Source organism: Streptomyces sp. NPDC002680 (genome assembly GCF_042889145.1).
GTDB lineage: Bacteria > Actinomycetota > Actinomycetes > Streptomycetales > Streptomycetaceae > Streptomyces > Streptomyces adonidis.
In genome coordinates, this window is record NZ_JBIAQP010000036.1 from 1 (window position 1) to 55,588 (window position 55,588).

Genomic DNA, 55,588 nt, shown 5'->3' on the forward strand with positions numbered 1-55,588 from the left:
TCCGGCGTTTGAGGACGAGCGCGTTCAGCGCGAAAGGGGGGTCTGGGGGCGCAGCCCCCAGAAGGATGGGACGGGTAGGGGCGGCGGGGGCGAAGGAACTGTGACCTCACCCCCGCGTCAACCCCAGCAACTCCCGAGCCGGCCCCGTCGGCCGATGCCCCGTCGGCCACACCGCCCGCAGCTCCCGATCCAGCCTCACCCCCGCCAACGGCACACACACCAACCTCCGCGTCGACAACTCCTCCCCCACCGCCAGCTCACTCAACACCGCCGGCCCCGCCCCACCCACAGCCGAAGCCTTCACCGCGGTAGTCGACGACAGCTCGATCAGCGGACGCGCCAACCCACCCAGCGCCGTATCCAGCACCTGCCGAGTCCCCGACCCCTCCTCCCGCAGGATCAACGGCGTCACCGCCAACTCCTCCGCCCCCACCGGCTTCCGCCGCCGCGCCCACGGATGCCCCGGCGCCGTCACCACGATCAGCCGGTCCTTCGCGACGACCGCCGAGTCCAGCCCGCTCGGCACGCCCGTGCCCTCCACGAAGCCGAGGTCCGCCTCGTCCGCCAGGACCCGCTCGGCCACCGTCGCCGAGTTCCCGGCGAGCAGCGACACCGCCGTCTCGGGACGGAGCGCGCGCAGCGCGAGCAGCCAACCCGGCAGCAGGTACTCGGCGATCGTCATGCTCGCCGCCACCCGCAGCCGGGAGTCGCGTCGCACCCGCAGGGCCTGCGCGCCGGCGTCGAACGCCTCCGCCGCCTCCACGACCCGCCGTGCCCAGTCGGTGACGAGCACACCCGCGTCCGTGAGCCGGGATCCGCGCGGCGACCGGTCCACGAGGGCCAGGCCCAGCTGCCGCTCCATCGACCGGATACGGCTGCTGGCGGCCGGCTGGGTGACGCCCAGCTCCTGCGCCGCCCGCCCGAGACTCCCCAGCCGCGCCACCGCAAGCAGCAGCTCCATCGCGCCGAGATCGGGGACCCGGTGCGCGACCCCCGTCGGCCGGGCGGCCCTGCCTTCCACATCACCCATAGATCCAGCTTATGCCCTCATACACCCAAGGCCCCTGGTGACCGTCCTCACCCCGCGCGACCGTGAGGACATGGCCATCGCAGCCCCCGCTCTCGCCCGCCCACTCCCCCAGCCGCACATCTTCCTCGGCCCCCTCCGCCACCTCGGCCCCAACTGGTACGCCCCCGTCATGGGCACCGCCATCGTGGGCACCGCGGGCGCCGGTCTCCCCGGCGCGGACGGCATCCCGGGACTGCGTACCGTCTGCACGGCCGTCTGGGCCCTCTCCCTCGCCCTCCTGCTCGCGCTGCTCTGCGCCCGCGCCCTGCACTGGACCCACCACCACGACCAGGCCCGCGCCCACCTCCTCGACCCGGCGACCGCGCCCTTCTACGGCTGTCTCGCCATGGCCTTGACCGCTGTCGGCGGTGGCGCCCTCCTCGTCGGGCGGGACTGGATCGGCCTCCCCGCCGCCCTGGCCCTGGACGCGGTCCTGTTCACCGTCGGCACGGTCGTCGGGCTCGTCGCCGCCGTCGCCGTCCCGTACCTGCTGGTCGTACGCGGCGGGGCCCCCAGCCCCGTATGGCTGCTGCCTGTCGTCGCGCCCATGGTGTCCGCGGCGCTCGGGCCGCTGTTCCTCCCCCATCTCCCGCCGGGGCAGGGGCAGCAGGCGCTCCTGTACGCCTGCCTGGCCATGTTCGGGCTGAGTCTGCTCGCGACCCTGGTGATGCTGCCGCTCGTCTTCGCGCGGCTCGTGTCGACGACCGCCCCGCTCCCGCTCGCCCTCACCCCGACCCTGTTCCTGGCCCTGGGTCCGCTCGGCCAGTCCACCACCGCCGCCGGCAACTTCGCCGACCACGCCCCGGGCGTCGTACCCGTGCCGCACGGCATCGCAGCTGCCGCCGCCGTCCTCTACGGCGTCCCCGTCATGGGCTTCGCCCTGTTGTGGCTCGTGTTCGCCGGTGCGCTGGTGCTGCGCGCCCGGCGCCGGGGCATGGGCTTCGCGATGACGTGGTGGGCCTTCACCTTCCCGGTGGGGACCTGTGTCACGGGTGCGGAGAGTCTTGGCAGGCACACCGGGCTTGTCGCCTTCGACGTCCTCGCCGTCGCCCTGTACGGCTTGCTCCTCACCGCCTGGGCCGGCGCCGCCGTCCGTACCGTCCGGGGGCTGGTCAGCGGTGAGCTGCTCGCAGGGCCTCGCCCAGCACCTGTGGCGCCTCGGCCAGGGACGGGCCGTACCAGGTGAGATGGCGCCCGCTGACGAGCGCGCAGGGCACCCCCTCGAACGCCTCGGGCCCGTCCTCGGCCGTGAAGCGGTACGGCTCGTCCGGCAGGACGACCATTCCGGACGCGACCACGGCCGCCAACTCCTCGATCGGTATGCGCGGATAGCGTTCGGCGTGGTCCGCGTACGCGTTGTCGACTCCCAACCGTGCCAGCACGTCACCGGCGAAGGTGTCCCGGCCGAGCACCATCCAGGGCCGCCGCCAGATCGGCACGACAGCGGTCGTACGGCCCTCCCCGGCCGTCGGCCACCAGCGCTCCGGCGCCGACCACGCCGTCTCCGCCTCGTCCAGCCACCGGGGTCGCGCGCTCGCCCCGCACGCGGTCACCACCCGCTCCAGCTCCCGGAAGGCCTGCGGCACGTCCCGTACCTCGGTGAGGAGCACCTCGATGCCCGCCTCGCGCAGGGCGGCGAGGTCCGGCTCGCGGTTCTCCTCCTCGTTGGCGACGACCAGGTCGGGGGCGAGCGCGACGATCCGCTCGACCTTGGGGTTCTTGGTGCCGCCGATACGGACCACGTCGTCGCCGAGGTCGGTCGGATGGCTGCACCAGTCCGTGACCCCGACGAGAACGCCGGGCACCGTGACCGCGACCGCCTCCGTCAGGGACGGCACCAGCGAGATCACCCTCATGGTCGTGTCCCCCAAGTGCTGATCAATGGATACGAGTTGACGGCGAACGCCGGGTCGTCGAGCAGCCGCAGGAATTCGTCGATGTCCGCGTCCGGTACCCCGCACTCCGCCACCAGGCGGTCTCTGACCTGGCGCACGTTGACCGCGTGGAGCCGGACGCCCGCCCCGCCGCCCGGCCACGCCCCGGCCCAGGTGGCCGACGCCACGTCCGTCAGGCCCGCCGCGCGCAGGGCGCCGTACGTCCGAAGGCCCCAGCGGGGGTCGGCGCCGGCGCGGGTCAGGAGGTCGATCAGGGCGTCGTGGACGGTCTCGAAGAGCGTGGCCGCCCCGGGCGAGGGTGCCGACAGGACCGGCACCCAGGCGCAGTCGAACTCGTCGAGAACGAGCCGGCCGCCTGGGCGCAGGGCGCGCACCATCCGATCGAGGGCGGCGAGCCGGCGCACGGCACCGTACGGGTCGTACGCCACGTCGAGGCAGCGCATGCCGGGGGTGACGCCCAGGTCCGCGAGCCGCGCGAACGTCACCGGGTCGTAGCAGGTCTGGAGGGCGTCGAAACGGCCGCCCGCGTGTTCGGAGGCGCTGTCGAAGGCGTACGCAGAGGTGCCGGACATGTCGCCAGTATCGGGGCAGGGTCTGACAACGGGGACGGGAGTGATCCTCAAACCGCCCAAAAGTGCCGCAGGGAAGGGCATTTCAGCACATGTATCTATATCTGTATCTGTATCTGCGCACCGGAGCATCCGGGTGCCTCAGCGGCGGCCGTCCTGGACCGCTTCGATGTGTTCGGCCACCGCCACCACGATCACCCGGGTGTCCGGCACGGTCGCCCGCCAGCGGTGCCGTACCCCGCCCGTCAGATACAGCGTGTCGCCGCGGCCGAGCCGGTGTGCGCGGCCCTCCGCCTCGACCTCGACGGCGCCGTCGGCGACGTACATCAACTCGTCGTTGCGGTGCTGGAATTCGCGGCCCGCGTCGTGGTCGCCGCTGAACTCCATGGCGTGCAGCTGCTGGTGGCCACGGACGAGGGAGCGAACCCGGGGCTCGTCAGGAGCGGGTTCGAGGGCGTCCGCGCGGACGACGTCGACACTGCATGCGGGGTCGGCCGCCGCGAGGAGTTCGACCGCGGTGGTGCGCAGGGCGTCGGCGACCTTCTCCAGGGAGCTGCGGCTCGGCCGGGCCCGCTCGTTCTCGATCTGGCTCAGGAAGGGCACCGACAGGCCGCTGCGTTCGGCCACGACGGCGAGGGTCAGCTCCAGCGCCCGGCGCCGCCGCCGGACGGCCGCGCCCACCCGAAGGGGCTGTTCTTTGTGGTCGCCCATAGCTCCGGCTCCCTCCTCGGCTCGTCGTCGCGTCCCGGTTGTGTACACGTCCCATCACAGCGCATCGCGCCGCGTGTTCGGTGGCTGTTCGCCAGATCGACTCCGAAGCATGCACGACGCGTTCCCTGATGAGTTCCTTGCACCCTACGCATGTTCGTCAAACCGTTTCATGCGCCCGTCACATCGGTGCCGCCCCGCGTCGGGCCCGACCCTCACGGTTCGCGCCAGCGGACGGGCCGCCCGACCCCTCCGCGCGCCGTCCCACGCGCGCGTGCGGCGGAGCTGACCAGCGGAACCGGCCGACTCGGCGGCCGGGCCGGGGGGATGGCATCGCGCTCCGTGGTTGTCCGGATCCTTCTCGTACGCGGAACAAGTCCGTCCGCCCGGAAACGCCGCGAGGGGTGGGCCTCGCCGGAAAGACACCCGCACACGCGCGCGTGCCGTCCGGTTCGACCCACCCCTCTTGAGCGGCTCCCTCAGTTGTTCGATACCCCTTTCGCACCGCTCTTCCCCTCGGAACCGCCCGTCGGTGCCCATTTCTCGGCAAGTCCGGGGTTCGCCTTCAGCCAGGTGCGGACGGCGTCCTGCTCGCCGCCCTTGCCCGCCCGCTGGATTCCCGCCTCCAGGCCGGTGAGCTGTCCCTCCGTCATGGAGAAGTTCTTCAGCCAGCCGCCGACCTCGGGGTTGTCGTCGGCGAAGCCCTTCCGGGCCAGCGTGTGCACACCGTCGCCCTTGCCCCAGGCCCCCTTGGGGTCCTTGAGCTTCCTCAGGTCGTAGTCGTTGTACGCCCAGTGCGGCGACCAGAGGGTCACTGCGATGGGTTCCTTCTTGGCGTACGCGCGCTTGAGTTCGGCGAGCATGGCCGGGGTGGAGCCGTCGACGACCTCGTACTCGCCGTCGAGGCCGTACTCCTTGAGGACCTTGTCCTTGAGGAGGCCCATCATCCCGGCGCTCGGTTCGATGCCGACGATGCGGCCCTTGAACTTCGACGACTGTCCCTTGAGGTCGGCGAGCGAGTCGACGCCCTTCACGTACGAGGGGACGGACAGCTCCAGGGAGGTGGGGCCGTACCACTTGCCCAGGTCGTCGAGCTGATCGCCGTACTTCTTCCAGTACTCGGCGTGGGTGACGGGCAGCCAGGAGTCGGTCTGGAAGTCGATCTGGCCGGTCGCCAGGCCCGTGTACAGCGGGCCGGCCGCGTACTGGGTGGTGGTGACGTCGAAGCCGCGCTCCTCCAGCAGCTCCTTCCACAGGAACGTCGTGGCGATGCCCTCGTCCCAGGGGATGTAACCAATGGTGACCTTCTTGCCCTGGCCCACGTCTGCTGCCCCGGTCGCCCGGGTGTCCTGCGAGGAGGAGCCGAAGATGCCGAGGCCGCCCGCGACGAGCGCCAGGACGAGCACACCGGCCAGCGCGATCGCCGGGCGGGGGCGGTAGTTCCAGGCCTTGGCGGTGCCCGCGGTACGGGCCTTCGCCGCGGCGCGACGGCCCAATGGGGAGATCTGGGCGCCGAGTGCGCCGGTCATCCGGTCGAGGTAGATGGCGAGGACGACGATGCCGAGACCCGCCTCGAAGCCGAGACCGATGTCGAGCTGGCCGATGGCCTCGTTGACGGCGCCGCCGAGGCCGCCGGTGCCGACCATGCCCGCGATGACGACCATGGACAGGCCCAGCATGATGACCTGGTTGACGCCCGCCATGATCGTCGGCAGCGCGAGCGGCAGCTGGACACGCAGCAGTGTGTCGCGGGGCGGGGTGCCGAACGCCTCGGCGGCCTCGACGAGTTCGGCGTCGACCTGCCGGATGCCGAGTTCGGTCATGCGTACGCCGGGGGCGAGGGCGAAGATCAGGGTCGCGACGACACCCGCCGGGACGCCCATCCCGAAGAACAGGATCGCCGGGATCAGCAGCACCATCGACGGCATCGTCTGGAGCAGGTCCAGGACGGGGCGTACGACGGCGCTGACCGTGCGGGAGCGGGCCGCCCAGATGCCCAGCGGGATCGAGATCACCAGGGCGATGAGGGTGGCGACGAGCACCAGGGAGAGCGTCGACATGGCCTTGTCCCACAGGGCCATGGAGTCGACGAGCGCGAATCCGGCGAACGCGAGGACGCCCGCGACGAGGCCGCGCAGCCACCAGGCGGCCACCGCGAGGATGCCTGCCAGGAGGAGCGGCTCGGGGGCGGTCAGCACCGCGTCGATGCCGTCGTACAGGCCCTCCACGACCGTCTTGATCGCGTCGAAGAGCCAGGACATGTGGTCGACGAGCCAGCTGACGCCGTCGTCGACCCAGTTGCCGAGCTGGATCCTAGGCACGGGCGGTCACCTTCCCGTCACGCGAATCGTGCGAGCCGGTACAGGGTTCCGGGTCCCCCTGCCGGTCGCCCAGGAAGCCGACGAGGCGCTGGCGCGGTACGACACCGACGAGTTCGCGGTCCTCGGTGAGCACGGCGACCGGGTGGGGCACGCGCGCGCTGAGCGCGCACAGTTCGTTGAACGGCGTGTCGGGCGTCGCCGTCGCGCAGTCGCAGTCGGCCTCGTCGCCGTGGGTCTCCGGGTCCATGACGGCGCCCGCGGTGAGGACACGGGAGCGGTCGACGTCCTTGGTGAAGGAGGCGACGTACTCGTTGGCGGGGCGGACGAGGATGTCCTCCGCGGTGCCGGTCTGGACGATGCGGCCGTCGCGCATGACGGCGATGCGGTCGCCCAGGCGCATGGCCTCGTTGAGGTCGTGGGTGATGAACACGATGGTCTTCTTGAGGGTCTTCTGGAGTTCCAGGAGCTGGTCCTGCATGTCCCGGCGGATCAGCGGGTCGAGCGCGCTGAACGACTCGTCCATGAGCAGCAGATCGGCGTCGGTGGCGAGCGCCCGGGCCAGACCCACGCGCTGCTGCATACCGCCGGACAGCTCGTCGGGCCACGAGTTCTCCCAGCCGGCCAGACCGCACAGGGCGAGCGCCTCGTCGGCGCGGCGATCGCGCTCGGCGCGGGGCACGCCCTGCACGGACAGGCCGTACGCGGCGTTCTCGCGGACGCTGCGGTGCGGGAAGAGCGCGAAGTGCTGGAAGACCATGCTGATCTTGTTCGCCCGTACCGCGCGCAGTTCACGGTCGCCGAGCGCGGTCAGGTCGTGGCCGTCGAAGCTGACGCGTCCGGCGGTGGGTTCGAGCAGGCCGTTGAGCATGCGCAGCAGGGTCGACTTGCCGGAGCCGGACAGGCCCATGACGACGAAGATCTCGCCCGGTTCCACGGTGAAGGACGCGTCGATGACGGCGGCCGTGATGCCGTCGTCGCGCAGTTCGTCGCGGTCGGCTCCCTGTTCGAGCCGTTTCACCGCGTCTTCGGGTCGTCTGCCGAACACCTTGTACAGATGCTCGGCCTCAAGCCTGGATGACAAGGGTGCTCCTCGGTCGTGCACTTCGGTGGCGCTCTTCGGTCGTGTCTTTCGGTTACGTCGGTTGCGCGAACAACCGGGTTCGTCCGTGACCGCGCCTGCCCCTGTCCGACGTGGGCAAACGGGCGAGTGGGCCAGTTCACAAGGCCTTCGCGGGAGCAACACCGCCCTGGAGAGCGGGCGGCCCGGGGTGACTGTCAGTGGCGTACGGCATGATGCGAGGCGTGACCGGACGACTGATGCTTCTCGACACCGCCTCGCTCTATTTCCGCGCCTATTTCGGCGTCCCGGAGTCCGTGAAGGCTCCGGACGGCACGCCGGTGAACGCCGTGCGCGGGCTGCTCGAATTCATCGACCGGCTGGTCAGGGACCATCGGCCGGACCACCTCGTGGCCTGCATGGACGCGGACTGGCGTCCGCAGTGGCGGGTCGACCTGATCCCGTCGTACAAGGCCCACCGCGTCGCCGAGGAGCGCGAGGTCGGTCCGGACGAGGAGGAGGTGCCGGACACCCTGTCGCCGCAGGTGCCGATCATCGAGGCGGTGCTGGACGCGGTCGGGATCGCGCGCGTGGGCGTCCCGGGGTACGAGGCGGACGACGTGATCGGCACGTTCACCGCCCGCGCCGAGGGCCCCGTGGACATCGTCACCGGCGACCGGGACCTGTATCAGCTGGTCGACGACGCGCGCGGGAGACGTGTCCTGTACCCGCTCAAGGGCGTGGGCACCCTCCAGCTGACCGACGAGGCGTGGCTGCGCGAGAAGTACGGCGTGGACGGGCGGGGGTACGCGGATCTGGCGCTGCTGCGCGGCGACCCGAGCGACGGGCTGCCGGGCGTACCCGGCATCGGCGAGAAGACGGCCGCGAAGCTCCTTGCCGAGTTCGGCGACCTGGCCGGGATCATGGCCGCGGTCGACGACCCGAAGGCGAAGCTGACGCCGTCGCAGCGGAAACGGCTCGACGAGTCACGGCCGTATGTCGAGGTCGCGCCCAAGGTCGTGCTGGTCGCGGGCGATGTTCCGCTGCCGGACGTCAACACGGCGGTGCCGCGTACTCCTCGCGACCCCGAGATGCTCGACGCGCTCGCGGCCCGCTGGGGACTTGGCGGGTCATTGGAGAGATTGCTCACGACACTGGGCAGCTGAGGTACCGCTTCCCCCGGAGCGAGGCACGATGTACTCGTGCCCCACCATCAGGCACGACACCCTCGCCCGGGGAGAACAACATCCTCACCCCAGAGAACACCACTCTCTTTTTGAGGCGTCTTTACGCAACAAAACACCTCGGGTGACAGGGATTTCCAAGGGGGAGATGCTAACTTAGGTAAGCCTAAGCAAAGGGAACAGGGAGGCCGTCATGGCAGAGCGCCCGGAACGCAGGGCTCCGAAGACCCACTCCGCGCAGGTCGTCCGCACCGAGCGACTGACTCCACATATGCAACGCGTGGTCCTGGGCGGCGACGGCCTCGCCGAGTTCACGGCCGGCACCCGCACCGACCACTACGTGAAACTGCTGTTCCCGGCCGAGGGCGTCACCTATCCGGAGCCCTTCGACATGCAGCGCGTCCGCGCGGAGTTCCCGCGCGAGCAGTGGCCGGTGACGCGCACCTACACGGTGCGCGCCTGGGACCCCGAACTGCGCGAGCTGACCCTGGACTTCGTCCTGCACGGCGACGAGGGCCTGGCCGGCCCCTGGGCGATGCGCGTCCAGCCGGGTGAGACGGTCTCCTTCGGCGGCCCCGGCGGCGCGTACGGCCCCGACCCGGACGCCGACTGGCATCTGCTCGTCGGGGACGAGAGCGCGCTGCCCGCGATCGCCTGCGCCCTGGAGGCGCTGCCCGACGGCGCGAAGGCGTACGCCTTCGTGGAGGTCGCAGGCCCCGAGGAGGAGCAGAAGATCGACTCCGACGTGGAGGTCCACTGGCTGCACCGCGGCGAACGCCCCCTGGGCGAGGCCCTCGTGGAGGCCGTACGCACCCTGGAGTTCCCCGCGGGCCGGGTCCACGCGTTCGTACACGGCGAGGCGGCCTTCGTGAAGGAACTGCGCCGGCTGCTGCGGGTGGAGCGCGAGATCCCGCGCGAGGACCTCTCGATCTCCGGCTACTGGCGCCTCGGCCACAACGAGGACGGCTGGCAGGCATCGAAGCGGGAGTGGAACGCACAGGTGGAGGCGGAGCAGGAGGCCGCCGAACCGGCGGCGTCCTGAGCACCGGCGGCTTCCTGCACGCCGGTGAGCCATCGGGGCCCGCAGGAACCCGGGCCCCGTCGGTCCGGGTTGCGTAGAGGCCGGGCCTACGACGCGCCGCTCCGACCGAGCGGGGCTCCCCGGTCGGGGTGGTCGCGCATCTGCGGTCGGGACGGTCGAGCGCCCACGGCCGGAGTGGAGTAGGGCCGGGGCGGGCGGACGCCCCTCGCCGGAGTGGTCGCGCAACCTCGGACTCCCCGCACCCATCGCCCAGTTGACGGTCCGGTCGGCGGCGGGTGGAGATCGGCTGCGCGCCCCAGCGCGATGCCTCCCGCCACGCCCTCACCACGGTCGCGCCGTGTCCTGAAGACACCGGGCGGGAACGACCCCCGAGCCAGTACCATGCCGCCGAGCCTCATCAAGCCGCCCAGCCGCCCCATCGCCCAGTTGCCCGATTGCCCGGTCGCCGTCGGCACGTGAGGACTTGGGCCCCGCCTCGATACGGCCGCGACATCCCTGCGAAACAGCGCCTCCCTAATTTCTGTCACCCGACAGGAATTCCGCGCCGAAGGCAGGTCCCGCCGTGACGACCACCGCTGACCCCGACGTACGCCCCGACCCGCCGGAGCCGTCCGCCGACGGCTCCCTCGCCGAGTTCGGCTACCGCCAGGAACTGCACCGCAGCCTCGGCCGGTACGCCTCGTTCGCGGCCGGGTTCTCCTTCATCTCCGTTCTGACGACCGTCTTCCAGTTCTTCGCCTTCGGGTACGCGTTCGGCGGCCCCGTCTTCTTCTGGGCCTGGCCCGCCGTGCTCATCGGCCAGCTGCTGGTCGCCGCGTGCTTCGCGGAGCTGGCCGCTCAGTATCCGATCTCCGGCGCGATCTACCAGTGGTCGTCCCGGCTCTCCAACCTCACCTTCGGCTGGTTCGCCGGCTGGATCATGGTGATCGGGCAGATCGTGGTGGTCGCGGCGGCGGCGCTCGCGCTCCAGGTCGTCATGCCCGCGATCTGGTCCGGCTTCCAGCTGGTCGGCGACGACCCGGCCCCGACCTCGGCGAGCGGCGCGGCCAACGCGGCGATCCTCGGCGTGCTCCTCCTGGTCCTGACGACGTTCGTGAACGTCATCGACAACCGTGTGATGTCCCTGATCAACCGGGTCGGCGTGACCGCCGAGATCATCGGCGCGGTCCTGATCATCGTGCTGCTGTTCACCCACTCCGAGCGCACTCCGGGCATCACCTTCCACACCGGAACAGCCCTGGAGTCGGGCCTGTTCGGGGCGCTGCTGGTGGGCTCGTTCACGGCGGCGTACGTGATGATCGGGTTCGACAGCGCGGGCGAGATGAGCGAGGAGACGCACAACCCCCGGCGCACAGCGCCCCGCACGATCCTGACCGCGCTCGCCTCGGCGGGCCTGCTGGGCGGCCTGATCATCCTCGCCGGCCTGCTCGCCGCCCCGAGCCTCACCGACGGCCGGCTCGGCGTCGAGGGCCTGAGCTACGTCCTGACGAGCAGCCTCGGCGACGGGGTGGGGCGTGCCCTGCTGGTCGACGTGGTGGTGGCGATCGCGGTGGCGACGCTGGCGATCCAGACGTCGGCGTGCCGGATGCTGTTCTCGATGGCCCGGGACGGCCAGCTCCCCTTCTCGGCCCGCCTCGCCAAGGTCAACCCCCGCACGGGCATGCCGAACGCCCCGGCCCTGGTCGTCGGCGTCCTGGCGGCGGCCCTGCTCCTCCTCAACTTCGCGTCTCCGGAGGCGTTCCTGGCCATCGGCACGACGTGCATCGTGATGCTGTACCTGGCGTACGCGATGGTGACGGGCCCCCTGCTCCTACGACGCGTGAAGGGCACGTTCACCACCGAAGGCACCGACGAGACGGGCAAGCCCCTCTTCTCCCTGGGCCGCTGGGGCATCCCGGTCAACGCCCTCGCCCTGCTCTACGGCCTGTTCATGACCATCAACCTGGCCTGGCCGCGGGCGGCGGTCTATGACCCGGCGGGCGGGCACTGGTACTTCCAGTGGTTCACGGTGTTGTTCTTGGGGGGCACGGTGGGGGGTGGGGTGCTGTACCGACTCGTGCGTGCCCAACGGGTGCGCTCTGCCGGGGAACCCGCTCAGGCACTGCGGGAGCCGGCTTAACAAGCCACCGGTAGCGGCAGCGGAGAGCTGTGAGGTTCCGCGGTGAAGACCACGTTCACTTCGAGCGTCTCCCCCCTCAAACGGTGAACGGAGCTGTACCTCGGAGTGCTGTGCGTCCACACCGCCAGGCCGGCAAGCATGTGATGGAGGGCGTCGAACCACCATCCGATTCCTGTTCGACGGCGGGCGCGCTCCTCAATGTGGAGGAAGCGACCAAGGAGATCCTCGTGGAGTCGTGCTGCCTCTGCGGCACCATCGACCCACGAGAGATCTCGCTCGTGCGCGATCGAGAAGACGGCATTGAGCCAGCTGTCGTCCATGTCCTTGGTGATGCCGTGAAGGTCGTTGTCGAGGATGTGCAGGACGCGGGCCAACTGCCAGATTTCCCGGACGTGGGGATCAGAGAAGAAGTCGACCGGTAATTCACGCCCCTGCGTGTACTCGATAAGATCGATCCAGTTGTCTATCCCCACCGAATAGGAACGGACAGGGAAGTACTCGTGCAGCCGAGGCGGCTGCCCCTTGCGAGCACGTGTGCTGAGATCCGCCTCGTCCTCCACGGAATACATCCATGCCTCGAAGTGGCCGGAGAACCGCTTGCGCCACTGCGGACTCATCGTGTGCTTGAAATCCTGCCCCAATTCCCACCAGGCACTCAGGAAAGGATCACCTTCGAGCGCCCCCCGCTCCAGTTCTCCGACCAGGGCCGGACCGGCCTTGGTCTCACGACCGCCCGTCCCCACACCTTCCGCCGGATCATCGAAGGCGAACCAGAGTCCGAGGAATTTACTGATCGTATTCAGGTGGGGGCCCGTGGCCGAAGGGTAGGAGTTGGCGCAGTTGCGAGCTACCTCAGCCCGTTCGAGCACGCTAGAGTATTGGGATGATATGAGCCCGCGGCCGGTGAGCCACGACATCATGGCGCGCTCCGCCCCCTGATACCGGTCAGGGGAGGAGGACTCCGCGCCGGCACACCACGATCGTGGATACGTTGTCGTAATTGCGCGCTTGTTCACAGTGCTCCTTAACCGATAGAAGGCTCGGGATGGCATGTGGGATGGCGTTCCCTTTATTGCTCGGGAATTGAGGGAGAGCTGTTACCTCCCTCGGCAATCTTCATGATCTCGACGTCGTCGAAGCCTTGCCGGGCAGCCATTGGATGCCCCGCTCGACGAAGACCCTCTCTCAGCGAGGAACGGGCTGCAGTGCTGCGGCTGCGCGAAGGAAGGAATGACGCACCTCCTGCACTCCTCGATCAGGGCGCGGACTGCTCGGCCGACTTCAAAGCGTGCTTCATACCCCTGTCGACGGCCTCGCCTCCCGGACAGTCGCGACAACTTCGCCTTCCTCGAAGACGCAGTCACGTTCTGACCGGCCCGACACCGCGATCACTGCCCCGCCCCGGGCCGACCCGACACCCAAATGTAATCGAACAGGCGACGTAGGCCCAGATAGCTTCCACGGTGACGCAGGCGTACGCCCTCCGGGAAGGGCGCACACCGGGAGCGCTCGAAGCACCATTCGTCTGCTCCCAGGACTGTGAAAGCGCCCTGTGACCAGTGGTATCGGCATACTCTTCGGCCCAGGCGTTCCGTTGCGACCTTTACCACGCCGGCTGCCGTCGGCACACCCGCACCCGGCTTCGTCCGTACGCTTGATCGTGATGAGACGCCGCACTCCGCCCCCGCCCTCTCCCCTGCCGCAGCGCGACGGGGTGGATCCCGTGCGCGTACGGTTGCCGGTCGGGGATGCGTGGGCGACCGTACGGGATCATCTCGTGGCCCGCCTCGCGGCCGACGACGAGATGATCGACGGGATGCTGGACGCGGGAAGGATCGTGGACGCCACCGGGCGTCCGGTGCTACGGGACACGGCATACGTGCCAGGGATGTTCGTCTGGTTCCACCGGGAACTGCCCGACGAGGAGCGGGTGCCGTTCACGGTCGAAGTCGTCTACCGGGATGAGCACATCGTGGTGGCCGACAAGCCGCACTTCCTGGCCACCACCCCGCGCGGCAGCCATGTCGCCGAGACGGCCCTGGCGCGGCTGCGGCGGCAACTGGGCATTCCGGCGCTGAGCCCGGCGCACCGGCTGGACCGGCTCACGGCCGGGCTGGTGCTGTTCACCGTGCGGCCGGAGGAGCGCGGCGCGTATCAGTCGCTGTTCCGCGACAGGCGCGTGGCGAAGGAGTACGAGGCGGTGGCCCCGTACGACCCCTCGTTGGCCCTGCCGCGTACCGTGCGCAGCCGGATCCTCAAGGAGCGCGGGGTCCTGGCGGCCCGTGAGGTCGAGGGCGAGCCCAACGCCGAAAGTCGGGTCGAGCTTCTGGAACACAGGAACGGGCGTGCCCGGTACCGGCTGACACCGCGTACCGGGCAGACACACCAACTACGGGTGCACATGAGCGCGTTGGGGGTGCCGATCCTCGGCGATCCCCTCTACCCCGTGGTGACCTGCCCCGTGACGGCCGGTGACTTCCGGCGTCCGCTCCAACTGCTGGCGCGGGTCCTGGAGTTCACCGATCCGGTCACGGGGCGCGAGCACCGATTCGTCAGCCCTCGCGTGCTGCGGGCGTGGTCGTCGTACGACGAGTGGGCCGGATAGCCCCGGCGCCCGGCCGGTTCAGTCGCCGCGCCACCAGCGCAGGATGCGCCGGAACACCCCCGGTCGAGCAGCCGGTTCGGCCGTCGCCGCCGGGGTCGGAGTGGTGGGCTCCGAAACGGTGGGGTCCGAGACCGTGGGCTGTGGAGCGGCGGGTTGTGGTTCCACCGTGCCGACCTGCCAGTTCTTGGAGCGCTGCGAGGGCACAGGATTGATGGACGGGAGCTGTGTGACGTCCTGCTGGACCTTCGGCACGAACTTCACCGGCAGTTCCACCAGGTGCCGGTTCGAGATGGACTCCTGCCAACGCAGCTCGTGCTCATCGCAGGCGAGCTGGACGTCCGGCAGGCGGGTCAGCAGCGCGTCGACACCGACGTCGGCGACTGCGCGTCCGATGTCCTGGCCCGGGCACTCGTGAGGGCCGCCGCCAAAGGCGAGGTGGGAGCGGTTGCCCTGCATGTTGGCCTTCAGGTCGGGACGGACGCGCGGGTCCACGTTGCCCGGCGCGATGCCGAAGAGGAGGCCGTCACCCTTCTTGATGCGCTGGCCACCGAGCTCGGTCTCCTGCTTGGCGATGTAGGGGATGATCGTGCTGAAGGGCGGCTCGTCCCAAAGGGACTGCTCGACCGCCTGGGGCACCGTCATCTGGCCACCGTTGAGCTGCGCCCGGAAGCCCGGGTTGGTGAGCACCACCCGCAGTACGTTGGCGAGGAGGTTCACCGTGGCCTCGTACGCGGCGATCATGACGACGCGCAGGTGCTGGCCGACCTCCTCATCGGTGAGCTTCGCCGGATGGTTGATGAGATGGCTGGTGAAGTCGTCCTGAGGATCGGCCCGGCGACGACTGGTGAGCCGCATCAGGATGTCCATGAGGTACGCGTTGCTGGCGATGGCGGTCTCAGTGCCCTTGGGCAGGTCGCGGGTGGCCTCCACGATCCGGTCGTTGTACTCGTCCGGCATACCGAAGATCTCGCACAGCACCGCCATCGGCAGGTGCTCGCAGAACTGACTGACCAGGTCGGCCCTGCCCTCCTCGCAGAACTTGTTGACGAGAAGCTGGGTCGCGCGGTTGATGTGGCGGCGCAGGCCCCGGTGGTCGATGGTCGACATGGCGCCGGTGACCGCTCCGCGCAGCCGCAGGTGCTCGTCACCCTCGGCGTAGCAGCAGATGGGCTGCCAGTAGACGTGCGGCATGAGCGGGTGGTCGGGCTTGACCGTGCCGTCATGCAGGGGAGTCCACAACCGGGTGTCCCGGCAGAACTGCGAGGGGCTGCGCACCATGTGCATGTTCTCGCCGTGGCCGAGCACCACCCAGATCGGTACATCGTCGTGGAGCAGCGCAGGCGCCACCGCGCCATGCTCGGCCCGCAGTTTCTCGTACACGGCTCCCAGGTCCGCGGCCTCCGGGCCGTACAGCCGGCGTAGTCCGCCGGGGCCGGTGCCGTGGGCGGGGCAGCCCGGGGGTGGGCTGAGGGCGGTGTCGTCCGTGTCGGTCAGCGAGTGGGGGTCAGGCGTCACGGTGATCGCTCCGAAACTGAAGTGAATCCGAGGTCAGATGGGTTGTTGGGAGGGGGAAACAGACGGGATGCGAGGTGGGATTGCCGGTCGCCGCGCTCAGACCGACGCCTTCGTCATCTCCAAGGAGTGCAGAAACCGCATGAGCGTCATGAGCGTGTCCCGGCTGGAGGCCCGCCGTCGGGCGTCGCACTCCACGATCGGGATCTCCGGGGCCAGGTCGAGAGCCGAGCGGAGGTCCTCGACCGGGTAACGGGGGGCGTCCGGGAAGGAGTTGACGGCGATGACGAAGGGGACGCCTCGTTCTTCAAGGCGCCCTATCACGTCGAAGCTCACTTCCAGGCGTCGCGTGTCGATCAGGACGACCGCGCCCAGGGCGCCTTCGAACAGGCCGTTCCAGAGGAACCAGAAGCGTTCCTGGCCGGGGGTGCCGAAGAGGTACAGCACCAACTGGTCGGTGATGCTGATGCGGCCGAAGTCCATGGCCACGGTGGTGGCGGTCTTGGAGTCGGAGCCGTAGTTGTCGTCGACGCCGATGCCGGCCTGCGTCATGGTCTCTTCGGTGGTCAGCGGCCTGATCTCGCTGACCGAGCCGACCATGGTCGTCTTGCCGACGCCGAATCCGCCCACGATCACGATCTTCACCGCGGCCTGGGTGGAGTGCGGCAGTCGGTCCTCGGTCCGTGGACCCGGGATGGTGTCAGAGCCTTTGAAGTCCATGCATCACCGCTTCGAGGAGGGAACGGTCGGCGAGCGACTGGCGGATCAGCGGGTCGCGCGCCTGGACCAGTTCGGCCGTCAGCAGCTCGGTGAGCAGGACGGTCACCACGCTGAACGGCAGGTTGAGATAGGCCGAGATCTCGGCCACGGACAGAGGGGCCTTGCAGAGGCGGAGCAGCGCCGACTGCTCCGGCGGGGCAGAGGGCGGCGGCTCGGCGCACGCCACGATTAACGTGACGAGGTCGAGCGGGGCGCGCTCGCCGCCCTGGGCCGCGCCGGTGAGCACATAGAGCCGTTCGGGGTTCTTCCCCTCCCCCTCCTTGCCCTCTGTGCCCTCCGCCCCTTCCTTGCCCTCCGGGTCTGCTCCGGCCTCCGTAACGGCCGGACGCAGAAGGAGCGGCTCCGGGGGCGGTTCCTGTTTGATCGGATAGCGCCGTCGGCGCTGCGGAGGAGTCATACGGTCTGCCCGTTCCGCCGGGGCGGACTGGTGAGGTGTTCGCCGATCCGGACCACGAGGTCACGCATGTGGTGGCTCATGCTGCCGGGTTCGGCGACCACGTTGGCGAGGACCGCGAGGTAGGCGTTGGGGCCCGCGGCCATCAGGTAGAAGTAGCCGCCGGTGACCTCGATGATGACCATCTTCATCGTGCCGTCGCTGCCCGGGATCTCGTGCGCGACGGCGCCCGCGAGGCTCTGCAGCCCCGCGCAGGCGGCGGCGACACGGTCGGCGGCGTCGGGGTCGCCGCCGTAGCGGGCGATACGCAGGCCGTCGGCGGAGAGCACCACGATCTGCTGGACACCCGGTACGCCGTCGGCGAGTGCCTTGAGCATCCAGTCGAAGTTGGCTCGCTGCGAGATCACTTGAGGTCCCCCTCGTCGTCGGCCTCAGCGTGGGCCGGCTGCTGGTTGGTCGCACTGGGTGCGGTCGGGTCTTCCCGGTGGCCGCCGAAGGCCGCCAGGTCGTCCGGGTGGCCGCCCGGGGCCGTGGAGTCGCCCGGGAACACGTAGTCGGGCGCGTCGTCCGGGTGGTCGGAGAACGTCGTCGGGTCGTCGGGGTTCCTGGTGAAGGCCGTGGGGTCCGGGTCGCCCTTGAGTCCCTCCATGAACGCCTCGACCCACAGGCCCGGCAGGGGCTCGTCCTCCTTGTCCTTCCTCTTCTGCGACTCGGGCTCCCACAGCTTCCGCAGTTCCGGGTCGGCCTCCATCTCGGCCTCGGCGGCCCTGGACCGGGCGTACCGCTCGCTGAGCGGGGTCTTGACCCGGCTGCGGCGCTGCGGCAGGCCGTTCTCGGTCCACTCGGTGACCTCCGGGATGTCGTCCTCCATGGAGACGGAGGCCGGGATTCGCGGGCCGGTCGTGGGGCGGCGCTTCTTGGGCGGGCGCTTGGGGCCTTCCACCGCGCCGAGTTCGGGCTTGGGCGCGGCGGTGGCGCCGATGCCGTGGGCGAGACCGACACCGGGTTCGGTGGTGAGCATCTCGGACGGCACGACCAGGATGGCGCGGACACCGCCGTACGCGGACTGCCTGAGCGAGATCTGCATGTTGAACGCCTCGCACAGGCGTCCCACGACCGCCAGGCCGAGGCGCGGGGCCTCGCCGAGGTCGTTGAGGTCGAAGCCGACCTGGGCGCGGGCGATCATGTCCTCGGCGCGCTTGCGGGACTCCTCGCTGAGGCTGACGCCGGCGTCCTCGATCTCGATGGCGATGCCTGTCTGCACCTCGGTCGCCGTGACGTGGACCTTGGTGTGGGGCGGCGAGTAGCGCGTGGCGTTGTCGAGGAGTTCGGCCGCCGCGTGGATGACCGGTTCGACGGAGTTGCCGTCGACCTGGACCTTCGCGATGGAGGTCAGGTCGATACGGCGGTACTCCAGGATCCGGGACATCGCCCCGCGCAGCACGCTGTACAGCGCGACGGGCTCGGGCCACTGGCGTCCGGGCCGGCCGCCGCCGAGCACGGAGATGGAGTCGGCGAGGCGGCCGATCAGCGCGGTGCCGTGGTCGATGCGCAGGAGGTCGTCGAAGACCTCGGGGTTGCGGCCGTGGTCCTCCTCCATCTCCCGGAGTTCGTTGGCCTGTTGGTGGACGATCGACTGGACGCGCCGGGCGATGCTGACGAAGGCGCGCTGCGAGCCGTCCCGCATGGCCTCCTCATGGTCGATGATCTCCATGACGAGCAGCAGCAGTTTGCTCTGCGGTACGGGGAGTTCGCGGTACGGGGAGTTCGCCAGACCCATCTGGCGAATCACCTCTGAGGGTGAACCGACACCGCGCATCATGCGGAGCGCGTACGGCAGGATCTCCTTGCCGAGCCGGGCGAAGTCCTCGTCGTGGGCGGCGATGCGCCGCTCCAGATACGCAGTGTGACGGGCGTGCTCGGCCCGCAGGCCACGGACGGTACGGCCGCGGCGGACCACTTCGGCGGCCACCGCGACGACCAGGACCGTGGCGACGGCCCCGCACCAGCCGACGGCGATGCGGGCCGGCCCTGTCACCAGGGCGCCGGCCGCTCCGGTCGCCCCGGCCATCGCTATGGCAGGCAGCAACAGCACGCGCGCGTAGGGAAGTTCACGGCCACCGGGAGGCGATTGAACACTCACCATGTATGCCCTCTGAGACAGGTCGGCTGGGGTTGGGGGAGCTTGCTGTGGGGTACGTCTGGGAACTATCTGGATCTTCGGCATTTTTGGGAACAAGCGCACGAATACATCCCAACTTGGTGCGCTGCGGGCGAGCTTAGTCCGACCGGATCAACGCCGTGTCATATTCGGCAAGCCTCTGAAATGCCCCTTGCGACTGGAGTACCCTCAGCTCCATTTGCACGCTGCGGATGCAATCGCACACACTGCGTCACGACGTCCAGGCGTACGAAAACCACTCACCGTGATGGGTGAACGAGCCCCTCGGAGCCCTCAGGGACGCCTCTGCCTCAGATGCCGGCGATGCGCAGCGCCGCGTCCGCGGTGGCTTCCGCGAAGACCGAGACCGGACGCTCGGGGTCGGAGCGGTGTACGAGGATGACGCCCTCGATGAGCCCGAAGAGCAGATCCGTCCGCAGATCCAGCTCGCTCTTGGCGAGTGCCCCACCGGCGGCCGTAGCGGCGAGCAACTGCCGGTAGGCGTCCTTGAGTTCGGCCCGTACGGCGTGGAAGCCGGCGAAGCGTTCGGCGCGCACCTCGGGGAGGAGATAGAGGCCGCCGAGGTTGTGCGGGCCGCCGCAGAGCAGCTCGACGTCGGTGCGGCACAGCTCCCAGAGCCGGTCCCCGGCCGGGGTCGTGTCGTCGGCGAGCAGTCCGCGGGCGTATGTCAAGGAGGGGGTGACGGTGGACTCCAGCAGCTCGGCGAGCAGCTCCTCCTTGCCGGAGACGTAGTGGTACATGGACGCCTGGCGCATCCCCGCCCGCTCGGCGATGATCCGGGTGGTGGTGGCCGCGTAGCCTCGGGTGGTGAACAACTCGGCGGCGGCGGCGAGCAGTTCGGCTCGTGGAGCGACCCCGCTGTCCGGCCGTTGCGCGGCCCGCGGCCTGCCGACCCGCCGTCCACCCGACCCGCCCGTCGTTCCCATGCGTTCGATCCTCGCATACCGACCGGTCCGGCGATCTTCGTGAGCAATCGGTAACGGGGTGGAAACACACGGGCAATTCCGGTGTCTCGCCGCCCACCTAATTTCTGTCGGGCGACAGAAATTAGATGCCGCGACCAAGTGCCACGACAACCAGCACGTCACGCAGTACGACTTCGGAGCCGGAGGACCCCGATGGGGACATCGACCACGTACGGAGCCCGCGACCACGCCCGTGCCCAGGAGGGCGCCCGGACCGAGGCCATGCCCGTCGTCCCGGCCGCCGACTGGCCGGCGCCGCCCTGCGAGGCCGGCCATCTGGTGTGGGCCGAGACGGTGGCGGGCGGCAACTACACGCACCGGGTGCTGGCCCGCGGCACCGAGCTGCGCCTGACCGACCTGCGCGGCGACGCCTGCGCCCATCTGCTGCTCTTCGTCGCGGACCGGCCCTGGGAGCGGCTGAACGTCGCCGACACGGTCAAGGTCCAGTGGAACGCCTACCTCGGCGAGGGGCAGTTGCTCCTCTCCGACCAGGGCCGCGTCCTCGCCACCCTGATCGCCGACACCTCCGGGCGCCACGACGCGCTGTGCGGCACCTCCACTCTCGTACGCAACACGGACCGGTACGGCGACGGCACCCCGCAGTCGCCCTCCCCCGCCGGCCGTGAGCTGTTCAAGCTGGCCGCCGCCAAGAACGGCCTCCAGCCGCGCGATCTGCCGCCTTCGCTCTCCTTCTTCCAGGGCGTGGAGGTACGCGAGGACGGTTCCCTCGACTTCACCGGCTCGGCCGGACCGGGCGGCAGTGTGACGCTGCGCGCCGAACAGGACATCACGGTGCTCATCGCGAACGTCCCGCACCCCGCCGACCCGCGCGAGGACTACGTCAGCACCCCGCTGGAGGTCCTGGCCTGGCGCGCCGGACCCACCGCCCCCGGAGACCCGCTGTGGGAGGCCACGCCCGAGGGCCGCCGCGCGTTCCTGAACACCGCCGAATTCCTTGCCGCGAGGGGGCTCGCATGAGCACGTCCACATCCACGAGCACGACCGTCGTTCCCGCCCGCGCCGCCTGGTCGTCGGTCGTCCGCGCCGGCGAGACCCTGACCGTCACCGACCTGCACGGCAACCAGGCCGTCGACTTCCTCGTGTACGACGCCCACGACACGTCCGTGCGCTACAGCGCGCCCGACACGATCCACGCGCAGGGCGGCATCTTCCTCACCACGGGCAGTGTCCTGATGTCGAACGAGCACACGCCGCTGATGACCGTGGTCGCCGACGACGTCGGCCGGCACGACACGGTCGGCGGCGCCTGCTCGAAGGAGTCGAACACCCTGCGGTACGGCCACCACACCTGGTCGCAGCACGCGTGCGTGGACAACTTCCTCGCCGAGGGCGCCAAACACGGCCTGGGCAAAAGGGACTTGGTCTCCAACATCAACTGGTACATGAACGTCCCCGTGGAGAAGGACGGCACGCTCGGCATCGTCGACGGTCTGTCGTCACCGGGACTTCAGCTCACGCTGCGCGCCGAGTGCGACGTCCTGGTCCTGGTCTCCAACTGCCCCCAGATCAACAACCCTTGCAACGGCTTCGACCCGACGGCGGTGGAGATGACCATCACCGGGACAGGTACCGAGCCGGGCACCGGGGCGGGCACGGAATGAGCTTCGACACGCTGCTGGTCGCCAACCGTGGCGAGATCGCGGTACGGATCATCCGTACGGCAAGGGAGTTGGGCCTGCGCACGGTCGCGGTCTACTCCGACCCGGACCGCTCGGCCCCGCACGTCCGGCTCGCCGACGAGGCGGTGCGGCTCGGTCCGGCGCCCGCGAAGGAGTCGTATCTCGACGCCGACCTGGTGCTGGAGGCGGCCAAGGTGACGGGAGCCGGGGCGATCCATCCCGGATACGGCTTCCTGTCGGAGGACGCGGCCTTCGCGCGGCGCTGCGAGGACGCCGGGATCGTGTTCGTGGGGCCGACGCCCGAGCAGCTGGAGCTGTTCGGCGCGAAGCACACTGCCCGGGCGGCGGCGGAGGCGGCGGGCGTGCCGCTGGCGCCGGGCACGGGCCTGCTGGCGTCACTGGAGGAGGCCTTGGAGCAGGCCGCCGCCATCGGCTATCCCGTGATGCTGAAGGCGACCGGCGGGGGCGGCGGCATCGGCATGTCGGCCTGCGCGTCGGCCGCCGAACTCACCGAGGCCTGGGAGCGGGTGCAGCGCGTCGCCGCCGCCTCCTTCTCCTCGGCGGGCGTCTTCCTGGAACGGCTCGTCGAACGCGCCCGCCACGTGGAGGTGCAGGTCTTCGGCGACGGCGAGGGCCGGGTGGTGACCTTCGGCGACCGCGACTGCTCCCTCCAGCGCCGCAACCAGAAGGTGGTGGAGGAGGCCCCGGCACCCGGCCTTCCGGCCCACGTCCGGACCCAACTGGCCGACTCCGCCCGCGACTTGTGCGCCTCGGTCGGCTACCGCTCAGCCGGAACGGTGGAGTTCGTGTACGACGCCGCCCGCGAGGAGGCGTACTTCCTGGAGGTCAACACCCGGCTCCAGGTGGAGCATCCGGTCACGGAGGAGATCTACGACGTCGACCTCGTCGCCTGGATGCTGCGCCTGGCGCGCGGCGAGCGGGACGTCGTACGGGACCCGGGCACCCCTCGCGGTCACGCCGTCGAGGCGCGGATCTACGCCGAGGATCCGTCCCGCGAACACCGGCCCAGCGCGGGCCTGTTGACGCGGGTGGAGTTCCCGGGCGGGGTGCGGATCGACGGCTGGGTGGAGACGGGCACCGAGGTGACCACGTCGTACGACCCGATGCTCGCGAAGGTCATCGCGTACGGCTCCGACCGGGCGCACGCGCTGCGCCGACTGGACGAGGCGCTGGCCCGCACCCGGGTCGACGGCATCGAGACGAACCTGGGGCTGGTGCGAGCGGCACTCGCAGCCCCGGATTTCCGTGCCGCGACGCACTCGACGGCGACCCTGGCCGGGGTGAGCGATCCGACTCCCCGCATCGAGGTGGTCTCCGGCGGAACCCTCACCACGGTCCAGGACTGGCCGGGCCGCACCGGCTACTGGCAGGTGGGCGTCCCGCCGTGCGGCCCCATGGACGACCGCTCGTTCCGGCTCGGCAACCGTGCCCTGGGCAACGACGAGGGTGCCCCAGGCCTCGAATGCACCCTGCAGGGCCCTGCGTTGAGGTTCACCCACCCCACGACGGTGTGCGTGACCGGGGCTCCGGCGCCCGTCACGCTCGACGGCACGCCGGTCGCGCAGTGGGAGCCGGTGACGGTACCGGCGGGTGGAGTACTGCAGGTCGGCGCCCCGACCGAACAGGGCCTGCGGACGTACGTCCTGTTCGCGGGCGGCGGCCTGGACGTGCCGCCGTTCCTCGGCAGCGCGGCCACCTTCACGCTGGGCAGGTTCGGCGGGCACGGGGGCCGGACGCTGCGCACGGGGGATGTCCTGCACGGCGGGACGATGACGGAGTCAGGAGCCCCTGTTCCCCCCGCCGACCGCCCGGAGTTCGCGTCCCCCTGGCACATCGCGGCGGTCGAAGGCCCGCACGCGGCACCGGAGTTCTTCACCGAGGAGGACATCCACGACTTCTACGCGGCCGACTGGAAGGTCCACTTCAACTCGGCCCGCACCGGGGTACGGCTGGTCGGCCCCAAGCCCCGCTGGGCGCGCACCGACGGCGGTGAGGCGGGCCTGCACCCGTCCAACATCCACGACACGCCGTACTCCGTGGGCGCCGTCGACTACACGGGCGACATGCCGGTCCTGCTGGGCCCGGACGGCCCCTCACTCGGCGGCTTCGTGTGCCCGGCGACGATCATCAGCACGGAGCGCTGGAAGCTGGGCCAGCTGCGCCCCGGCGACACGGTCCGCTTCGCACCCGTGGACACAACGGGCGTGCGGCGAGCGGCAATTGTGGACGGCGGCGTACTGGCCCGGGATGGCGACATCACGTACCGCCGCAGCGGCGACGACAACCTTCTGGTCGAATTCGGGCCGATGCAGCTGGACTTGGCGCTTCGGATGCGTGTCCACGCGCTGATGGAGGCGGTGACGGAGCTGGACCTGGAGGGCGTGACGGACCTGACGCCGGGCATCCGCTCACTCCAGATCCAGGCGAACCCGACAGTGCTCCCCCAGTCCGAACTCCTGACTGCTGTACGGGAGATCGCGACGAACATGCCCCCGGCGGACCGACTGACGGTGCCCTCCCGGACGGTCCACCTCCCCCTCTCCTGGGACGACCCGGCGACCCGTGAGGCGATCGCCCGCTACATGGCGGGCGTCCGCGACGACGCCCCCTGGTGCCCGTGGAACATCGAGTTCATCCGCCGGGTGAACGGCCTGGCCTCGGTGGACGACGTGTACCGCACGGTTTTCGAGGCGGAGTACCTCGTACTGGGCCTGGGGGACGTCTACTTGGGCGCACCCGTCGCCACCCCCCTGGACCCCCGCCACCGCCTGGTGACGACGAAGTACAACCCGGCCCGCACCTGGACGGCGGAGAACTCGGTCGGCATCGGCGGCGCCTACCTCTGCATCTACGGCATGGAGGGCCCGGGCGGTTACCAGTTCGTCGGCCGTACGACCCAGGTGTGGTCGGGCTGGCAGCAGCGCGGCGCGTTCGAGCCGGGGTCGCCGTGGCTGCTGCGGTTCTTCGACCGCATCAAGTGGTACGCCGTCGAGCCGGACGAACTCCTGGAACTGCGCGCGGACATCACATCGGGCCGCTTCGTGCCCCGCATCGAGGAGGGCGTCTTCTCCCTGGCGGAGTACGAGGGTTTCCTGGCGGAGAACGCGGACTCGATCGCGGAGTTCCGCTCGCGTCAGGGGGCGGCGTTCTCGACGGAGCGGGATGCGTGGGAGGCGGCGGGCGAGTTCACTCGGGCGGAGGCGGACACGGGCCCTGCGGCCCCCTCCGCCGAGGTGACCGTCCCGGCCGGGGGCCATCTGATCGAGGCCGAATTCGCCGCGTCGGTATGGCAGTTGAACGTGTCGGCGGGGGACGAGGTGACGGCGGGGCAGCCGCTGCTGGCGTTGGAGGCGATGAAGATGGAGTCCCGGATACATGCCCCGGTGGCGGGGGTGGTCCACGAGATCCTGACGAGGCCGGGGGCACAGGTGGAGGCGGGGACGGCGCTGATGGTACTTACGCCGATCACCTGAGGCGCCGGGCCGACCCCGAGTTTCCTCGCCCCCGCCGCCCCTACCCGTTCCCATCCCTGGGGGCTGCCGCCCCCAGACCCCCCTCTATCGCGCTGAACGCGCTCGTCCTCAAACGCCGGACGGGCTGAGTGGGGGTGCGGGCCGGTGCTGAAAGATCAAGCCCCGACCGCAAACCCTCCAGCCCCCGCCATCACCCTCCAGCGCCGGCCGCCACAATCCAGCCCGTCCGGCGTTTGAGGACGAGCGCGTAGCGCGATACGGGGGTTCGGGGGCGGAGCCCCCGAGGATGGGACGGGTAGGGGCGGCGGGGGCGAAACAAACCCCACATCAACCCACCACAACCGAGGAGCACGCACATGTCGACCCTGACCCGAGTCCGTATGGCCTACGCCCGCATCGACGCCGTGGACCGCCCCGAGGTCTGGATCGACCTACGCCCCCAGGCCGAGGTCGAGGCGGAAGCCAAGCACATCGACGCCCGCCTCGCCGCAGGCGAACCCCTCCCCCTCGCCGGCAAGCTCTTCGCCGCCAAGGGCAACATCGACGTCCAGGGCCTCCCCACCACCGCCGGCTGCCCCGCCTACGCCTACCACCCCGAAGCCGACGCCCCCGTCATCGCCCGCCTCCGAAACGCCGGCGCTCTCCTCCTCGGCACCACCAACCTCGACCAGTTCGCCACCGGCCTGGTCGGCACCCGCTCCCCCTACGGCCCCGTCCGCAACGCCCACGACCCCACCCGCATCAGCGGCGGCTCCAGCTCCGGCTCGGCCACAGCGGTAGCGCTCGGCATCGTCGACTTCGCCCTCGGCACCGACACCGCCGGCTCCGGCCGCGTCCCCGCCGCCTTCAACGGCATCGTCGGCCTCAAGCCCACCCGAGGCCTGGTCCCCACCACCGGCGTCGTCCCGGCCTGCGCCTCCCTCGACTGTGTGACCGTCTTCGCCCGGACACTCCCCGAGGCCGAGCAGGCACTCGCGCACATGACGTCCCCGCCCGACCGCGATCTCCCTCCCCTCCCCCAGCGCGCGCCAGGCCCCTGGCGCGTCGCCGTCCCGCCGCTCGACCAGCTCGGCGAACTGGACCCGGGCTGGGCACAGGCGTACGAGGCCTCCGTGGCCCAGCTCCGATCCGCGGGCGTCTCCGTCCGCACGCTCGACCTCACCCCCTTCACCGAGGCCGCCGCGATGCTGTACCAGGGCGCGTTCGTCGCCGAGCGCTACACAGCGGTGGGTGTCTTTGTCGACAAGTTGCTCTCCGGGGGAGGGGAGGCCGCCGCGACACTCGACCCCACCGTCGCCGGCATCATCACCCGCGCCCGCGACATCCCCGCCCACCAGCTCTACGCCGACCAGGAGCGCCTCGCCGCCCTGCGCACCCACGCCCTCGCCGAACTGGCTGACGCCGACGCCCTGTTGCTGCCCACGGCCCCCGGTCACCCGACCCTCGCCGAGGTCGCCGCCGACCCGCTGGGCGCCAACGCCCGCCTGGGCCGCTTCACGAACTCCACCAACCTCTTCGACCTGGCCGCGGTCGCCGTACCCGCGGGTGAGGTGAACGGTCTCCCCTTCGGCGTGATGCTGATCGGCCCGGCGTTCACCGACGAACGGCTCGCCACGATGGCCCGGCTGCTCCAGCCCGAGGCCCGCCTCGCGGTGGTCGGCGCGCATCTCTCGGGCCAGCCGCTCAACCCCCAACTCCTCTCCCTGGGAGCCCGGTTGGAACGTACGACCACGACGGCCCCCGTCTACCGGCTGCACGCCCTCGCCACCACCCCGCCCAAGCCGGGCCTGGTCCACGTCAGCGAGACAGACGCCACGGGAGCAGCCATCGAGGCCGAAGTGTGGCGCCTCCCCGCCGAAGGCCTCGGCCGCTTCCTAGCCGCCCTCCCCCGCCCGATGGCCCTGGGCCGCGTCGAACTCGCCGACGGCACCCACGTACCCGGCTTCCTGTGCGAACCGGCCGCCCTCGAAGGCGCCGAGGACATCACGACGTACGGCGGCTGGCGCGCGTACCTGAACGACCGCCCCTGAAACGGCGGTTGCCGACCGGAGCACCGGGCACCCCAACTACCCGGCCGCAACCAGCGCTTAAGCACCCCCCGTCACCGTCGGAGCCCCGTCACCGACTCGGGAGGGGCAGTCCGATGGCAGCAAGGCCCACACAACAGCCGCCTACGACAGGGCGAGCGGACGACGGGGGTGGGGGGAGGTGGGGCCGGGCCATAGCGGCCCGGCCCCGGCTGCTGCTCCTCGTCGTGCTGGCCCTCACCGCCGGTGCGGCCGTGCTCGGCGGCGGGGTGGCGGACCGGCTCAGCAGCGGGGGTTCGCAGATCCCGGGGGCGGAGTCGACGTACGCCACCCGGGTGCTGGAGCAGCGCTGGCCCGCCTCGCAGCCGAACCTGCTGCTGATGGTGTCGGCGCGCGGTGCGACGGGAGGCGTCGACAATCCCCAAGTGGTCACCGAAGCCCACGACTTGGCGCGTCGGCTCGGCGCCGAACAGGCGGTCGGCGGCGTTGTCTCGTACTGGGACGGCCAGGAACCGGCACTGCGCGCCCGCGACGGCGGCGAGGCGCTGATCACCGCGCGCATCGCCGGTGACGAGGACGCCGTCGACGCCGTACTGGAGCGGGTGCGGCCCTCGTACGAGGGCAGGCGAGGGCCGGTCGAGGTGCGGTTCGGTGGTCCCGCCGCCGTGCGCAGTGCCTCCCAGGAGGTGATCGCCGAGGATCTGGTCCGGGCGGAGATGATCGCGCTGCCGGTGACCCTCGTACTGCTGGTCTTCGTGTTCGGCAGCGCCGTCGCCGCGCTGCTGCCGCTGCTCGTCGGGATCATGGCGATTCTCGGCACGAACGCCGTCCTGCGCGTGCTCACCGGGTTCACCGACGTGTCGGTCTACGCGCAGAATCTCACGACGGCCCTCGGGCTCGGACTCGCCATCGACTACGCCCTGTTCATCGTGCGCCGCTACCGCGAGGAACTGGCGGCGGGCGCCGATCCCCGCACCGCCGTGGCCACCACACTGCGCACCGCCGGGCGTACCGTCCTCTTCTCGGCGCTGACCGTCGCCGTGTCGCTGGCCTCGATGTTCGTCTTCGAGCAGTACTTCCTGCGGTCGTTCGCGTACGCGGGCATCGCGGTCGTCCTCATCGCGGCTGCGGCCTCGCTCGTCGCGCTGCCCGCCCTGTTGGTGGTACTCGGCCATCGCGTCGACGCCCTCGACGTACGCCGGTTGCTGCCCCGGCGCGGGGCATCGAGGCCGAAGCGCGAGCCGGGTGCCGGGTGGGCGGCGCTGGCCCGGCTCGTCATGCGGCGCGCGCCGATCTTCGCGGTCGGTACGGTGGTGGTGCTCATCGCGCTCGGACTGCCGTTCAAGGACGTGCGGTTCGGCACGGCCGACGACCGCCAGCTGCCAGCATCGACCCCGGCGCATCTGGTCCAGCAGCAGATCCGCGAGGAGTTCCCGGGCAGTCCGGGCGGCGTTCTCGCGGTGCTCGCGCAGGGGCCACGGGTCGATGCGACCTCGCTCGCGGACTTCAGCCGCAGTGTCTCCCAACTCCCCGATGTCGTACGGGTGTCAGGCCCCGCCGGTCTCTACGCGCACGGCGAGCGCGTGCGCACGGCCACGCCCGCCGAGGCAGCTCAGACCGGCATCGACCGAAGCGCCTACGTCACTGTGCTGCCCAAGGGCGAGGCCACCTCGGCAAGTTCACTCGAACTAGTGACTGACATTCGGTCAATTCCCGTTCCGTTCAAGGCTTCCGTCACCGGAGCCGCCGCCGTGCTCTCCGACACCCAGCACGGAACGGCCGAGCGGCTGCCCTGGGCGCTCGGTGTGATCGCGGTGACGACCCTGCTGCTGGTGTTCCTGCTCACCGGCAGTCTGCTGCTGCCGCTCCAGGCCGTCGCGGTCAACGCGCTGAGCCTGACAGCCATGTTCGGGGCGGTCGTCTGGGTCTTCCAGGAGGGCCATCTGTCGGGGCTGCTCGGGTTCACCCCGACCGGGGACATCGAGACCGCGCTGCCGGTGCTGATGTTCTGCGTGGCCTTCGGGCTGTCCATGGACTACGGCGTCTTCCTGGTCTCCAGGATCCAGGAGGAGTACGAGCGCGGGGACGACCACCGGGCGGCCGTGGAGTTCGGCATCCGGCGCACCGGCGGGCTGATCACGGCCGCCGCGGTGATTCTCGGCTTCGTGATGGTGGCGATCGGCACCTCCCGGGTGACCAACATCAAGATGCTCGGCCTGGGGGTCGGGCTCGCCGTGCTGATGGACGCGATGGTGGTGCGCGGTCTGCTCGTACCGGCGGTACTGCGGCTGACCGGCCGCGCCACCTGGTGGGCGCCCGGGCCGCTGCGCAGGCTGCACCGCCGTATCGGCTTCTCCGAGACGGCCGCCGAATCACCCCAGGTAATAGATACATCTACGGCCGACAACGTGAACCAGCAGTCAACTCCCGGTGCGAAAGCTCCGGTTGAGGCGCAGGAGACCAACGAGTCGCTCATCGGTTCGCATCGCGCGGAGCGCACCTAGCGTCGGATGTGGCTGCTTTGCGGTGTCCGTCGCCGCACGCAATCGAATCGGTCATAAGGGATGGATAGACTCCCGGAATCGTGGACGTGCACTTCCGACGTCCGCGTTATTCCGGGGGGAATGTTGATACGGATCCTGCTGGCCGAGGACGTTTCCATGGTCCGGGGCGCACTGGTCGCCCTGCTCAATCTGGAACCCGATCTGGACGTCGTGGCGGAGGTGGGGGCCGGCGATGCCATCGTCGGCGCCGCCCTCGCCGCCAGGCCCGATGTGGCGGTCATCGACGTCCATCTGCCCCGCCTCGACGGGATCAGCGCCGCCGCGCTGCTCCAGGAGGCGTTGCCCGAGTGCCGTACGGTCATCATCACCAGCCTGGGCAAGCCGGGCACTCTGCGCCGGGCGCTGGACCACAAGGTCACCGGCTTCGTCCTCAAGGACGCGCCGGCGGTACGACTGGCCCAGGTCGTCCGTCGAGCGGCGGCCGGGGAGCGGGTGTTCGACAGAGAACTGGCCCTGGCCGCCTTCGACAGCGGCGAGAGTCCGCTCACGGACCGGGAGACGGAGATCCTCCATCAGGCGGCCGGTGGGGCGGGCGCCACGGAGATCGCCGCCGGGCTCCATCTGTCGGTCGGGACGGTCCGGAACTATCTGACGTCGATCGTCGGAAAGCTGGGCGCACGCAACCGGCTGGACGCGGTACGGATCGCGGAGGATGCCGGCTGGTTATGACGGACCATCAATAAGACTTCCCACTAGGCATGTTCACCCGGGTCTGCCTATACCTGTTCACCCGGGTCGGCGGCCGGCTCCGAGGGCGCCTCGGCAATCACGCGGTACCAGCCGCGTTCGTCGATGCCCACGGTCAGCCGGCCACCCACCGCGGCAAGCCGCTCGGCGAGGTTGCCGAGGCCGCCGGGCCGCCGTCCGTCCCGCGCGTCCCGGCCGCCCCGGACACCGTCGTTGGCGAGGGTGAACCGGATGAACCCGGTGCCCAGGTCCCGTACTTCGATCCGGCACTGGGTGGCGTCGCTGTGCCGGATCAGATTGGTGACCCCTTCACGCAGCACGGTCGCCAGGACCGAGCCCACGGCGCCCGGCACCTCGCAGCGCACATCGACACCGGCCCTGATGTCCGCGGCGGCGAGCAGGGAGCGCGCGGACTCGGCCTCTACGGCGAAGGACAGTTCGCGGTAGCCGCGGGCGACCGTACGGACGTCGGCGAGGGCCTGCTGGGCCACGTCCCGGGCGCTGTCCAACTCCGCGCGCGCACGCTCCGGTTCGCCCCGCACCAGCCGGTGGGCGAGGTCGGTCTTCAGCGCTATGGCGGAGAGGCTGTACCCGAGGAGGTCGTGCAGATCGCGGGCGAACCGGCGCCGCTCCTGCGCGACCGCCCGCCAGGCCAGTTCTTCGCGCTCCCCGTGGGCCCGTACGACGAGATCGGCGAGCCGGGTGATCCCGTACACGGCGAGACCGACACCCACCGTGGCCGCGCCGCTCAACGCCCAGTCCCGCCACCCCTGTTGAAGCACCACACCACTGACACCCGCACCACCGACCACGATCAGTCCGCCCAGTACCCGACCGACCGCACCCCCGACCACCAGTGGCACGGATCCGGCGAAAAGGCCGAACATTCCCGGCCAGTCGAAGCCGAAGGCGAGGAGCGGCAGCAGAGCGAGCCCTCCCTGAAGGGCCAGGGCCGGACCCCCGAACCGATCGCGTAAGGACCGCAGTTGTGGTGCGGAGTGCACCAACTGCAGCCCGTACGAGGCGAACAGGGCGACGAGCGCGACCGCGCCGACGACCGCACCGGGGCGCCGGGCCACGACGGCGAGCACGCCCATGGGAAGCAGACCGCTCGTCGCGAGCAGAACCACCCTGCCCGCGACACGCGGTACCCGCGGACCGGCCGGACCCTCGATCGAGGTTGATTCCGGCTGGTCAGCCGCATCCGACATCGGCCCACCCCCAGACGGGGATGCTAGGCGCCACCGGGTCCCGTCAGCGGAGAGGCCCTGAACAACCACACAGTGTGATGAATTCATGGAGCAGTCGTGTCTGGATCACTTCTCTTCCGTCCGGTCAGTCTGGGAGGGTCTGTACAGGGACGTAAGCGACACATAAACAGCGACAGACAAGCAGCGCGTGAGCCGTTGGGAGCAAGGAGCCGGATCCACGAGGCACAAGAGGCAGAGGTGACGGACGTTGGAGATCTCCGTACTCGGGCCGCTCACGGCACGGCTGGGCCAGACCTCCGTGGTGCCGAGCGCGGCCAAACCACGCCAGGTCCTGGCCCTGCTGGCCCTCAACTCGGGCCGGGAGGTGAGCGTTTCGGCCCTGGCGGACGAGCTGTGGGGCGACGGCCCGCCACGCAGCGCCGCCGCGACCCTGCACACGTACGTCAAACAGCTGCGCCGCATGATCCAGGCCGCGCTCGGCCCCGCACCGGACCGCGGCCCCCGGGAGGTGCTCGGCCGACGGCACACCGGTTACGTACTCGACGCGCCGCCGGACGGCACGGACGCGGCCCGCTTCGAACGGCTCGCCCGGCAGGGCCGGACAGCACTGGAGGCGGGGGACGCCGCCGCAGCCTCCCAACTCCTGGAGCGGGCCCTGTTGTTGTGGCGCGGACCGGCGCTCGCCGATGTGACTCCGGGCCGGATGCTGGGGGCCGAGGTACTTCGTCTGGAGGAACTGCGGCTGACCGCCGTGGAGGACCGGATAGGCGCCGACCTGCGGCTCGGCCGCCACGGCACGCTTCTCGGCGAACTCACCGGCCTGACCGCCCGGTTCCCGCTGCACGAAGGCCTGCACGGCCAGCTGATGGTGGCCCTGTACCGCAGCGGCCGGACCTGGCAGGCCCTGGAGGTCTACGGCCGGCTGCGCACCGCCTGTGTCACGGACCTGGGCCTGGAACCGTCCCCCCAACTCCAGCGGCTGCACCGGGCGTTGCTCGCGGGCGACCCGGCACTGGAACCGCCGGTCGTCGGGGACGACGGCGGTCTGTCGGCGGCGACCCTGTTCGTCGACCACGGCACGATTCGGTGACGCCGGGGACGCCAGGGACCCCGCCGACACCGGCGGCACTGGGGACACTGGGGACACTGGTGACGCCAGTGACACCGGTGCCGCCAGTGACACTGGTGACGCCGGTGACACTGGGTACACCAGGCACCCCGCCGACACCGCGGACACCGGGTCCACCGGGGCCGCCAGGTCATCCAGGGCCGCCAGGGCCGCTTGGTCAGCCGGGGACGCCAGGTCAGCCACGGACGCCGGATGCGCCAACCTGCCGATTGCTCTGTCTGCCATACGCCGGGGCCGGGGGCTCGGTGTACGCACGCTGGCAGCAGGGCCTGCTGGAGCGCGGCTGCTCGGTGGAGGTGATCCCGGTTCGGCTGCCGGGCCGGGAGGGGCGGGCGAGGGAACCCCGGTTCACTCGACTAGCCCCGCTGGTCCGGGCGTTGGACGCGGAACTCGGCCCGCTCCTCGACCAGCCGGACCCATATCTGGTGTACGGGCACAGCATGGGGGCGCTGCTCGGATACGCACTCACCCTGCGCCGCCAGTCCCGGGGCGCCCGACTGCCTCGAGCCCTGCTCCTCGGCGCGTACCGGGCCCCGCATCTGCCAGCGCCCCGTATCGCGGACCCGGACACCCCGGACGCCGAGTTGGCCGCCGCCCTGGCCCGCCTCGGCGGCCTGCCCGCTCCGCTGCTCGACCACCCGGAGTGGCTGCGGGTGCTGCTGCCGGTCGTACGGGACGATCTGCGCGTGTGCGCTGACGCCAACTCCCGGCGCACATCGTGGACTTCGCCGGTGCGGGTGCCGCTGCACCTCTTCGCCGGTGAGCGGGACGCCCTGGTCGGCGTCCGCGAGATGGTCGCCTGGCGCCGGTTCGCGGGGCGGGGCTGCGAAGTACGGACGCTGCCGGGCGGCCACTTCTTCGTGCGCTCGCACGAGGACGAGGTCCTGGACGAAGTGGCTTGTCTAGTACGGCGTTACGGCGGCGGCGTCACACGTCTGGGAGCGGGGACGAGTGGCTCGGCGCAGGCGTCCTGAGGTGGCTGTCGGCCTTCCGCGCACGGGTCGCCCGCAGCAGCCCGAGCGTGGTCATACCGCTGAGCGCCCCCAACGGAAGGTTCATCCAGAACGCCCAGTGCCACTCGCCGACCGGCAGTCGATCCCCGATCACCAGTCCGGCGAAGACCCCGGCGACGATCACGGCACCCCACCCGAACCGGGCCAACTCCCGCTCGCCACGCACCGGAAGCACCCGCGCCACCAGCACCAGCGCGACAGCGGTGAGCGCTGCGGCGCCCGCACCCTGCACTCCGCGCAGCACCAGAAAGGCCACCGGCGTGGTGATCAGCCGGGCTCCGATCACCACCGACGGCTGGACGAACATCCACAGCCCGGCGAGCAGTACGAGAAACGGCCCGCCGAACGGCCCGATCCGCCCGCACAGCCACCGCAACGGCAGCAACAGCCCACCCAGGACGAGGAGATAGACGACGACCGCCCAAGGCAGCGCGGTGCCGGACAGGCCCATGGCGGTGCGCAGGGCGGACCCGAGGGTGGCGACGCAGGCTCCGGCGGCGGCGACCAGGAACTGGTTCAGAGCGAGGGCACAGAGCAGCACGATCCGGGTCCGCCCGTGGGCCAGCGGACTCGGCGGCGCGGCCCCAAGTCCCGGCGACAGCACGCCCGTAGACCTCGCCCTCACGTGCCGGCCTGCACCTTCGCCACCCGCTCCCCCGGTTCCTGCAACTGGAAGTACGCGCCCGCGAGCACCTTCCGGGTCAGCCACGGACTGCCGCTCACCACGCGGTAGAGGGTCCGCCGCCAGACCGAGCCCAGTGCCCCGTCGAGGGTGAACAGGCGCTCCTGGCGCAGCTGGAGGGCCCTGGACCGGGCGACGGACGCCTCCCGCTCCCGCTGGAACGCCTCGGTGGCCGCGAGCAGTGGCACCGCCGATCCAGGTCCGCCGTCCCCCAACGCCCGTTCGACCAGCGGAGCGAGCGTCACCGCGTCGATGATCGCGTGGTTGACGCCTTGCCCGAGGATCGGGGTGAGCGTGTGGGCGGCGTCGCCGATGAGCGTCAGCCCGGGCATCGACCAGCGCGGAACGACCGTCGTGAAGATGTCCAGCATCGAAGTGTCCGACCAGCTGTGCACCGACTCCCGTACGGCCTTCGACAGTTCGGGCGCCAGCAGGTCGAGCCGCTCGTACAGCGCGGGCAGTCCCTGCGCCCGCATCTCCCGCAGCCCGCCCTTGGGGATGTTGAAGCCGACGCGGACACTGTCGGGCCGGGTCGGGATGAACAGCCCGTGCTGATCACCCCGGATGCGCACCCGGTACGTACGGTCGTCCCAATCCCCGTACGGAAAAGGCAACTTGAGCCAGATGACGTCCCGTTCCAGCGGGACCTTCCGGTAGGTGAGCCCGGACATCTCGCGGACCTTGCTGAAGCGCCCGTCGGCGGCGACCGTCAGCGCCGCCCGGATCTCCGTCTCGCCGTCGGAGGTCCGGGCCCGCACCCCGGTGACCGTGCCCTCGGCGTCGCGCAGGAGGGCGGTCGCGGTGGCCCCCTGGACGAGCCGGAAGCAGGGGTGTGCGGCGCCGGTCTCGGCGAGGGCGGCGAGCAGGGCGGGCTGCGGCAGCTCGACGGGGAAGGGGTGCGGGTAGCGGAAGTCGGCGAACTCGGCCTGGAACACGGTGTGTCCGGAGTCGTCGATCTCCATCCGGTGCATCTGCACGTACGTGCCGTCCAGCCGGTCGAGCAGTCCGAGCCGGTCCAGCAGCCAGACCGAGTCCGGGGAGACCGACTCGCCCCGGAAAGAGCGGTTGAAGTGGGCGCTGGCCTCCAGCACGACGACGGGGACGTTCCGCCGGGCCAGTTCGACGGCGAGCGTGAGCCCGGCGGGCCCGCCGCCGACCACGCACACGGACGTCTGCATCCTTTGGGGTGTTCGGTGCGTCTGGGTCGGCTGGCTCGTCATGGAACTCCCCCAAGCGGATGGCTGCGGAGCTTCTGGTGGTCGGGCAGGCTCCCGGTTTCGCAGCCCGGCCTTAAGCCGGTCTTGGGCGGGTCTTGCACAAGACCGGCTTAAGGCGGGGTCCGCAGGCTCCCGGCCATGACCACCGACCCACTCGACCGGCTGCGCTCGCTGCGGCGGTACACACCCGAGGTGCCCGCGCTCCTCGCGGAACTCGCCGCGGGCCCCGACCCGTTCGGCGCCCTCCAGTCGGCCGCCCGCATCCTCACCCGCCTCGAACCTACGCGCGATGCCGCGCCCCACGAGGAGGACCGGGTCACCGTCACGATCTCCGGCAGCGGCACCTTGGACGGCCTCGCCGCCTCCCTCACCGCCGAGTTCGCCCGCCACGGACTCCAACTCGACGCCGTCACCGGGGACTTCGGCGCCTGGGAGCGCGATCTCCTCGACATCGGCAGCACGCTCTACGCACCAACGACCGCGCTCGCCCTCTGCGTCCTGGACGCCTCGGTCCTCTTCGACCTCTTGCCCCTGCCCTGGACGGTCGCCGACGCGGCCTCGGCCGCCGCCGATCTGCTCGCCCGCCTGGACTCGCTCGCCGCCCGCCACGGCGACCACGCGTCCGGACTGCTGGTGCTGAACACGCTTCCGCTGCTCCACACGCACACCCACCAGCTCGTGGACCTGCGCGTCCGCGCCGAACTCGGCGCGCTGTGGCGGGAGTTCAACGCGGGTGTGCTCCGTCTCGCGCTGCGGTACCCGCGTACCCACGTCGTCGACCTCGACCCGCTCGTCGCCGCCGGCGGCCCGGTGCATGACGCCCGGCTCGCTGCGTATGCCAAGGCCCGGCTGGGTGCCGAGCTGCTCGCCCGGTACGCCCGCGAGGTCGGTCATCTGGCCCGTGCGCTGCGCGGCCGGACGCGGAAGGTGCTGGTCCTGGACGCCGACCAGACCCTCTGGGACGGGATCCTCGGCGATGTCGGCCCGGAGGGGATCGCGGCGGCCGGGACGATCCGCGGGGAGGCCTTCGGCGGGTTCCAGCGGGTGGTACGACAGCTGGCCGCGCAGGGTGTCCTGCTCGCCGTGTGTTCGAAGAACGACCCGGAGCCGTTGCTCACCGTGTTGCGCGAGCACCCGGACATGGTGCTGCGCGAGCCTGATTTCGTCCAGGTGCAGGCGAGTTGGGGTCCGAAGGACGCGGGGCTGCGGGAGATCGCCGACCGGCTGAACCTGGGGACCGACAGTCTGGTCCTCGCCGACGACTCGGCGTTCGAGCGCGGCCAGGTGGCCGGCGCCCTGCCCGCCGTGGCACTCGTCCCGCTGGACGACGAGCCCGCGCTGCACGCCGAACGCCTCCTCGCCGACGGCTGGTTCGACGTACCGGAGCTGACCGACACCGATCTGCGGCGGGCGGCCCAGTACCGCAGCGAGGGCGACCGGCAGCGGCTGCGGGAGGGAGCGCAGTCGTACGAGGAGTACCTCGCGCAGCTCGGTGTGGTGGTCGAACTCGCCCCGCTGCGACCCGACCAGCTCGCCCGGACGGCCCAACTGACCCAGCGCACCAACCAGTTCAACCTCACCACCCGCCGGATGTCGGCCCCGGAGGTACGGGAGTACGCGGACGCGCCCGGCGGACTGGTCCTGACGGTCGGGGCACGCGACAAGTTCGGTGACAACGGCCTGGTCGGCGCGGTGTTCGTCCACCGTGATCCGGCGACCGGATGGCACATCGAGAACGCCCTGCTGAGCTGCCGGGTCTTCGGCCGGGGCATCGAACAGGCCCTGTTCGCGGCCCTGTTGGAGGGAGCCAAGGCGGCGGGTGCCCCGGCGGTGTACGGCCGCTATCGGCCGTCGGCGAGGAACGGCAGGGTCCGGGAGCTGTATCCCACGCTCGGTTTCGAAGCGACGGACGGGACGGGCAAGGCGGATAAGTCGGACGGGACGGATGGGACGACCGCCGTCTTCCGGCACCCGCTCCTCGTCCTGCCCGAGGTCCCGGCACACATCACGCTGAGGGGGACGACCCGATGAGCAACAGGAGCACTCCGGGGAACGGGACGAGGGACACCTTCACCGGTGTCCTCCTGGAGAACACCGCCGCCCAGGCGCACCGGGACGCCCTGGTCTATCTGCGCGACGACACAGCGGGGTCACCGCCCGAGCGCGTCACCTACGCCGAACTCGACACCCGCGCCCGCCGGATCGCGTCCTGGCTGCGCGCCCAGGACGCCGTCGGCCGCCAGGTGCTGCTGCTCCACCCGCCGGGCACCGGGTTCGTCGCGGCCTTCCTCGGGTGTCTGTACGCCGGTGCGGTGGCCGTACCGGCGCCGCTGCCCACCGACCAGGGCCGCCAACTCGCCCGTGTCTCCGGCATCTTGCGGGACGCGGAGGCGATGGCGGTGCTGACGGCGCCGGAACTGGCGCCCGCGCTGGAGGCCTGGCTGCTGGCCGAGGGGATGACACACGTCCGCTGTCTCGGCACGGACGGCGACGGCGACTTCGCGGACCCGGCGGACTGGCGTGCGCCGGACATACGCCCGCACGACCTGGCCTTCCTCCAGTACACCTCGGGTTCGACCAGCGAGCCCAAGGGCGTGATGGTCACGCACGCCAACCTGCTCGCCAACGAGGCGGCGATCCAGGCATGGACGGGCACCGGCCCGGACACGATCGGCGGCGGCTGGCTGCCGCACTACCACGACCTCGGCCTGATCGGACATATCCTCCAACCCCTCTACGCGGGCGGCACGGCCGTACTGATGTCGCCGACCGCATTCCTCAAACGCCCGTACCGCTGGCTGCAGATGATCGACGAGTACCGGCTGACCGGCAGCGGCGGACCCAACTTCGCCTTCGACCTGTGCGTACGCCGGGTCACCGACGAGCAGTTGGCGAGCCTCGACCTGTCCGGCTGGCGGGTCGCGCCGAACGGCGCCGAACCCATCCGCGCAGACACCCTGCACGCCTTCGCCGAACGCTTCGCGCCCGCCGGGTTCCGCCCGGAGACCTTCTTCCCCTGCTACGGCATGGCGGAGACCACCCTCCTGGTGACCGGCGCGACCCCCGAACTCCCGCCCACCGTAAGGACTGTGGACGCGGCTGCCCTGGAGCGAGGCGAGCTTTCCGATCCGGTCGCAGACGCCCCCGTACGGACCCTCGCGGGCAGCGGCACCGTGCGCGACAGCGAGATCCGAATCGCCGACCCGGTCACCGGGGCGAGCCGGCCCCCGGGCACGGTGGGCGAGATCTGGGTTCGCGGCCCGAGCGTGACCCCCGGCTACTTCCGCAACTCGCGTACATCTTCTGAGAGTTATCTGCCGGGCGGCTGGCTGCGCACCGGCGACCTCGGTGTCCTCGACGGCGACGAACTGTTCGTCACCGGCCGCCTCAAGGAAGTCATCATCCTCGCAGGACGCAACCTCTACCCGCACGACGTCGAACGCACGGTCCAGTCAGCCGACCGCGCGCTCACGGCGGGCGCGGGCGCCGCGTTCGCCGTACAGAGCGACCTCGGCGAGCATCTCGTGATCGTCCAGGAGGTACGGACGGCCGCCGTCCCCGGCGGCGATCTGCGCGCCGTGGCGACGGCCGCCCAGCAGCTGATCGGCCGTCAGTTCGCGGTCCCGGCAGGCAATGTGGTGCTGGTCAAGCCGGGCACGGTACGCCGGACGACCAGCGGCAAGGTCCAACGCACCCTCATGCGGCGGCTGTTCCTCGAAGGCGCGCTGACTCCGCTGTACGAGGTGCTGGAGCCGTCGGTGCGGGTGCTGGTCAGCGACGCGGGCGACCAGGCTCTCGCGCGGGGCGAGCGTTCCCTGGAGCGGGTGAGCCCGGCATGACGATGGAGCACTCCCCGTACCGGCTCGCCGAGGAGCTGGAGCTGTATCTCGGCGACCCGGCCGACCCGCGCGGCCCGTTCTCGTACGCGGCCGGCGCGGAACTGGACGCCCGCGAGGAGTTCCCGGCGGAGATCTGCCGGCTCCTCGACGACTGGGGGCTGCCCGACTACTACGTCCCCCTCGGCGCGGGCGGCCGGCTGCGGGACTACGAGCACGCGCTCCAGCTCGTCCGCACGGTGGCCCGGCGCGATCTGACCGTGGCCGTCGCGCACGGCAAGACGTACCTCGGCGCGGTCTGCGTGTGGATCGCGGGCAGCCCCGAGCAGTCCGCCCGGCTCGGCGCGGACATCCGGGCCGGGGTGCCGGTGGCCCTCGGGCTGACCGAGCGGGCGCACGGCAGCGATCTGCTGGCCGGGGAGGTGGAGGCGGTGCCGGACGGGTCCGGGGCCTGGCGGGTCACCGGCGAGAAGTGGCTGATCAACAACGCCACCCGGGGCAGTGTGCTGGCCCTGCTCGCCCGCACCGCCCCGGACGGCGGCCCGCGCGGCTTCACTGTCCTGCTGACCGACAAACGCGAGCTGGCGCCTGGCAGTTACCGCCATCTCCCGAAGATCCCCACGCACGGTATCCGGGGCGCCGACATCTCCGGCATCGCCCTCGACCGGGCCCACGTGCCGCGCTCGACGGTGGTCGGCACGGAGGGCGGCGGCGTCGAAACCGTCCTGAAGGCCCTCCAGTTGACCCGCACGATGTGCGCCTCCCTGTCCCTGGGCGCCGCCGACCACGGCCTGCGCCTCGCCCTGGACTTCGCGGCCGAGCGTGAGCTGTTCGGCCGTCGCCTCGTCCAACTCCTCCAGGCCCGCCATGTGTTGGCGTCGGCGGCAGCGGACGCCCTCACCCACGAGGCCGTCGCCCTGGTCGCCTCACGCCTGGTGCACACGGCGACCGAGGAGCTGAGCGTGGTCTCGGCGGTCACCAAGTACCTGGTCCCCACCGGCACGGAGGAACTCCTCCGGGAACTGGCCACCCTGCTCGGCGCCCGCGCCTTCCTGGCCGGGGTGACCTCACCGGGCGTGGAGCGCTACGGCATGTTCGAGAAGATCGAGCGCGACCACCGCATCGTCGCCCTCTTCGACGGCAACACCCTCGTGAATCTCAACTCCCTGATCAACCAGTTCCGTTCACTGGTACGACGGTGGCGACGACCCGAGACCGGCGTGACCGAGCCGGCATCCTCGGCCTGCGATCTCTCCGTTCCACTCCCCGTGTTCGACGCGACCCGCCTCACTCTCCTTTCCCGGTACGGCAGTTCGCTGCTCGCCGCGCTGCCCGCCTGGACGGCTGAACTGGTCGAGGAGGCGGAGCGCTACCCGGCCCTCACGCCCACCGCCCAGGCGGCGCAGCTCCTGCTCGCGGTCACGGAATCCGTGCACCAGGAGATGGCCGAGCCGCTCGACGTCGTCGCGGGAGTCCCGTACGAGGCCTTCGAGACAGCCCGCCGCTACTGCCTGTGCTTCGCGGGCGCCGCCTGTCTGGGCCTCTGGCTGCACAACCGCCACGTGGCGACCGGCGGGGTCTGGCGGGACGCGGGCTGGCTGCGCACAGCGCTGGACCGGCTCCTGGTCCGGCTCGGCGACCGACAGCCCGGCTCGGACCCGGAGGCGTACGACCGTCTCCTCGACGAGGCTTACGCGGCCCGCTCGGCCGGACGGCTGTTCTCGCTGCTGCACCTGGGCCTCGTGAAGGAGGCGGCATGACCGTCGACACCCGCGTTCGTGAGCTGATCCGCCGGTTCGGCGATCCGGCCGATCCCGCGAACCCGGTGGGCCGGGTCGCGCTCCTCGCGGCGGACGAGCAGGGTGAACCGAGTGCCGCCGGTGAGTGGCTGCTCGACGACCACGGCTTCGGCGCGGAGTTCGTTCCCGTCGAACTCGGCGGCAGGTTCACGCAGTTGGACGATCTCGTGCGGGTGGCCCGGGAGGTCTTCCGACGCGATGTCGGGCTGGGCCTCGGGTACGGCATCACGTCCTTCATGGCGTCGGTGAATGTCTGGGCCGCCGGTACACCCCAACAGCGCAAGCAACTCGCGGGGTTGCTGCTGGACGGCGGCAAGGTCTCGGTCGGCTACCACGAACTCGCCCACGGCAATGACTTCCTGCGCAACGAGTTCAGGGCCGACCGCACTCCCGACGGCTATCGGCTGAACGGGACCAAGCAGGTCATCAACAACGCCGACCGGGCGGGCGCCTGGGTGCTGTTCGCCCGTACGGACCCGGCACCGGGGGCCCGTAGCCACTCGGTACTGCTGACCGGCCCCGAGGACTGCGCGGACGGCGGGGTGACCTTCCTCCCCCGCTACCGGACAACCGGCGTGCGCGGCTGCCGGCTTACCGGCCTGGACTTCCGCGACTGCGAGATCCCGTCCGGCTCGCTGGTCGGCGCGGAGGGCCAGGGCGCCGAACTGGCCCTGCGGTCCTTCCAGGTGACCCGCAGCGCACTGCCCGGGATGGCGGTGGGCACGCTGGACACCTGTCTGCGGACGGTACTGGGGTTCGCGCTGGGGCGGCGGCTGTACCGGCGGCGCGTGCTCGATCTGCCGCACGCCGCTTCCGTACTCACCGGCGCCTTCGCGGACTTGCTGCTGTGCGACAGCCTGGCGCTCGCCGCCGCGCGGGCCGTGCATCTGCTGCCGGGCCAGTCGAGCGTGACCGGCGCCGCCGTGAAGTACCTGGTCCAGAAGCTGCTCACGCGCACGGCGAACGACCTCTCGGTGATTCTGGGCGCCCGCTTCTACGTCCGCGAGGGCGAGCACGCCCTCTTCGGCAAGCATCTGCGCGACCTGCCCGTACTGAGCCTCGGTCACGCGGGCCCGACGGCCTGCCTGGCCACCCTGATTCCCCAACTCCCGCGCCTGGCAAGGAATCCCGGCTCGCCCGCACCCGACGCCCTGTTCACACCGCGTGGCCCGCTCACCCCGGGCATCCCGTACGACCGCCTCACGGTCACGGCAGACGGGGACGCGCTGACCGGCGTACTCGAAGAGTCATCGGCGCCGAACGACTCGTACATACAGGACCTGTTGGGGCAGCTCAGCCGCGAGCTGAACGCCGTACGCAAGGCGCTGCTCGCCCTTCCACCGGCCGAGCGGACCCCGCTGGCCGGACCGGCGAGCTTCCAACTGGCCGACCGTTACGCCCATTTGATGGCGGCGGCAGCGGCGCTGGGCGTCCACCGAGCCGCCGCCGACGGATTCCTGGCCGCTCCCGCCTGGCTCGCCGTCGCACTGCACCGCACGGCGTCCCGCCTGTCCCTGCGTCCGGCACCACCACCCACCGACTACACGGCCCAGCTGCACGCCGAACTCCTGCGCCGCCACGACGAGAACCGGTCCTTCGATCTTTACGACCTCCGCCTCAACGGCTGACACCCATGGAGCATCCGATGACCGTGCCGAGCACCTACACCGAGCAGACGCTGACGAGTTGGCTGGTCGACCGGGTCGCCGAGTATCTGCGCAGGCCGCCGACCGAGATCGATCCCGCCGTGCCGCTCGCCGAGTACGGGCTCGACTCGGTGGCGGCGCTGAGCCTGTGCGGCGATGTCGAGGACGCCTTCGAGGTCCTCATCGAGCCGACGGCCGCCTGGGACTACCCGACGATCCGGTCGCTGGCCGGTCATCTGCTGGGACGGCTGGAGGCACGGACGTGACAGCCGACCACATGGGCGGCGGGATCGCGATCACGGGCATCGACTGCCGGTTCCCGCGCGCCGAAGGGCCGGGCGGCTACTGGGAGTTGCTGATGCGCGCCGGAGACGGCGTCGGCCCGGTGCCGCCCGAACGGTGGCCGGTGGCGGAGTCGTTCTCCGCGCCCGCCGAGGGCGGGTTCATCTCCGACCCGGACGTGTTCGACCACGAGTTCTTCGCCGTCTCACCGCGCGAGGCCGGATCGCTGGACCCACAGCAGCGGCTGATGCTGCACTGCGCGTGGCGGGCGATCGAGGACGCGGGCATCGCCCCGCACCGGCTGGCCGGCACATCGACCGGGGTGTTCATCGGGGTCATGGGCAGCGAGTGGGCCCAGCTGACGCTGACGGACCTGCCCCGGATCACCGCGCAGATCGGCTCCGGCAACGGCTACTGCATGATCGCCAACCGGGTGTCGTACCACCTGGACCTCAAGGGCCCGTCCCTCGCCGTCGACACGGCCTGCTCGTCCTCACTGGTCGCGGTGCATCTGGCGGCGAACGCGCTGCTCGCGGGCGAGTGCGATCTCGCCATCGCGGGCGGCGTCAACCTGGCATTGACCCCGGCCCTGGGTATCTTCTACGCCCAGGCGGGCCTCGCCGCCCCCGACGGCCGCTGCAAGCCGTTCAGCGCCGACGCGGACGGCATCGGCCGGGGTGAGGGCGTCGGGGCGGTGGTCCTGCGCCGGTACGAGGACGCGGTCGCCGACGGGCAGCCGGTGTACGCCGTCCTGCGCGGCACCGCCGTCAACCAGGACGGACGCAGCAATGGCATCACCGCGCCCAGCCGCTGGTCCCAGGAGGCCGTGGTCGCCGCCGCCTGCCGCCGGGCCCGCGTGGACCCGGCCGACGTGACCTTCGTCGAGGGCCATGGCACCGGCACGGTCCTGGGCGACATGATCGAGACCAGGGCCCTCGGCGCACTCCACGCCACGCGCCCCCGTTCGCGCCCCCTGTCCCTCGGCTCGGTCAAGGGCAACCTGGGCCACACGGAGGGCGCCGCAGGCATCGCGGGCCTGATCAAGGTCGCCCTCTCCCTCCACCACCGCACGGCCCCGGCCAGCCGCTTCGCGACCCACGAGAACCCCCAACTCGCCCTCGCCGACCAGGGTCTACGCCTCCTCAAGTCGCCCCTGCGCCTCCCGCCCGGCCCGGTACTGGCCGGCCTGAGCAGCTTTGGAATGGGCGGCACGAACGCGCACGCGGTGCTCGAATCGGCACCGAGGGCCGGACGTACGGCAAGTCACACCCGTACGCCGTCCGACGCGCCCCAGCATCCCGCCAGGCAGCGCCCCGCCACACCTCACCCCTCCACGGAACGCCCCACCGGCCTCGGCATCGGCGTCTTCACCCTCACCGCACCCACCGAGGCGGCCCTGCGCCGCAATCTCCTCGCCCAGGCGGAGGCCATCAGCCGCCGACGCACCCCCTTCGGCCCCCTGTGCTGGACCTCGCACCAGGTCAAGTCCGCTCACGCCCACCGCTGTTCGATGGTCGCCGCCGACTCCGCCGAACTGGCCACCCGCCTGCGTACGGCGGCCGAGGCACCCACCCTGCCCGCACGACCGTCCGAACTCCCGCGCACGGCATGGCTGTTCACCGGCCAGGGCGCCCAGTACCCCGGCATGGCAGCCCGCCTGCACCACGAGTCCGCCCTGTTCCGCCACCACCTCGACGCGGCCGACACCGCCCTGCTCCCGCACACCGACGGTTCTGTACGGGACCTGCTCCTGGGCGCCGATCCGGCGGTCCACCGCACCGGTTGGGCCCAGCCCGCGCTCTTCGCGGTCGGCTACGCACTCGGCGCAAGCCTCCACGAGCTGGGCATCAGGCCAGAGGCACTCCTCGGCCACAGCGTGGGCGAGTTCGCGGCGGCGGTACTCGCCGAGGCCCTCCCGCTGGAGGCGGCGGCACAACTGGTCGCCGCCCGAGGAGCACTGATGCAGCAACTCCCGGACGGCGGCGGCATGCTGGCCGTACAGGCCCCGGCCGAGCCGCTCCACGAGCACGTCGAACCGGAGCCCCTGGTCGGCTTCGCGGCCTTCAACGGCCCTCGCTCGACCGTGCTCTCCGGTGACCTGACCGCCCTGGACCGGATCGCCGACGCCCTGACCCAACGCGGGTTCCGGGTACGCCGGTTGGAGGTGTCCCACGCGTTCCACTCCCCGCTCATGCGCCCGGTCCTCGAACCCTTCCACCGGCTCGCCGAGGAGGTGACCGACGGAGGCGTCCCGCGTATCCCCCTGTACTCCACACTCCGCGGCAAGCTGCTCGACTCCGAGCCACTGGACGCCGCGTACTGGACAGAACACATCAGCGCACCCGTCCTCTTCGCGGACGCCGCCGCCCAACTCCTCGACGAGGACCCGACCCACCTGGTGGAGATCGGCCCGAAGGCCGTACTCACGGCACTGGCACGGCACTTGACCACCGACCGCACCTCGCCTCCCCGCTCACTGCACCCCCTCCCGGACGTGAACGCGGGCGCCCGTGAACTGGCCGGGACCCTCACCGCCCTCCACGACGCGGGCCTCGACCCGGACTGGGACGCCGTGTACGCCCCGCAGGACCGGGTCCTCCAGCGCCTGACCCCGTACGCCTTCTCCACCGAGCACCGCTTCTGGCATCGGGGCGCCGCTGAGACACGTACCGAATCCCCAACCGAACCCGCGAAGCCCACAGTTCAGCCGAGCACCACCGCTGCCGCCGCCGTCCTGGACGCCATCGCCCAAGTCGGCGGCTACCCCCCGACCGCCCTCTCCGACGCCTCCCGCCTCTACGAGGACCTCGGCTTCGACTCGGTCGCCGTCATGGAGCTGAAGTCCCGTATCGAGGAACGGCTTCCGGCACTCGGCGACCTCCCCGTGCACGAACTGCTGCCGAGGCTCTCGTCAGTCGGTGACCTCGTCGCGTACGTACAGGAGCGCACCCCATGACGACGAACCCGCCCCATCTCGCCGGCGCCGGTTCCGCCCTCCCCGGCGAACCGGTCGACAACACGGCGCTCTCCGCCGCCCTGGGCGTCAGCGCCGAGTGGATCGAGCTGTTCATCGGCACCCGGACCCGGCACTTCGCCCGCGACCTGGTCACCGGGGAGGTACGGCTCTCACTGGCCGACCTGTGCGCCCGGGCCGCCGAGGAGGCGATGGCAAACGGGGGCGTCGAAGCGGCCGACATCGAGTTCCTGGTCCTCGGTACGGCGACCCCGGACCACCTCATGCCGACCACCGCGAGCCAGGTCGCCGATCTGCTCGGCCTCGATCAACTCCCCACCTACCAGCTCCAGTCGGGCTGTGCGGGCGCGGTACAGACACTCGATCTCGCCCGGCATCTGATCGGCAGCGGGGAGTTCGGCTGCGGTCTCGTCATCGGCGGTGACGTCTGCACCAAACACCTCGACCTGCGCCGGGACCTGTCCAGCGCGGCGCCGAGCGACCTCGTCAACGGCGTGCTGTTCGGGGACGGCGCGGGCGCCGCCGTACTGACCGCCGAGCCGCACGGACAGGCCGTGGCCGTGCTGCGCACCCTCAACCGCTGTACCGGGCTGGGCCGTTCGCCGGGCCAGATCATCGACTGGTTCGGCCTCGCGGACCGGGACGAGGACCGCCAGGCGCTCACCGAGGACTACAAGGCGATCGAGGAGTCCGTACCGGTGATGGCGGCGGAGATCCTCTGGGAACTCCTCGACGCCCTGGGCTGGTCGGCGGACGACGTGGACTTCCTGCTGCCGCCCCAGCTCTCCGGCCGGATGACCCGGCAGATCACCGAACACCTCGCCCTCCCCTCCGCCCACGAGATCTCCTGCGTCGCCCTGACCGGCAACAACGGCAACGCCCTGCCCTTCCTCCAGATCGAACAGCTGCTGCCGAAGATGGGCAGCGGGCAGAAGGCGCTGGCCGTGGCGGTCGAGTCCAGCAAGTGGATCAAGGCGGGGTTCGCCCTGGAGAAGCGCTGAAGTTCTGAAGCACTCACAGCACAACCCACCACCGAGTTCCCCGACCGAGAGGCCCCGCATGCCCTCCCTGCCCCCGCACACCACCTTCGCCGTCACCGACTTCCACCACCTCGTCCGCGACGACCTCGGACTCCCCCTCACAGACGCCCAGTTCGCCACCGACTTCGACGAACTCCCGGAGTGGGACTCCTTGTTCCTCCTCAAACTGGTCGTCCTCCTGGAACGCGCCACGGCCCAACCGGTCCCGGTCTCCCGCCTGTTCGAGGCCCGCAGCCTCCAGGAGATCTACGACCGGGTGGTGACCCCGTGACCAGTAGCGGGCCCCGCGGCCACTCCACCCACCCCGTCCGCGACCGCCGGCACACCCTCCACTTCCTGGAGTACGCGACCGCCCAGCGCCCCGTCCACCTGGACACCGACATCGACATGACCCGCGCCCTGGCCCACCGCGCCGCCGCCGACCGCCACTACTCGACGGTGACCTACGTCCTGCACGCGGCCGGGCGGGTCCTGGCCCGCCACCCGGAGGCCAACGCGGTCCTCGCCCCGGGCCACCGCCGCCGCCCCCGCATCGTCCGGTTCACCGAGGTCACCGGGAAACTCGCCCTGGACACGACCGCCCCTGACGGCGACCGCATCGTGCTCTCCGCCCTCGTGCCCGCCCTGGAATCCGCGTCCCTGGCCGACATCCAGGACCGCGTCGACCGCTACCGCAACGCCCCGAATCCCGCCGCCCTGCCGGAGTTCGCCCGCGTCCGCACCCTGGCCCGGCTGCCCGCCTGGCTCGGCCGGATCGCCTTCTCCGCGGCCCTGCGCGACCCCCGCCGCCGCCCCGCCGTCCTCGGCACGGTCTCGGTCAGCTCCCTCGGCCACCGCCCGGTCGACGGCTTCCACTCCACGGGCGGTACGGCCCTGACGCTGACCTGCGGACGTACGGCACCGCGCCCGGTCGTCCGGGACGACGGCCGGATCGAGGCGGCCCCGCTGATGCGGCTGGGCCTCACCTTCGACCACCGGGTGCTCGACGGCGCCACCGCCGCCGATGTCCTGGCCGACCTCAAGTCGGCGCTCGAAGCGGAGTGGGCGACACAGCACACCGGCCACACGGCCGCGGTCACACCACTGCGCCCCCTGCACAAGGCGGCGACGGACCCCCAGTAACGCGATCGCCCCCACCAAGCGTCCATGCCGAGCGCCCACGCCGAGCCAGGAGACCCGAACCCATGCATGATCTGGGCGAGTTGAAGCAGTACGCCCTGCTCCACGCACGCAACCAGGGTCTGTCCACCCGGGCCACGACCCGTGTCCTGGCCCGGATCCACAGCGACGACCCGGGCGCCGAGGACTCCTGGGCCCGGGTGTGGTCCGCCGAGGGCGACGCGCTCGCCGGGCGCGGCCGGCTGCTCGGCGCCTGCCGCTGCTACGCCCTCGCCCGTTTCCCGTACGCCGATCCCGCCGACGGCGACCGGAAGCGCGCCCAGCGCGCGGGCGTGGCCGCCTTCGACCACTGGCGACGGGCCCGACGCGGCATCGAACGCCTCGAACTCGCCCACCCGGACGGCACGTTGGCATGCTGGGCGGCGGGCCTGGACAGGCACCGGCCGCTGCTCATCATGATGGGCGGCGTCGTGAGCGTGAAGGAGCAGTGGGCCCCGCTGCTCCCGAAACTGACCCGCCTCGGATACGCGGCCGTGGTCACGGAGCTGCCCGGGGTGGGCGAGAACTCCCTGCCCTACACGGCGGATTCATGGCGCCTGCTGCCCTGGCTGTGCGACCGGCTGTCACACCGCGCCCGCACCACCGACGCCACGCTCCTCTGCCTGAGCTTCAGCGGCCATCTCGCCCTGCGCGCGGTCGCCGAGGACCCCCGCATCGCCCGCATCCTGACCGTGGGCGCCCCGGTCGCGGACTTCTTCACCGACGACGACTGGTGGCCCCGCGTCCCGGCGCTCACCACAACCACCCTGCGCCACCTGACAGGCGCCGCCGACGACCACGAACTGCGCTCACTGCTCAAGGAGTTCCCGCTCGACACCGCTCAACTCGGCACCGTACGGGCGTCGGTGCGGTACGTGGCGAGTGCCCGGGACGAGATCATCCCGCCCCGGGAGCAGTCACTGCTCCGCGAGTCGCTGGCCGACATCCGTGTCAAGGAGTTCGACGATGTGCACGGCTCGCCGGGGCACGCCGGTGCGCTGCGGCGCTGGCTGGTGCTGAACCTGCTGCGCCCAGCACGTGGTCGTGCAGCCGGGTGAGGTCGGGCCCCGGTCCGATGCCGAGTTCCTCGTGCAGTGACCGGCGTACGACACGGTAGGCGCGTACGGCGTCGGAGCAGCGGCCCGAGCGGTGCAGGGCGACGATGAGCTGGCAGTGGAGTCGCTCGCGCAGCGGATGCTCGACCGCCAACTCCATGAGCTCACCGGTGAGTTCCTGATGCCGGCCGAGCTTGAGGTCTGCGGTGATCCGCTGCTCCAGCACGCCGAGCCGCAGCTCTTCCAGCCGGGTCGCGGCGGACCGCAGGACGACACCCTGCGGCACCCCGGACAGCGCGGGCCCCGTCCACAGCGCGAGCGCCTCCCCCAGACTCCGCGAGGCGGCGCCGAAGTCCTCGGCCTTGAGGGCCACGCGCCCTTCCTCGCTCAGCGTCTCGAAGCGGCGCAGGTCGAGGTCGTGCGGTTCGACGTGCAGGACGTAACCGGGCGGCCGGCTGACCAGTGGGCGTCCGGCGCCGCTCTCGGCGAGGGCCTTGCGGACATGGCAGATGTACACGTGCAGGGTGCTGGCCGCGGTGCGGGGCGGCTCGTCGGGCCACAGTTCGTCGATGAGGGCATCGCTGGAGACCACCGAGCCCGCCCGCACGAGAAGGGTGGCGAGCACGGCACGCGGCTTGGCGGCCGCGGGCGTACGGGTGTCGAGGCGGACCGGTCCCAGTACACGGAAGCGCAAGGGTCAGCTCCTATCACGTCGCACAAGAACGTCACACGAGACGTCAGACGAGAACTGCCCCTACCTTCCCGAACCCCGCTGAAGAAGCACGGGAGAGCCACGGGAGACCGCCCCGGAGCCCACGAACCGGGCACCTGAGACCGCCTCCCCACAACGCTTCCCCTGTGTCAGCCGACCGACGAGTAGGCCACAACCCCCCGCAGCAGCCCCTCCACGGCCTTGCGCGCGTTCTTCGCGACCGTCGACCCCTCGCCGCCGGAGACCGGGGCCGCGGCCGAGATCTGGCCGAGGACGTCGATGACCTGCTTGCACCAGCGGACGAAGTCACCGGCCGGCATCTCCGCCTCGCGCAGCACCTCGTCGAGGCCCTTGCCGGACGCCCATTCGTAGGCCGCCCAGGCGAAACCGAGGTCGGGCTCGCGCTGGCCGACGCCCTCGCTCTGGGTGATCCGGAACTCCTCCTCCAGCGCGTCGAGCCGGCCCCAGATGCGGACCATCTCGCCGAGCGCGGCCTTGGCCTTGCCGGACGGCACCTTCGGTGCCATGGCGTCGTCGGCGGCCCTGGACTCGTACACCAACGCCGAGACACAGGCGGCGAGTTCGGCGGGCGCGAGCCCGTCCCACACGCCCGCGCGCAGGCATTCGCTGGTCAGCAGGTCGAGTTCGCCGTAGAGCCGGGCGAGCCGCTTGCCGTGCTCGGTCACCTCGTCGGCGCGCAGATAGTCCAGCTCGGTGAGCAGGGCGACGATGCGGTCGAAGGTGCGGGCGATGGTGTTGGTGCGACCCTCGATGCGCCGCTCCAGCTGCGAGGTGTCGCGCAGCAGCCGGTAGTAGCGCTCGGCCCAACGGGCGTGGTCCTCGCGGTCGTTGCAGCCGTGGCAGGCATGGGCGCGGATAGCGGTGCGCAGCCGGGCGATCTCGCGGTCGTCGGCCGCCTGGGAGCGCTGCTTGCGGGCCCGCTCGGGCGGGATGTGCCCGGCCTTGCTGCGCAGCGCGGAGGCGAGGTCGCGACGGGACTGCGGCGAACGCGGGTTGAAGGACTTCGGGACCCGCATCCGCTCCAGCGCCTCGACGGGCACCGGGAAGTCCATCGACGCCAGCCGCTTCACCTGCCGCTCCGCCGTCAACACCAGCGGGCGCGGCCCGTCGTGCTGCTCGAAGCCGCGGTGACCGTTGGACCGGCCGGCGGGCAGCCCCGGGTCCAGGACGAGCGCGAGGCCCGCGTACTTGCCGGTGGGGACGTGGATGATGTCACCGGGCTTGAGCTTCTCCAGCGCGACGGCGGCCTCGGCACGCCGCTGGGCGGCGCCCTGCCTGGCCAGGTCGGTCTCGCGGTCCTTGAGTTCGCGGCGCAGCCGCGCGTACTCCTCGAAGTCGCCGAGGTGGCAGGTCATGGACTCCTTGTAGCCGTCCAGGCCCTCCTCGTTGCGCTGCACCTGCCGGGAGATCCCGACGACCGACTTGTCGGCCTGGAACTGCGCGAACGAGGTCTCCAGCAGCTCGCGCGAGCGGTGCCGCCCGAACTGGTCCACGAGGTTGACCGCCATGTTGTACGACGGCTTGAAGCTGGAGCGCAGCGGGTACGTGCGCGTGCCGGCGAGACCCGCGAGGTGGTCCGGGCTCATCCCCCGCTGCCACAGCACCACGGCGTGACCCTCGACGTCGATGCCACGCCGCCCCGCACGCCCCGTCAGCTGGGTGTACTCGCCGGGCGTGATGTCGGCGTGCTGTTCGCCGTTCCACTTGACGAGCTTCTCCAGCACGACCGAGCGAGCGGGCATGTTGATGCCGAGCGCGAGGGTCTCGGTGGCGAACACGGCCTTCACGAGGCCCTGTACGAAGAGTTCCTCGACGACCTCCTTGAACGTGGGCAGCATGCCCGCGTGGTGGGCGGCGATACCCCGCTCCAGGCCCTCCAGCCACTCGTAGTACCCGAGGACGTGCAGGTCCTCGGAGGGGATGGAGGAGGTGCGCTCCTCGACGATGGCACGCACCCGTTCCCGCGCCTCGTCGTCGTTCAGCCGCAGCCCCGCGTACAGGCACTGCTGTACGGCGGCCTCGCAGGCCGCGCGGCTGAAGATGAACGTGATGGCGGGCAACAGGCCCTCGGAGTCGAGCCGTTCGATGACTTCCGGCCGCCCCGGCGTCCACACGCGTGAACGGGACCGGCGTTCCCGCTCACGGTCGGCCTCGCGCATGGCGCGCCCACGTCTGCGGTCCTGGAAGGAGGGCCGCTGGGCCTCCATGCGCGCGAGCCGGGCGAGGTCGGGGTTGACGGCCTTCCTACTGCCCTCGCCCTCCTCGAACAGGTCGTACATCCGGCGTCCGGCGAGCACGTGCTGGAACAGGGGCACGGGCCGGTGCTCGGAGACGATCACCTGGGTGTCGCCGCGCACGGTGTCGAGCCAGTCGCCGAACTCCTCGGCGTTGGACACGGTCGCCGACAGCGAGACGAGGGTGACCGACTCGGGGAGGTGGATGATCACTTCCTCCCATACGGCGCCACGGAAGCGGTCGGAGAGGTAGTGCACCTCGTCCATCACCACGTAGCCGAGGCCGAGGAGGGTCTGCGAACCCGCGTACAGCATGTTCCGCAGGACCTCGGTGGTCATCACGACCACCGGGGCATCGGAGTTGACGCTGTTGTCGCCGGTGAGCAGCCCGACCTTGTCCGCGCCGTAACGACGGGACAGGTCGGCGTACTTCTGGTTCGACAGGGCCTTGATGGGGGTCGTGTAGAAGCACTTCTTGCCCTGTTGGAGGGCGAGATGGACGGCGAACTCGCCGACGATCGTCTTGCCCGACCCGGTGGGGGCGGCCACCAGCACGCCCTTCCCCGCTTCGAGCGCCTGACAGGCCTCGATCTGGAAGGGGTCGAGGCCGAAGTCGTACATCTCGCGGAAGGACGCGAGCGCGGTGGCCTGCTCGACAGCGCGCTTACGTGCTGCCGCATACCGCTCGGCCGGGGAGAGGTCCTCTGTCATCGTGCTTTCGAGACTACCGGCCCCCACTGACAACAGGACGATCATTATCCGGATCGATGCCTGGCAAACACGGGATCCGCGCAGCTCAGCGCAGCACGGAAGCGGCCGGGGCGCCCGAACGAGCGCCCCGGCCGCTTCCACACCGGAGTAAGGAACAGGGAACTTCAGGTCACGTCGTCATAGCCGTTGACCCGCTCCGGGCCCGCCTGTTCGGGCAGGGCACGCGTGGCGGAGACGGTCTCGATCTCGCCGATGTCCTCCGGGGTGAGGTCCAGGTCGGAGGCCTCGTCGTCGCCGGGGCCCTCCGCCTCGCGCCGGCGCTTGCGCCGGTCGTTCGTCAGCGAGAAGGCCACCGCGCCGAAGTACAGGACCCAGATCGGCCCGGCGAGCGCCAGCATGGTCAGCGGGTCCGTACTGGGCGTCGCGATCGCCGCGAACACCGTGATGCCCATGATCATGGCGCGCCACCAGCCGGCCATGCGCTTACCGGTGAGGATCCCGGTGATGTTCAGCATGATCAGCAGCAGCGGCAGTTCGAAGGAGAGACCGAAGACGAGCACCATGCGCGTGACGAGGTCGAGCAGGTCGTCCAGCGGCAGCAGGTTGTCGACGCCGAACGGCGTGAACTCGATCAGGACCTTCGCGGTGGTGGGGAGCACCCGGTAGGCGAAGTAGGCGCCGCCGAGGAACAGCGGGACACCGGATCCGACGAACGCGTACGCGTACTTCTTCTCGTTCTTGTGCAGGCCCGGCGCGACGAACGCCCACAGCTGGTACAGCCAGATCGGCGAGGCGAGCACGACGCCGGCCATGAGCGACACCTTCAGCGCGAGCGTGAAGGGCGCGAGCAGGCCGTTGATCGTGATCTGGGCGCAGGGGTTGTCCCCCTCTGTCTGCTGCTTGGCCAGCTCGGAGAAGGATGACGGGCATCCGACCGAGTCGAGCACCGGCTTCGTGAAGAAGTTGATGATGTCGTTGTAGAAGAAGGCGGCCACGACCGTGACGATCACGATGGCCAGCAAGGCCTTCGCGACCCGGTTGCGGAGCTCACGGAGATGCTCCACGAGGGGCATCCGCCCCTCGGGATCCCTCTCCTTCTCCTCCTTGTTGCGGGCAGACTTGAGCAACCCACGTCCTCATCTCGTGCGGCAGGCCGGAGGCATCCGGCCTTGCGTCAGCGTCAGCGCTTGGTCGTGTCCGTGGGCTCGGTGACCGGACGCGAACTCGTCACGTCACCGGGGGCGGCCTGGATGGTGCGCTGTGCCGGGGGCTGCTCGTCGGTGTGCGGCGGGCCGGCGGGGGCCGGCTCCTGGCCCTCCGACTTCATCGCCTTGGCCTCGCTCTTCAGGATGCGCGCGGACTTGCCGAGCGAGCGCGCCATGTCCGGAAGCTTCTTCGCGCCGAACAGCAGGATGATGACGACGAGGATGAGAATGATCTCGGGAGCTCCGAGCCTTCCGAACATAAGTGTTTACCTTCTCACCGAGGCGGCTGGGTGGGGTGCTGTCCGTCGTTCGGACAGGTGTCCGACCGTCGTGTTCACAGCGATCGTAACGCTCGGGGGTAAACCTGAGGCAATCCCCGTGCGTACTCCCGGTCAGCGGTCCGGGCCTCGTTTTCCGGCCGCGATCAGCAGCGTACCTGCCGACACCGACAAGGTGACAGGGCGAAGTCGCCCAAAACACACCAACCCGCGGACTCACAGGAGAGCCGCCGGGCACTCACAGTGCATCGACAGAGCGTGCCGTGTGAGCGGCGGCCCTTTCCAGGTCCTCGGCGGCCCGACTGATACGCCGCGCCGAGTCCGTGACCTGCCGCCCCAGCCGCTGAGCCTCCACAAAAACCCGAACGGCAAGCACCCCGAGAACAACGAGCCCCAGGAATCCCACAGCAACAGCGAACATCGGCCAGAACATGGCTCCGAGCCTAGCCGTGTTTCTCGCCCCCGCCGCCCCTACCCGTTCCCATCCTCGGGGGCGCTGCCCCCGAACCCCCTTGTCCTCAAACGCCGGACGGGCTGACTATCCAGCCCGTCCGGCGTTTGAGGACAAAGG

Annotated in this window: 44 protein-coding genes; 23 read left to right on the top strand and 21 right to left on the bottom strand. The window is 70.9% G+C overall.

The genetic code is table 11. The features are described from left to right. Positions 1–106 precede the first annotated feature (106 nt). On the bottom strand, positions 107–1,030 hold the full coding sequence (locus ACFYXF_RS50750; RefSeq protein ID WP_389361031.1) for a LysR family transcriptional regulator: 924 nt from the start codon (positions 1,028–1,030) through the stop codon (positions 107–109). A gap of 70 nt (positions 1,031–1,100) precedes the next feature. Here ACFYXF_RS50750 and ACFYXF_RS50755 point away from each other — a divergent pair, with 70 nt between their 5' ends. Then, complete coding sequence (locus ACFYXF_RS50755) at positions 1,101–2,255, top strand: TDT family transporter (RefSeq protein WP_389361033.1); 1,155 nt, start codon at positions 1,101–1,103, stop codon at positions 2,253–2,255. On the opposite strand, the gene ACFYXF_RS50760 is transcribed toward ACFYXF_RS50755, so the two are convergent. The 5 genes from ACFYXF_RS50760 to ACFYXF_RS50780 all read right to left on the bottom strand — a co-directional run bounded on the left by ACFYXF_RS50760 (position 2,182) and on the right by ACFYXF_RS50780 (position 7,643). Beyond that, the gene (locus ACFYXF_RS50760) at positions 2,182–2,925 is read right to left on the bottom strand and encodes a helical backbone metal receptor (protein ID WP_389361035.1); all 744 of its coding nucleotides are present in this window, start codon (positions 2,923–2,925) and stop codon (positions 2,182–2,184) included. The genes ACFYXF_RS50755 and ACFYXF_RS50760 overlap by 74 nt on opposite strands. Continuing rightward, positions 2,922–3,536, bottom strand: a complete 615-nt coding sequence (locus tag ACFYXF_RS50765; RefSeq protein WP_389361037.1) for a methyltransferase — start codon at positions 3,534–3,536, stop codon at positions 2,922–2,924. Before ACFYXF_RS50765 ends, ACFYXF_RS50760 begins: the two co-directional genes overlap by 4 nt. A 138-nt stretch (positions 3,537–3,674) precedes the next feature. Continuing rightward, positions 3,675–4,244, bottom strand: a complete 570-nt coding sequence (locus ACFYXF_RS50770) for a helix-turn-helix domain-containing protein (RefSeq protein WP_369035829.1) — start codon at positions 4,242–4,244, stop codon at positions 3,675–3,677. 476 nt (positions 4,245–4,720) lie between these two features. Beyond that, positions 4,721–6,562 (bottom strand): ABC transporter permease/substrate binding protein, encoded by a 1,842-nt coding sequence (locus ACFYXF_RS50775; protein ID WP_389361040.1) that lies wholly within the window; start codon positions 6,560–6,562, stop codon positions 4,721–4,723. After that, complete coding sequence (locus tag ACFYXF_RS50780; RefSeq protein ID WP_389361042.1) at positions 6,555–7,643, bottom strand: glycine betaine/L-proline ABC transporter ATP-binding protein; 1,089 nt, start codon at positions 7,641–7,643, stop codon at positions 6,555–6,557. Before ACFYXF_RS50780 ends, ACFYXF_RS50775 begins: the two co-directional genes overlap by 8 nt. Positions 7,644–7,852: 209 nt before the next feature. On the opposite strand from ACFYXF_RS50780, the gene ACFYXF_RS50785 reads away from it, so the two are divergent. The 3 genes from ACFYXF_RS50785 to ACFYXF_RS50795 all read left to right on the top strand — a co-directional run bounded on the left by ACFYXF_RS50785 (position 7,853) and on the right by ACFYXF_RS50795 (position 11,964). Beyond that, positions 7,853–8,785 carry a 5'-3' exonuclease H3TH domain-containing protein gene (locus tag ACFYXF_RS50785; protein ID WP_389361118.1) on the top strand — a complete coding sequence of 311 codons (933 nt, stop codon included), beginning with the start codon at positions 7,853–7,855 and terminating at the stop codon, positions 8,783–8,785. A 211-nt stretch (positions 8,786–8,996) separates the two neighbouring features. Beyond that, positions 8,997–9,845 (top strand): siderophore-interacting protein, encoded by an 849-nt coding sequence (locus tag ACFYXF_RS50790; protein WP_389361044.1) that lies wholly within the window; start codon positions 8,997–8,999, stop codon positions 9,843–9,845. 562 nt (positions 9,846–10,407) lie between these two features. Further along, a complete protein-coding gene (locus tag ACFYXF_RS50795) occupies positions 10,408–11,964 on the top strand; it encodes an amino acid permease (RefSeq protein ID WP_389361046.1) in 1,557 nt (518 codons plus the stop codon). Here ACFYXF_RS50795 and ACFYXF_RS50800 read toward each other — a convergent pair. Further along, entirely contained in the window at positions 11,961–12,980 is a 1,020-nt protein-coding gene (locus ACFYXF_RS50800; protein WP_389361049.1) for a terpene synthase family protein, read from the bottom strand. The two genes, ACFYXF_RS50795 and ACFYXF_RS50800, sit on opposite strands and share 4 nt — an antisense overlap. 647 nt (positions 12,981–13,627) lie before the next feature. Here ACFYXF_RS50800 and ACFYXF_RS50805 point away from each other — a divergent pair. After that, positions 13,628–14,569 (top strand): RluA family pseudouridine synthase, encoded by a 942-nt coding sequence (locus ACFYXF_RS50805; RefSeq protein ID WP_389361051.1) that lies wholly within the window; start codon positions 13,628–13,630, stop codon positions 14,567–14,569. A gap of 18 nt (positions 14,570–14,587) precedes the next feature. Here the strand turns inward: ACFYXF_RS50805 and ACFYXF_RS50810 are convergent, their stop codons facing one another. The 6 genes from ACFYXF_RS50810 to ACFYXF_RS50835 form a co-directional block, all read right to left on the bottom strand. After that, positions 14,588–16,084, bottom strand: coding sequence for a cytochrome P450 (locus ACFYXF_RS50810; protein WP_389361053.1), 1,497 nt, complete (start codon positions 16,082–16,084; stop codon positions 14,588–14,590). Positions 16,085–16,180: 96 nt separating this feature from the next. Continuing rightward, positions 16,181–16,801 (bottom strand): ATP/GTP-binding protein, encoded by a 621-nt coding sequence (locus ACFYXF_RS50815; protein WP_389361055.1) that lies wholly within the window; start codon positions 16,799–16,801, stop codon positions 16,181–16,183. Then, positions 16,782–17,258 (bottom strand): DUF742 domain-containing protein, encoded by a 477-nt coding sequence (locus ACFYXF_RS50820; protein ID WP_389361057.1) that lies wholly within the window; start codon positions 17,256–17,258, stop codon positions 16,782–16,784. Before ACFYXF_RS50820 ends, ACFYXF_RS50815 begins: the two co-directional genes overlap by 20 nt. Further along, complete coding sequence (locus ACFYXF_RS50825) at positions 17,255–17,662, bottom strand: roadblock/LC7 domain-containing protein (protein ID WP_389361059.1); 408 nt, start codon at positions 17,660–17,662, stop codon at positions 17,255–17,257. The genes ACFYXF_RS50820 and ACFYXF_RS50825 overlap by 4 nt, the downstream gene beginning before the upstream one ends. Beyond that, positions 17,659–19,401, bottom strand: a complete 1,743-nt coding sequence (locus ACFYXF_RS50830) for a sensor histidine kinase (RefSeq protein WP_389361061.1) — start codon at positions 19,399–19,401, stop codon at positions 17,659–17,661. The genes ACFYXF_RS50825 and ACFYXF_RS50830 overlap by 4 nt, the downstream gene beginning before the upstream one ends. Before the next feature lie 326 nt (positions 19,402–19,727). Continuing rightward, entirely contained in the window at positions 19,728–20,363 is a 636-nt protein-coding gene (locus ACFYXF_RS50835; protein ID WP_389361063.1) for a TetR/AcrR family transcriptional regulator, read from the bottom strand. A 192-nt stretch (positions 20,364–20,555) separates the two neighbouring features. Here ACFYXF_RS50835 and ACFYXF_RS50840 point away from each other — a divergent pair, with 192 nt between their 5' ends. From ACFYXF_RS50840 to ACFYXF_RS50865, 6 genes are all read left to right on the top strand, one after another. Further along, positions 20,556–21,380, top strand: a complete 825-nt coding sequence (locus ACFYXF_RS50840) for an urea amidolyase associated protein UAAP1 (protein ID WP_389361065.1) — start codon at positions 20,556–20,558, stop codon at positions 21,378–21,380. Next, positions 21,377–22,024 (top strand): urea amidolyase associated protein UAAP2, encoded by a 648-nt coding sequence (locus tag ACFYXF_RS50845; protein ID WP_389361067.1) that lies wholly within the window; start codon positions 21,377–21,379, stop codon positions 22,022–22,024. The genes ACFYXF_RS50840 and ACFYXF_RS50845 overlap by 4 nt, the downstream gene beginning before the upstream one ends. After that, the gene (locus ACFYXF_RS50850; protein ID WP_389361069.1) at positions 22,021–25,536 is read left to right on the top strand and encodes a 5-oxoprolinase/urea amidolyase family protein; all 3,516 of its coding nucleotides are present in this window, start codon (positions 22,021–22,023) and stop codon (positions 25,534–25,536) included. The genes ACFYXF_RS50845 and ACFYXF_RS50850 overlap by 4 nt, the downstream gene beginning before the upstream one ends. Before the next feature lie 356 nt (positions 25,537–25,892). After that, on the top strand, positions 25,893–27,566 hold the full coding sequence (gene atzF / locus ACFYXF_RS50855; protein WP_389361072.1) for an allophanate hydrolase: 1,674 nt from the start codon (positions 25,893–25,895) through the stop codon (positions 27,564–27,566). A 113-nt stretch (positions 27,567–27,679) separates the two neighbouring features. Continuing rightward, complete coding sequence (locus tag ACFYXF_RS50860) at positions 27,680–30,067, top strand: MMPL family transporter (RefSeq protein ID WP_389361074.1); 2,388 nt, start codon at positions 27,680–27,682, stop codon at positions 30,065–30,067. Positions 30,068–30,187: 120 nt separating this feature from the next. Then, on the top strand, positions 30,188–30,796 hold the full coding sequence (locus tag ACFYXF_RS50865; protein ID WP_389361076.1) for a DNA-binding response regulator: 609 nt from the start codon (positions 30,188–30,190) through the stop codon (positions 30,794–30,796). Positions 30,797–30,843: 47 nt separating this feature from the next. Here the strand turns inward: ACFYXF_RS50865 and ACFYXF_RS50870 are convergent, their stop codons facing one another. After that, positions 30,844–32,025 carry a sensor histidine kinase gene (locus ACFYXF_RS50870; RefSeq protein WP_389361078.1) on the bottom strand — a complete coding sequence of 394 codons (1,182 nt, stop codon included), beginning with the start codon at positions 32,023–32,025 and terminating at the stop codon, positions 30,844–30,846. Positions 32,026–32,272: 247 nt separating this feature from the next. Here ACFYXF_RS50870 and ACFYXF_RS50875 point away from each other — a divergent pair, with 247 nt between their 5' ends. Both ACFYXF_RS50875 and ACFYXF_RS50880 read left to right on the top strand, forming a co-directional pair. Next, positions 32,273–33,115, top strand: coding sequence for a BTAD domain-containing putative transcriptional regulator (locus ACFYXF_RS50875; protein ID WP_389361080.1), 843 nt, complete (start codon positions 32,273–32,275; stop codon positions 33,113–33,115). Between the two features lie 248 nt (positions 33,116–33,363). Next, on the top strand, positions 33,364–34,128 hold the full coding sequence (locus tag ACFYXF_RS50880; protein ID WP_389361082.1) for a thioesterase II family protein: 765 nt from the start codon (positions 33,364–33,366) through the stop codon (positions 34,126–34,128). Here ACFYXF_RS50880 and ACFYXF_RS50885 read toward each other — a convergent pair. Further along, complete coding sequence (locus tag ACFYXF_RS50885; RefSeq protein ID WP_389361084.1) at positions 34,082–34,792, bottom strand: MFS transporter; 711 nt, start codon at positions 34,790–34,792, stop codon at positions 34,082–34,084. The two genes, ACFYXF_RS50880 and ACFYXF_RS50885, sit on opposite strands and share 47 nt — an antisense overlap. After that, entirely contained in the window at positions 34,789–36,027 is a 1,239-nt protein-coding gene (locus ACFYXF_RS50890; protein WP_389361086.1) for an FAD-dependent oxidoreductase, read from the bottom strand. The genes ACFYXF_RS50885 and ACFYXF_RS50890 overlap by 4 nt, the downstream gene beginning before the upstream one ends. Before the next feature lie 177 nt (positions 36,028–36,204). On the opposite strand from ACFYXF_RS50890, the gene ACFYXF_RS50895 reads away from it, so the two are divergent. The 10 genes from ACFYXF_RS50895 (at position 36,205) to ACFYXF_RS50940 (ending at position 49,859) form a co-directional block, all read left to right on the top strand. Then, positions 36,205–38,097 carry an HAD-IIIC family phosphatase gene (locus ACFYXF_RS50895; RefSeq protein ID WP_389361088.1) on the top strand — a complete coding sequence of 631 codons (1,893 nt, stop codon included), beginning with the start codon at positions 36,205–36,207 and terminating at the stop codon, positions 38,095–38,097. Then, positions 38,094–39,905, top strand: coding sequence for a fatty acyl-AMP ligase (locus tag ACFYXF_RS50900; protein WP_389361090.1), 1,812 nt, complete (start codon positions 38,094–38,096; stop codon positions 39,903–39,905). Before ACFYXF_RS50895 ends, ACFYXF_RS50900 begins: the two co-directional genes overlap by 4 nt. Continuing rightward, positions 39,902–41,662 (top strand): acyl-CoA dehydrogenase family protein, encoded by a 1,761-nt coding sequence (locus tag ACFYXF_RS50905; protein WP_389361092.1) that lies wholly within the window; start codon positions 39,902–39,904, stop codon positions 41,660–41,662. The genes ACFYXF_RS50900 and ACFYXF_RS50905 overlap by 4 nt, the downstream gene beginning before the upstream one ends. Continuing rightward, positions 41,659–43,329 carry an acyl-CoA dehydrogenase gene (locus ACFYXF_RS50910; protein WP_389361094.1) on the top strand — a complete coding sequence of 557 codons (1,671 nt, stop codon included), beginning with the start codon at positions 41,659–41,661 and terminating at the stop codon, positions 43,327–43,329. The genes ACFYXF_RS50905 and ACFYXF_RS50910 overlap by 4 nt, the downstream gene beginning before the upstream one ends. 17 nt (positions 43,330–43,346) lie before the next feature. Continuing rightward, a complete protein-coding gene (locus ACFYXF_RS50915; protein ID WP_369035857.1) occupies positions 43,347–43,613 on the top strand; it encodes an acyl carrier protein in 267 nt (88 codons plus the stop codon). Continuing rightward, complete coding sequence (locus ACFYXF_RS50920) at positions 43,610–46,585, top strand: type I polyketide synthase (RefSeq protein WP_389361097.1); 2,976 nt, start codon at positions 43,610–43,612, stop codon at positions 46,583–46,585. Before ACFYXF_RS50915 ends, ACFYXF_RS50920 begins: the two co-directional genes overlap by 4 nt. Then, positions 46,582–47,604 (top strand): 3-oxoacyl-ACP synthase III family protein, encoded by a 1,023-nt coding sequence (locus ACFYXF_RS50925; protein WP_389361099.1) that lies wholly within the window; start codon positions 46,582–46,584, stop codon positions 47,602–47,604. The genes ACFYXF_RS50920 and ACFYXF_RS50925 overlap by 4 nt, the downstream gene beginning before the upstream one ends. A gap of 58 nt (positions 47,605–47,662) precedes the next feature. Beyond that, the gene (locus ACFYXF_RS50930) at positions 47,663–47,914 is read left to right on the top strand and encodes a phosphopantetheine-binding protein (protein WP_389361101.1); all 252 of its coding nucleotides are present in this window, start codon (positions 47,663–47,665) and stop codon (positions 47,912–47,914) included. Continuing rightward, entirely contained in the window at positions 47,911–48,765 is an 855-nt protein-coding gene (locus ACFYXF_RS50935; protein ID WP_389361103.1) for a 2-oxo acid dehydrogenase subunit E2, read from the top strand. The genes ACFYXF_RS50930 and ACFYXF_RS50935 overlap by 4 nt, the downstream gene beginning before the upstream one ends. A 62-nt stretch (positions 48,766–48,827) precedes the next feature. Further along, positions 48,828–49,859, top strand: a complete 1,032-nt coding sequence (locus ACFYXF_RS50940) for an alpha/beta hydrolase (protein WP_389361105.1) — start codon at positions 48,828–48,830, stop codon at positions 49,857–49,859. On the opposite strand, the gene ACFYXF_RS50945 is transcribed toward ACFYXF_RS50940, so the two are convergent. The 5 genes from ACFYXF_RS50945 to ACFYXF_RS50965 form a co-directional block, all read right to left on the bottom strand. After that, a complete protein-coding gene (locus ACFYXF_RS50945) occupies positions 49,753–50,550 on the bottom strand; it encodes a BTAD domain-containing putative transcriptional regulator (RefSeq protein ID WP_389361107.1) in 798 nt (265 codons plus the stop codon). The two genes, ACFYXF_RS50940 and ACFYXF_RS50945, sit on opposite strands and share 107 nt — an antisense overlap. 167 nt (positions 50,551–50,717) lie before the next feature. Beyond that, positions 50,718–53,579: a DEAD/DEAH box helicase gene (locus ACFYXF_RS50950; RefSeq protein ID WP_389361109.1), complete on the bottom strand. Its 2,862-nt coding sequence runs from the start codon at positions 53,577–53,579 to the stop codon at positions 50,718–50,720. Between the two features lie 119 nt (positions 53,580–53,698). Next, complete coding sequence (tatC, locus tag ACFYXF_RS50955) at positions 53,699–54,661, bottom strand: twin-arginine translocase subunit TatC (protein ID WP_389361112.1); 963 nt, start codon at positions 54,659–54,661, stop codon at positions 53,699–53,701. A 53-nt stretch (positions 54,662–54,714) separates the two neighbouring features. Then, positions 54,715–54,999: a Sec-independent protein translocase subunit TatA gene (tatA, locus tag ACFYXF_RS50960; RefSeq protein ID WP_389361114.1), complete on the bottom strand. Its 285-nt coding sequence runs from the start codon at positions 54,997–54,999 to the stop codon at positions 54,715–54,717. Between the two features lie 256 nt (positions 55,000–55,255). Continuing rightward, positions 55,256–55,450, bottom strand: coding sequence for a hypothetical protein (locus ACFYXF_RS50965; RefSeq protein ID WP_389361116.1), 195 nt, complete (start codon positions 55,448–55,450; stop codon positions 55,256–55,258). Positions 55,451–55,588: the final 138 nt, after the last annotated feature.

Excerpts from the sequence above, each read along its gene's own strand:
- ACFYXF_RS50750 (WP_389361031.1), bottom strand. The coding sequence starts at position 1,030 with ATGGGTGATGTGGAAGGCAGGGCCGCCCGGCCGACGGGGGTCGCGCAC.
- ACFYXF_RS50755 (WP_389361033.1), top strand. The coding sequence starts at position 1,101 with ATGGCCATCGCAGCCCCCGCTCTCGCCCGCCCACTCCCCCAGCCGCAC.
- ACFYXF_RS50760 (WP_389361035.1), bottom strand. The coding sequence starts at position 2,925 with ATGAGGGTGATCTCGCTGGTGCCGTCCCTGACGGAGGCGGTCGCGGTC.
- ACFYXF_RS50765 (WP_389361037.1), bottom strand. The coding sequence starts at position 3,536 with ATGTCCGGCACCTCTGCGTACGCCTTCGACAGCGCCTCCGAACACGCG.
- ACFYXF_RS50770 (WP_369035829.1), bottom strand. The coding sequence starts at position 4,244 with ATGGGCGACCACAAAGAACAGCCCCTTCGGGTGGGCGCGGCCGTCCGG.
- ACFYXF_RS50785 (WP_389361118.1), top strand. The coding sequence starts at position 7,853 with ATGATGCGAGGCGTGACCGGACGACTGATGCTTCTCGACACCGCCTCG.
- ACFYXF_RS50790 (WP_389361044.1), top strand. The coding sequence starts at position 8,997 with ATGGCAGAGCGCCCGGAACGCAGGGCTCCGAAGACCCACTCCGCGCAG.
- ACFYXF_RS50805 (WP_389361051.1), top strand. The coding sequence starts at position 13,628 with ATGAGACGCCGCACTCCGCCCCCGCCCTCTCCCCTGCCGCAGCGCGAC.
- ACFYXF_RS50815 (WP_389361055.1), bottom strand. The coding sequence starts at position 16,801 with ATGGACTTCAAAGGCTCTGACACCATCCCGGGTCCACGGACCGAGGAC.
- ACFYXF_RS50820 (WP_389361057.1), bottom strand. The coding sequence starts at position 17,258 with ATGACTCCTCCGCAGCGCCGACGGCGCTATCCGATCAAACAGGAACCG.
- ACFYXF_RS50830 (WP_389361061.1), bottom strand. The coding sequence starts at position 19,401 with ATGGTGAGTGTTCAATCGCCTCCCGGTGGCCGTGAACTTCCCTACGCG.
- ACFYXF_RS50835 (WP_389361063.1), bottom strand. The coding sequence starts at position 20,363 with ATGGGAACGACGGGCGGGTCGGGTGGACGGCGGGTCGGCAGGCCGCGG.
- ACFYXF_RS50840 (WP_389361065.1), top strand. The coding sequence starts at position 20,556 with ATGGGGACATCGACCACGTACGGAGCCCGCGACCACGCCCGTGCCCAG.
- ACFYXF_RS50845 (WP_389361067.1), top strand. The coding sequence starts at position 21,377 with ATGAGCACGTCCACATCCACGAGCACGACCGTCGTTCCCGCCCGCGCC.
- ACFYXF_RS50850 (WP_389361069.1), top strand. The coding sequence starts at position 22,021 with ATGAGCTTCGACACGCTGCTGGTCGCCAACCGTGGCGAGATCGCGGTA.
- atzF (WP_389361072.1), top strand. The coding sequence starts at position 25,893 with ATGTCGACCCTGACCCGAGTCCGTATGGCCTACGCCCGCATCGACGCC.
- ACFYXF_RS50860 (WP_389361074.1), top strand. The coding sequence starts at position 27,680 with ATGGCAGCAAGGCCCACACAACAGCCGCCTACGACAGGGCGAGCGGAC.
- ACFYXF_RS50865 (WP_389361076.1), top strand. The coding sequence starts at position 30,188 with ATGTTGATACGGATCCTGCTGGCCGAGGACGTTTCCATGGTCCGGGGC.
- ACFYXF_RS50870 (WP_389361078.1), bottom strand. The coding sequence starts at position 32,025 with ATGTCGGATGCGGCTGACCAGCCGGAATCAACCTCGATCGAGGGTCCG.
- ACFYXF_RS50890 (WP_389361086.1), bottom strand. The coding sequence starts at position 36,027 with ATGCAGACGTCCGTGTGCGTGGTCGGCGGCGGGCCCGCCGGGCTCACG.
- ACFYXF_RS50895 (WP_389361088.1), top strand. The coding sequence starts at position 36,205 with ATGACCACCGACCCACTCGACCGGCTGCGCTCGCTGCGGCGGTACACA.
- ACFYXF_RS50900 (WP_389361090.1), top strand. The coding sequence starts at position 38,094 with ATGAGCAACAGGAGCACTCCGGGGAACGGGACGAGGGACACCTTCACC.
- ACFYXF_RS50905 (WP_389361092.1), top strand. The coding sequence starts at position 39,902 with ATGACGATGGAGCACTCCCCGTACCGGCTCGCCGAGGAGCTGGAGCTG.
- ACFYXF_RS50910 (WP_389361094.1), top strand. The coding sequence starts at position 41,659 with ATGACCGTCGACACCCGCGTTCGTGAGCTGATCCGCCGGTTCGGCGAT.
- ACFYXF_RS50915 (WP_369035857.1), top strand. The coding sequence starts at position 43,347 with ATGACCGTGCCGAGCACCTACACCGAGCAGACGCTGACGAGTTGGCTG.
- ACFYXF_RS50925 (WP_389361099.1), top strand. The coding sequence starts at position 46,582 with ATGACGACGAACCCGCCCCATCTCGCCGGCGCCGGTTCCGCCCTCCCC.
- ACFYXF_RS50930 (WP_389361101.1), top strand. The coding sequence starts at position 47,663 with ATGCCCTCCCTGCCCCCGCACACCACCTTCGCCGTCACCGACTTCCAC.
- ACFYXF_RS50940 (WP_389361105.1), top strand. The coding sequence starts at position 48,828 with ATGCATGATCTGGGCGAGTTGAAGCAGTACGCCCTGCTCCACGCACGC.
- ACFYXF_RS50950 (WP_389361109.1), bottom strand. The coding sequence starts at position 53,579 with ATGATCGTCCTGTTGTCAGTGGGGGCCGGTAGTCTCGAAAGCACGATG.
- tatA (WP_389361114.1), bottom strand. The coding sequence starts at position 54,999 with ATGTTCGGAAGGCTCGGAGCTCCCGAGATCATTCTCATCCTCGTCGTC.
- ACFYXF_RS50965 (WP_389361116.1), bottom strand. The coding sequence starts at position 55,450 with ATGTTCTGGCCGATGTTCGCTGTTGCTGTGGGATTCCTGGGGCTCGTT.